The organism is Paracoccus sp. Z118, from assembly GCF_019061185.1.
In the GTDB taxonomy this organism is placed as follows: domain Bacteria; phylum Pseudomonadota; class Alphaproteobacteria; order Rhodobacterales; family Rhodobacteraceae; genus Paracoccus.
Window position 1 is genome coordinate 109,785 of record NZ_JAHQZU010000007.1, and the last position, 56,359, is coordinate 166,143.

Consider the following 56,359-nt stretch of genomic DNA (forward strand, 5'->3'; position numbering starts at 1 on the left):
GGCGCGGGCCGGTGGCGACGCCCGGCTTTTCGGCGCGGGCGGCGGCGGCTTCGGCAGCGGCGCGGTCGGCGGGGGCCGCCTGGGCGGGCTTCGCCGTGACCTCGGCCTTCTTCTGGGCGCGGATGCGGGCCTCTTCGGCCTTGCGGGCGTCCTCTTCGGCCTTGGCGCGCAGGGCTTCCTCGCGCTCGCGCTCCTCACGCTCCTTCGCCTCGATCTCGGCGCGGCGGCGGTCGCGTTCTTCCTCGCGGGCCTTTTCCTCGGCGGCGCGGGCGGCGGCTTCACCGGCCTCGCGCGCCTTCGCGGCGGCGAGCGCCTTCAGGCGCCGCTCCATCTCCACTTCGGAGATCCCGGCGGGGCGTTTCGAGGGGTCCGAAGCAACCGCGGCGGGCGAGTTCGGACGGTGCACGACCCCTCCGGCACCTGCGGCGCCGGGCTTGGGCACGACGACCCGCTTGCGCTTGGTCTCGACCACCACGTTGTGGGTCCGGCCGTGGCTGAAGCTCTGCTTCACCTGACCCGACCGGCCGCCACCCAGACCGCCGCCAACACCCAGGGGTTTCTTTCCGTCTTTATCGCTCATCCGTTCTCGAATCCTTCCCGGCAACCGAATTGCCGTCATGCCCGCGCAGACCGTTCAGTCGTGCGGCGTCCCGTATCACCTTGTCGGTCAGGCCCCCCGGCGCAAGCGCGCTGTGTATGACATGCGCGCGCCCGAAAGCCAAACCCAATTCCGATGCCGTAAGGCAGCCGAACCAGCGCCCGCCGGTCGGCGTCCATAATTTTCCCTTGCCGCGATCGGAGCCGTCGCTGGCCTGAAACAGGACCCTGGCCTTTCCATCGGCCAGCCAGCCCTTGACCTTCTCGAACCCCGCCACGGCCGATCCGGCCTTGCGTGACAGCGAGATCAGGTCGATCACCCTGCGCGCCAAAGCCGCCTCGATCCCCGAGACGAGGTCGTCCGGTGCCTTTACATGGGCCTTCGCGCCACGGGAAAAAAGGCCCTTGTCGGAGGCTTTCTGCAACGCAGCCCTGTCCGACGTGACCCAGAAGCCCCGGCCCGGCAGCTTTTCCGCCAGATCGGGCACGACCATGCCATCGGGCCCCGCGACGAAGCGGATCAGCCCGGCCTTCGGCTGCACCTCGCCGGTGACGAGGCAGCGCCGTTCCGCCGGCGCATCGCGGTCCTTTTCCCGGCCCCCGCGTGTCAAGCGACCATCCGGGGCGTTACACCCCGGCCTCCTCGGTTGCAGCCGATTCGTCGCCTTCGCCTTCGTCTGCGGCCGGGTGCAGCTCGTCCGGGTCCACCCAGCCGAGCATCACGCGCGCCGTCATCACCATGTCCTGCGCCTGTTCCAGCGTGACGCCGAACGGCTCCAGGATGCCGTCGTCCTTGACGCGCTGACCGTCCTGCGTGGTCCAGCCGCCGGCCAGTTCCCAGTCGGCGCAGGTGGCAAAGTCTTCCATCGTCTTGACGCCGTCCTTCGCCAGCGCCTCGAGCATCTGCGCGCTCAGCCCCTCGAACCCGACGAGGCTGTCCTCCAGCCCCAGCGCGCGGGCGTTTTCCAGCGCCTTGGCGTTCTGCGCCTCGATATAGTCGCGGGCGCGGGCCTGAAGCTCGTCGGCGGTGCCTTCGTCCACCCCGTCGATCGACAGAAGCTCGTCCTGATCGACATAGGCGACCTCTTCGAGGTTGGTGAAGCCCTCGGCGACCAGCAGCTGGGCGAAGAATTCGTCCAGATCCAGCGTGTCCATGAACAGCTGCGTCCGGGCGTTGAACTCGGCCTGACGGCGTTTGGATTCCTCTTCCTCGGTGAGGATGTCGATGTCGAGCCCGGTCAGCTGCGACGCCAGCCGCACGTTCTGGCCGCGCCGGCCGATGGCCAGCGAAAGCTGCTCTTCCGGCACCACGACCTCGATCCGGGCCGCGTCGGGATCGACGACGACCTTGGCGACCTCGGCCGGCTGCAGCGCGTTCACGAGGAACGTCGCCTGATCCTCGGACCACGGGATGATGTCGATCTTTTCGCCCTGCAACTCGCCCACGACGGCCTGAACGCGGCTGCCGCGCATCCCGACGCAGGCGCCGACCGGGTCGATGGAGTTGTCGTAGCTGATGACCGCGATCTTCGCGCGCGAGCCCGGATCGCGGGCGCAGGCCTTGATCTCGATCACGCCGTCATAGATTTCCGGCACTTCCATCTTGAACAGCTCGGCCATGAACTGCGGGTCGGTGCGCGACAGGAAGATCTGCGGGCCGCGCGTCTCGCGGCGCACATCCTTGACATAGGCGCGGATGCGGTCGTTCGGGCGATAGCTTTCGCGGCCGATCTTCTCGTTGCGGCGCAGGATCGCCTCGCCCCGGCCCACGTCCACGATGATGTTGCCGTATTCCTCGCGCTTGACGATGCCGTTGATGATCGTGCCGGCGCGGTCCTTGAATTCCTCATACTGGCGATCACGCTCGGCCTCGCGGACGCGCTGAAGGATCACCTGCTTGGCCGATTGCGCGGCGATCCGGCCCAGCTCGACCGGGGGCACCTGCTCCTCGAACACGTCGCCCACCTGCGGGCCGCCCGCGAAATCGGTCAGCGGCGCGCCGCCCCGCAGCCAGCGGGCCTGACCCTTGGCCGGCTCGAAATAGGGCTTGGCGTCGGCGGCGCTGAACTGGGCCTGGTAGTTCTCGAGTTCCTCGTCCTCGACCACGGTGCGGACGCGGGTGAAATACGCGTTGCCGGTCTTGCGGTCGATCACCACCCGGATGTCCATTTCCGCGCCATAGCGGGACTTGGCCGCGCGGGCGAGGCTGTCCTCCATCGCCTCGATCACGAGGCCGGGGTCGATCATCTTCTCGCGCGCGACCGCCTCGGCGGTTTGCAGCAGTTCAAGCTGGTTGGCAGAGGTGATGGCCATCAATCACTCCTTGGGAAGATCGGCGCCGTCGGCGTCGTCGTCTGATGTGTCGTCGGTTTCTGTCTCGATGTCGTCGAATTCATCCGGGTCCGCCGCGCGCCCGTCGCCGATGCCGGCGCCCGCCTCGGCCCCTTCGGGCAGCGTGCCGGCTTCCTTGCGCTGCTTCAGCATCAGCGCGATCAGCTCGTCGGTCAGCAGCAGCTTGGCGTCGGACAGCCAGTCGAAGTTCAGGCCGATGGTCTGCACCTCGCCCGCTTCCTCGATGTTCAGCAGCACCTCGTCGCCCTCGACCCCGGCCAGAACGCCCTTGAAGCGCTTGCGGCCGTCGATCGGCTGGTTCGTCTCCAGCCGGGCGTCGTAACCCTCGAACGTGGCAAAGTCCTTGAGGCGGGTCAGCGGCCGGTCGATGCCGGGGCTGGAGACTTCAAGATGGAACGCATCCTCCAGCGGGTCTTCCACGTCCAGCGTGGCGCTGACGGCGGTCGAGATGTCGGCGCAGTCATCCACGTTGATGCCGCCTTCGGGGCGGTCGGCCATGATCTGAAGGGTGGCGGTCTTGCCCCCTTGCAGGCGCAGGCGCACGAGTTCGAAGCCCAGATCCTCGATCACCGGCTGGATGATCTCGGCCAGGCGCCGGTCGATGGCGGTCTTGGCGATGAGGTCGGTGGTCATGTCCGATCCCTGAAAATGAAAAACGGGCCCTGAGCGGCCCGTGCGAGTTCGTCCGGTGGGCAGGGGGTGGAAGCCTGCGCCGCTGTTGGGAAGCATATAGGCCAGCCGCCCGCGCTTGGCAAGGCCGGATTCCAGACGCCGGATTCTAGACCTCGACCGGCGCCTCGTCATGAGCGTGCGGCTGCGCGTGGCCGTGGGTCCGGTAGTAGCGTTCGTCGATCTCGGCGATCACCCGCTCGGCGTCGCCGCCGGCCTGCAGGCGGATCAGGGCATCGACCTTGGCCTCCATCCGGTCGTCGTTCTCCTTGGACGAGGGCGAGCCGACATAGAGGAAATAGGCCAGCCCCACGACCTGCCAGATCAGTTGCAGGAATTCGGACTGCCAGTTCTCGAACGTGTCGCGGGCGACCTGCACGACGTATTCGCCGACCTGCGGCTCCTGCCCGTGCTGGGCGGCCTCGTCAACGAAGGCGAACCAGGCGAAGCCCCAGTGCAGCCCGATGGAGATCAGGAAGAACGCGGCCGTGATCCAGAAGTATGCGTATTTTTTCATGGCTATCCCCTTTGCGCAGCATCAACTCTGCTGCTGCCGCCGGGGTTGCGTGGATCGGCCGTGCCCTCGCGGGCGGCCGCGCTCAGGCCATCGCGTCCATCGTCCGCACCAGCTCGGCCATGATCCGCGGCTCGCTGAGCGCGTGGCCCGAAGCGGGGATCATCCTGAGGTCGCAGCGGGACCAGCCGTCCGCAAGCTCATGGGCCGCAACGGGCGGGCAGACCATGTCGTGGCGGCCCTGCACGATGACGGCGGGCAGATGCTCGATCCGGTGGCGGTCGCGCAGAAGCTGGCCTTCGTCGAGGAAGCAGCGATTGGCGAAGTAGTGGTTTTCCAGGCGGGCGAAGGCCCGGGCATAGTCGGGCGGCGCGCCCCCGCCCCCGCCGTGGCTCTCGATCGTGGCGAGCCCGTTTTCCCAGGCGAGCCACGGCTGCGCGAACTGCGCCTCCACCGCCGGGTCGCCACTGAACAGCCGGCGGTGATAGGCGGCGATCATGTCGCCGCGCTCGGCCTCGGGGATCGCGGCGCGGAAGCGGGCCCATTGCTCGGGGAAGAAGCGGGCCGCCCCTCCGGCATAGAACCAGTCGAGCTCCCGCTCGCGCGCCAGGAACACGCCGCGCAGCACCAGCGCGCTGACCGTCTCCGGGTGCGCCTGCGCAAAGGCCAAGGCCAGCGCCGCGCCCCAGCTTCCGCCGAACAGCACTGCCGGGGCGAGCTCCAGCGCGCCGACGATCATGGCGATGTCGCCGATCAGATGGGCGGTGGTGTTGCCGCGCACCTCGGCATGGGGGCGCGAGCGGCCGCAGCCGCGCTGGTCGAACAGCACGATATGCCAGCGATCCGGGTCGAAGAAGCGCCGCATGACCGGGCTGCACCCGCCCCCCGGCCCGCCATGCAGGACGATCACCGGACGTCCGGCGGGATTGCCGCATTGCTCGACATAGATGTGGTGCCCGTCAGACGCGGGCATCATGTGCCGCGCGAAGGGCTCGACCGGCGGATACAGCCGGCCGGATGAGGGGGATGCGCCGATTTGCCCTGCCAGCCGGTCCATGCAATCGGTATACACGCCCAAATCGGGGCAGGCCAGCAGGGGTGAAACCAGTGGAACAGGCACGATCCAGCATCGACCCGGCCGAGGTCGAGAAGTTCCAGGCGATGGCCGCCGAGTGGTGGGACCCCGACGGCAAGTTCAAGCCGCTGCACATGCTGAATCCGACAAGGCTGGACTACGTCACCGCCCAGATCGCCGCCGAGTTCTCGCGCGACCTGCACGGACCGCGCCCGTTCGAGGGGCTGCGGCTGCTGGATATCGGCTGCGGCGGCGGGCTGATGGCCGAGCCGATGGCGCGGCTGGGCGCGACCGTCACCGGCGCCGACGCGGCGGATGGCAACATCGCCGTCGCCCGGCTGCACGCCGAGCAGTCGGGGCTGGAGATCGACTACCGCGCCACCACCGCCGAGGCGCTGGTGACCGAGAACCGGACCTTCGACGTGGTGCTGGCGCTGGAGATCGTCGAACACGTCGCCGAGCCCCAGGATTTCGTAACCACCTGCGCGCGGCTGCTGCGGCCCGGCGGGCTGCTGGTCATGTCCACGCTGAACCGGACCCCGCAAAGCTTCGCCGCCGCCATCCTCGGGGCGGAATGGGTGATGCGCTGGCTGCCGAAGGGCACCCACGACTGGAACCGCTTCATCAAGCCGGCCGAGCTTGCCGCGATGATGGACGCCGCCGGCGCGCCGGTCGTGGACCGGGCCGGAATGGTGTTCAATCCCGTGCGGTGGAGCTGGTCGCTGTCCAAGCGCGACCTGTCGGTGAACTACCTGATGACAGGCATCCGGTCCTGAGCGGTCGGCGCCGGCGGCCCTTCTTCAGCCGTTCGGTCGCGGTGGCGCTGGCGCTCTGATCCGGCGGGCGCACATGGCAGTCCGGGCCGGGTGGCCGTCCGTCGCATCCACCGGAGGCGGTGGCCGACCCGCATGTCCATGAACTCCCCTGCGGCGGCGATCCGGTCCTGAGCGGCGATCAGACCTCGTCCTCCAGCCGCTCGCGCAGGCGGCGCATAACGGGCAGGATGGCGCGGACCTGATCGGGGCCGAGATCGCGCACCACGTCGGTCAGCACCGGCATCAGCGCCGCCAGCGCATCGTCGCGGGCCGCCCGACCCGATGGGCTGATCGAGACGAACTTGCGCCGCGCATCGTCCCAGTCGGGGCGGATATGGACATGCCCCGCCCATTCCAGCCGGGACAGGGTGTTGGTCATCGCCCCGCGCGTGACATGGAAGGCGGCGGCGAGTTCGGCCGGGGTCCGCTCCTCGTTGAGATGGGCGAGCAGGTTCAGGACCGAAAAATGCGACAGCTGCATCCCCCGCGGCAGTGCCCGCGTGACCATGCTGCGGGCGAGCTGCTCGCTGTTCATCAGTTCCGCGAACAGCGCCGCGGCGAGCGCCTGCGTGGCGGGCGGCTCCCTCATGCCGGGGGCTCGGGGCCGAAGATCACCGGATCATGCCGCCACGCCGGAACGCGCCCGCGCGCCGCATCGACCTGCGACAGGTCCAGGGTGACCAGCGTGACGCCGGGTTCCTCGCCCGCATCGGCCAGCACCTCGCCCCATGGCGCGACGGCGAGCGAATGGCCGTAGCTGCGGCGGGGCCGCGCCTCGGGCGAGTGCGGCGCCGGGTGGGCGCCGCATTGCGCCGCGGCCAGCACGAAACAGCCGGTCTCGATCGCGCGGGCGCGCAGCAGCACGTGCCAGTGGGCCGCGCCGGTGGTGTCGTTGAAGGCCGCCGGCACGGTCAGGATGCGAGCCCCCGCGCGGGCGAGGCGGCGGTAGAGATGCGGGAAGCGCACGTCATAGCAGACCGTCATCCCGATCGGCACCGGCCCCTGCGCCAGCACCGCGCGGCTGCCGGGGCGGAAGGCGGCGCTTTCTCGATAGCTCTCGGTCGCGGACACGGTCACGTCGAACATGTGGATCTTGTCGTAACGGGCGGCGATCCGGCCATCGGGGGCGATCAGGAAGCTGCGATTGACGAAGCGCGTCTCGTCCGGCTCATCCGCCCGCAGCGAGATCGAGCCGATATTCAGCCACACCCCCAGCCGCGCCGCATCCTCGCGTAGCGCGGCAAGGGTGGGGTCTTCCGCCTCGACATGCAGCAGCCTCGCCTGTCGCGCCCGGTCGGGGGTCAGCAGGTTCGTGACCTCGGGCGTGCAGATGAGCCGCGCCCCCAGCCCCGCCGCCTCGGCCACCAGCTCGCGGGTGACGGGCAGGTTCGCGTCGGGATCGTCGCCGACGGACAGTTGCACCAATGCGGCCGAGAGCGTGCCTTTCGTCACGTCAGAGACCCAGCAGCGCGTCCAGCTTGCCCTGCCGGTCAAGTGCGTGGATCTCGTCCGAGCCGCCCATCGGCTTTCCGTCGATGAAGATCTGCGGCACCGTGCGGCGGCCATTGGCGCGCTGGGTCATCTCGGCCCGCCGGTCGGGATTCGCGCCGACGTCGATCGTCTCGTAGCTCACGCCCTTCCGGTCCAGCAGCGTGCGCGCCGCGTGGCAATAGGGGCAGGTGCGGGTCATGTACATTTCGACCTTGGGCATGTCGTTCCTTTCGGGATGGTTGTGCCGCAGGAACCTAAGCCGAGGCGGCGGGGTTCCGCCACCTTTCACCCGGCACGACGCCCCGCGCCAGCGAAAACGCCATGCTCAGCGCGCCGTCCAGCGGGGTTCCCAGCGGCTCGCGCTGCGGCCAGAGCGGCGCGAGGCGGGCCGCGAAGAGGGGACCGAGCCCGCCGGTGAAGGTTACGGCCAGAGGCTCGCCCGGTGGTTGCAGGCGGGTGACATAGGCGGCAATCTGGGCATCCGCCTCGGCCAGAAGTCCGGCGGCTGCCGGATCGTCCGGGGCCTCAGCCAGCACGCGGGCGCGGACCGCGAAATCCGCGCCGCCCGCCTGCCGCGCGAAGGCGATGATGCCGGGAACGCCGCCCATCTCGGCCAGCAGCGCGCGGGTCAGCGGACTGTGACGCTCCAGCCCGTCATGGGCGCGCAGCGTCCGGGCGAGCAGGCGCTTGCCGAGCCACGCGCCGCCGCCCTCATCACCCAGCACCGCGCCGCGCCCGCCGACCGTCTCGACCGCGCCACTGAGGCGCCGCGAGAAGACCGAGCCGGTCCCCAGCGCCGCGACGATCCCGTCGGCATCGCCCAGTGCCCCGGCCAGCGCCGTTTCGGCATCCTGCACGATCAGCGCGCGGGCGAAGGGCAGCCGCGCGGGCATCCACTCGCCCGCCCGCGCCACGTCCGCCCCGGCAAGGCCGAGGCAGGCGGCGCAGTCCGCCCCGTCGCGCCCGGCCAGGGCCTCGGCGGCGACGGCAAGCACCGAAGCCAGCGCCCCTTCCGGGTCCGACATGACGTTCGCGGGCCCGCCCGCCGCCTGCGCCAGCACCCGGCCGCCCGCATCGGCCAGCACGGCCCGGCAGCCGGTGCCGCCGCCGTCGATCCCCATCACCCAGCGCGTCACGCCCGCCCCCTTGGCCCCGTTCGCGCCGGTATGGCGCGGCATCCCGGCCCCGGCAAGCGCGCGTCACGGCGCCGTCACACTCGGTTGCCTAGATGGGCCCGCGCACCTATATGCCCGTTTTCCCCTTTCGTCGCAGAGGTTTCGCCATGTCCACGCCTTCCGGCCCGCAGACGCCGTTCTACCTCATCGACCGCGCGAAGCTGCAGGCGAACATGGACAAGATGGCGTTCCTGCGCGAACGCTCGGGCGCAAGGACCCTGCTGGCGCTGAAATGCTTCGCCACCTGGGGCGTCTTCGACCAGATGTCGCAATTCATGGACGGCACCACCTCATCCTCTCTGAACGAGTTGCGGCTGGGGCACGAGAAATTCGGCGGAGAGACGCATGCCTATTCCGTCGCCTGGGCCGACCACGAGATTGACGAGGCGGTGGGCTATGCCGACAAGATCATCTTCAACAGCCTCGGCCAACTGGACCGTTTCGCGGACCGGGCGCAGGGGATCGCGCGCGGGCTGCGGCTGAACCCGCGCTTCTCGACCAGCGGCTTCGATCTTGCCGACCCCGCACGGCCGTTCTCGCGGCTCGGCGAATGGGACCTGTCGCGGCTGGAACAGGCGATGGACCGCATCAGCGGGGTGATGATCCACTACAACTGCGAGAACAGCGACTTCGACCTGTTCGGCAGCCAGTTGGACCGAATCGCGGACGAATTCGGCAGCATCCTCGAACGGCTCGACTGGGTATCGCTGGGCGGCGGCATCCATTTCACCGGCGAGGGCTATCCGCTTGAGAAGCTGGCGGACCGGCTGCGGGCCTTCGCCGACCGTTTCGGCGTGCAGGTCTATCTGGAGCCGGGCGAGGCCTCGATCACCGGCACCACCACGCTGGAGCTGACGGTGCTGGACCTGCTGAACAACGGCAAGGAAGTCGCCATCGTGGACAGCAGCATCGAAGCGCATATGCTCGACCTGCTGATCTACCGGGAGGACGCGAAACTGCCGCAGGAGGGGCCCCACCGATACCAGATCGCCGGCAAGTCCTGTCTTGCGGGCGACATCTTCGGTGACGCAAGCTTCGCCCGGCCGCTGAAGGTCGGCGACCGGATCAGCGTGCAGGACGCGGCGGGCTACACGATGGTCAAGAAGAACTGGTTCAACGGCGTCGCCATGCCCGCGATCTGCATCCGCGAGATGGACGGATCGATAACGACCGTCCGCACTTTCGACTATGACGATTACCGGGACTCGTTGTCCTGACCAGCCTCTGAAAGGAGACCGCAGCGGTGGAAAAACCCAACGTCCTCATCATCGGTGCCGGCGGCGTCGCCCAGGTCGTGGCCCACAAGGTCGCGCAATGGGCCGACGAATTCGGCGCCATCCACATGGCGAACCGCACCCAGTCCAAGGCCGACGCCATCGTGGACTCGATCCGGGACAAGATGAGGGACGGGGGCCACGCGGCGGGCCGAACGATTACCACGCACCAGTTGGACGCGATGGATGCCGCTGCGGTGGCGGGGCTCATCCGCGCAACGGACACGAAGATCGTCATCAACGTCGGATCGCCCTTCCTGAACATGACCGTCCTGCAGGGCTGCATCGACACCGGCGCGGCCTATATCGACACCGCCATCCACGAGGAGGCGGACAAGATCTGCGAGGCGCCGCCGTGGTATGAGAACTACGAATGGAAGCGCCGCGCGGACTGCGAGGCGGCGGGCGTGACCGCGATCCTCGGCGCGGGCTTCGACCCCGGCGTCGTCAACGCCTATGCCCGGCTGGCCGAGGATGAGTATTTCGACGAGATCACCTCGATCGACATCGTGGACATCAACGCCGGCTCGCATGGCCGCTATTTCGCCACCAACTTCGACCCCGAGATCAACTTCCGCGAATTCACCGGCACGGTCTATTCGTGGCAGGGCGGCGAATGGCGCGAGAACGCCATGTTCGAGGTGGGCCGCGAATGGGACCTGCCGGTCGTCGGCAAGCAGACCGCCTATCTGGCGGGCCATGACGAGATCCACTCGCTCTCGGCCCGCTATCCGGCCGCCGACGTGCGGTTCTGGATGGGCTTCGGGGCGCATTACATCAACGTCTTCACCGTGCTGAAGAGCCTCGGCCTGCTCAGCGAACAGCCGGTCGTCACCGCGGAGGGGCAGGAGGTCGTGCCGCTGAAGGTGGTCAAGGCCGTGCTGCCCGATCCGGCGAGCCTCGCTTCGGGCTATACCGGCAAGACCTGCATCGGCGATCTGGTCAAGGGCACCCGCGACGGCAAGCCGGGCGAGGTCTTCATCTACAACGTCTCCGACCATGCCGAGGCATATGCCGAAGTCGGCTCGCAGGGGATCAGCTACACCGCCGGCGTGCCGCCGGTCGCGGCGGCGGTCCTGATCGCGCGGGGCGAATGGGACGTGAAGCGGATGGTCAACGTCGAGGACATGCCCGCCCGCCCGTTCCTGGAACTGCTGGGCGAGATGGGCCTGCCGACGCGCGTCATCGACGCCGAGGGCGACCGCCCGATCTGACCCGGCCACGCGACCGGCGCATACGACAAGGGGCGCGGCCACTGCCGCGCCCCTTTTTCATGGCTGAACACGCCGCAAGCGTCCCCCGAACGGTCGTGGGTTCGAAGGCGGCGGCGCTCCGTGCTTTGGCCCCCGGGAGGCTCCCGCGGGAACCCCGTCCGCAGACCGGCGTTTGACCTCGGGCGGTTAAGCCGCTCCGCTGAAACGAAAAAGGGACGGATGTGGCCCAGAACGCACCGCCGAGCCGCAGTCCGCTGTTCCCGCGCCGCCCGCCCGAGGGCGGTAGGCCCGCCCCGTTCCCGCGCTGGCCGGTCATCGGCATCTTCCTGATCCTCGCCTTCGGTTTCCTGGCCGAGGCGCGGGCCTTCCTGATGCCCGTCACGCTGGCGCTGCTGCTGTTCTTCGTCTTCGTGCCGTTCCGGCGACTGATGGCGCGGATCGGCGTCGGCGCGGGCGCGACGGCCGGGATCGTGACGCTCGGGCTGGTGGTGACGGTGCTGGTGCTGGGCTACTCCCTCTCCGGCCCGGTCGGCTCGCTGATCGACAACAGCGACAGCATCTCCGCCCAGCTTGAAGACCGGTTCGAGAGGCTGCGCGAGAATTTTCGCGGGATCGAGGAGGCGGCCGCGAAGATCGACGAGCTGGCGCAGGGCGGGAGCGACACCGACGTCGCGGAAACGGGCGCCCCCACCACCGTCATCGACCTGCCGCCCGGCCAGACCGAGGTATCCGCGACCACCACGGCGCCCGCCGAAGCGCAGGCCGGCGGAACGGTCGTCGCCGAGCAGAACATCACCGTGGACGTGGACGCCGCCGCCGGTCCGACGACCCTGCAACGTCTCGTCACGCTCGGCCCCGAGATCGGCAGCCAGATCGTCTTCACGCTGGTGCTGCTGTTCTTCCTGATGAGCGCGGGCGACCTCATGTATCTCAAGATCGTCCAGAGCTTCGATTCGATCACCGACAAACGCGCCGCCTATCTGGCGCTGCGCGAGATCGAGGACAGCCTCGGCCGCTATCTCGGCGCAATCACCATGATCAACGTGGCGCTCGGCGTCGCGATCGGGCTGGCGATGTGGGCCTGGGGCATGCCCTATCCGCTGGTCTGGGGCGTCGCCGGGTTCGTCCTGAACTACATCCCCTATATCGGCGCGATGGCCGGGACGATCACCGGGGTAATCGTGGCGATGCTGGTCTTCGACGACCTGCTGCGCCCGGTCATGGTGGGGCTGACCTTCCTGCTGCTGACCTCTCTGGAAGGGCAGTTCGTCACGCCGCAATTCGTCTCGCGCCGGCTGCGGATGAACAAGGTCGTGGTGTTCCTGACCGTGGCCCTGTGGGCGTGGCTGTGGTCGGTGCTGGGGATGGTCGTGGCCGTGCCGATGCTGGTCGTGCTGCGGGTGCTGTGCGACCACATTCCGGGGATGGAGAAGCTGGGCAACTTCATCGCCGGCGAGGCCCCGCCCCGCTTCGACGATCCCGACGAGGACGAGGCGCGCGAGATCGTGGACGCGGGCGAGGAGGTGCCGGACCACACCGCCGCCGACGCGGCGACCGCCGAGGTGGTCGAGGAACACGCCGATCCGCCCCGGCCCTGACCGCCGCCCGCCCCCCGCATGGTTTACATCCCCCGGCCCGGCCCTAGAATCGGGGCCGAACCTCGGAGGAGAGCGACATGACCGAACTGAAGCCGATCACCAGGGACTGGAAGACCGAAGGCATTCGCGTGGTGGCCCCGCAGGCCCGCAGCGCCGACACGCCCGAGACGAAGGGCATGAACCGCCGCGCCGCGATCTCGGGCAGCCGCAACGGATCGTCCGCGCTGTGGGCTGGGACCAACCTCATCCGCCCCGGCACGATCACCGGCGCCCACCACCACGGACATCTGGAAAGCATCATCTATGTCGTCAGCGGCACGGCCCTGATGCGCTGGGGCGAGCGGCTGGAATACATCACCCGCGCCGAGGCCGGGTCCTTCCTGCTGGTCCCGCCCTACATGCCCCATCAGGAGCTGAACGCCTCGGACACGGAAGACCTGCACTGCGCGCTGGTCCGCAGCGGGACCGAGGAGATCGTGGTGAACCTGCCCGATCTCGTGCCGGTGGACGAGCCGGAATGGGTGACGTTCTGACCGCGCCGGACGGCGGCCGTTCGGGCGGCCGTCCCTGAGGCAGGAGGGTCGCGCCGGCCGGAACGCTCCGACGCCTCCGGCGGGGATATTTGGGCGAAGAAGAACAGGGGCGGGGCTGCGGCGCCCCGCCGGATCAGGCCGCCGCCACGGCCTCGCGGATGGCCCGCATGTTCCGGCCATAGACCTCGGGCGTGTCGGCCGAGCCGCCGCGGAACACGGCGGAGCCTGCCACCAGCACGTCGGCCCCGGCCCGGACGACCAGCGGCGCGGTGTCGGGATCGACGCCGCCATCGACCTGGATGTGGATGGGTCGGTCGCCGATCATGGCCCGCAGGCGCTCGATCTTGGCGATCTGGCTGTGGATGAACTTCTGCCCGCCGAAGCCGGGATTGACGCTCATCACCAGCACCATGTCGCAGAGATCCAGCACATGCTCGACCGCCTCGGCCGGAGTGCCGGGGTTCAGCGCCACGCCCGCCATCCTGCCGGTGGCGCGGATCGCCTGAAGGGTGCGGTGGATATGCGGCCCGGCCTCGACATGGACGGTGATCATGTCGGCGCCGGCCTCGGCATAGGCCTCAATGAAGGGATCGACGGGGGCGATCATCAGGTGCACATCCATGAAGGTGGTGACGTGGCGGCGGAACGCCTTCACCGCCGGCGGGCCGAAGGTGAGGTTCGGCACGAAATGGCCGTCCATCACATCGACATGAACCCAGTCGGCGCCCTGATCCTCGGTCGCGCGGATCTCGCGGCCGAAATCGGCGAAATCGGCGGAAAGGATCGACGGCGCGATCCGAAGGCGGCGGTCGAAGGTCATGGCGATTGCATTCCTTTCAGAGGCTGGCCTTCCAGCGGCGGGCGCGCACCAGATAGGACGCCCCGCCCCCGAACGGAACCCCTGCCGCGGCGTCCGGTCAGGCTGATTTCCGCTGCTTCCTGCGCTCTGAACTGGCCTTCTCGTGCTGTTCGACGATGTCGCCGGTGTGATCTTCGAGGATGTCCTCGACATAGATCATCCGCACCAGCACGATCAGCACCAGCAGCAGCGGCGTCGCCAGCAGCACGCCCATGAAGCCGAACAGCACCCCGAAGCCAACGACCGCCAGCACCGTCAGCACCGGCGGAAGCGAGCTTGCCCGCTTCTGGATCACCGGCATCAGCACATTGCCCTCGATCTGCTGGATGATCACGAAGAGGATCACGGTGTAGATCGCCTCCGTCGGGCCCAGCGTCAGCGCCATCAGCACCGCGGGCGCGCCGCCGAGCCACGGGCCGACATAGGGGACGAAGTCCAGCAGCCCCGCGATGATCCCCAGCGTCATCGCCAGCGGCACCCCGATCAACCACAGCCCGACGCCGGACAGGACAGCCACCGCCAGCATCGCGATCCCCTGTCCGATCAGCCAGCGCCACAGCCCCTGCCCCAGCGCGTCGAGAATCTCGACCGCGCGGGCGCGCGCGTCCATCGGGATCAGGTGCAGCACCCCGCGCCGGTAAAGCCCCGGATCGGCGGCGAGGAAGACCCCGACCGTGATCACGATGACGACATTGGCGATGACCCCCACCAGCGTCGAGACGGTCCCGGTGACGGCGCCGAAGATGTTCCAGTTGGGCTGCGCATCGTCGGCGGGCATGGCCTCGAGCAGGAAGCGGCCCCATGGCTGGTCGGTCAGCATCGCCTCCACCTGGTCCAGCGCGGCCGGAACGCTGCGGATCAGCTGCGTGAACTGGTTGACCATCTCGGGTCCGGCGAAGACGATCCCCAGCGCAATGAGCCCGAGGATGCCGAGCGCTGCCACCCCGACCCCCGCCCCCGCCGACAGCGGCGTATGCCGCGCGACGATCAGCGCGAGGTGGCGCAGCAGCACCGCCAGCAGCACCCCCGCGAAGGCCAGAAGCAGCACGAACGCCAGTTGCCACGCCATCAGCGCGAGCCCGAGGATGACCACGGTGACGAAGATGACGGCGGGAACGGCGCGGGGCATCGGGGGCCTTTCGTCTTGCCTTCTCGCGGAACGGGGCGGGCTGGCCGCCGGTTCCCCATGAGATCCGGCAATCGCGGAGGCGATGCAGCCAGGCCCGCGCGGGGCCCCGGCCGACGCAACGCGGCCACGCACCGGAACTTAACCACAGCCATCCGGTTGAATGCGCCGAGAATAGACCGATAATCGCGGCCATGCGGGCATTCGCCCGAGCAACGCACGGGGAACCTGCAGATGACCACCGAAACCCAGCGCCGGGCGGAAGCCAACCTGGACGAGCTGCGCAACGTGACCTCTCTGGTCCTGCCCGAGCCCGCGGGCGACGTCGTGCCGCTGCAGCAGGCCGAGCCGCAGGTGGCCGACGAAATCCGCCGCCGCATGGACGAGATCAACCTGACCGACACCGCCTCGGTGGTGCATTTCGGATCGCGCGCACAGGCGGGGTTACAGGAAATCAGCCAGAAGATGCTGGCCGACGTGAAGAACAAGGATGTCGGCCCGGCGGGGGACAGTCTGCGCGACATCGTGACGACGATCCGCGGCTTTTCCGTCAACGAACTGGACGTGCGGCGCGAGCGGAGCTGGTGGGAAAAGCTGCTGGGCCGCGCCGCGCCGTTCGCCAAGTTCGTGTCGAACTACGAGGAGGTGCAGGGCCAGATCGACAGGATCACCGTCGATCTGGAACAGCACCAGCACCAGCTGCTCAAGGACATCAAGTCGCTGGACGTGCTGTATGAACGGACGCTGGATTTCTATGACGAACTCGCGCTGTATATCGCCGCCGGAGAGGCGAAGCTGCGCGAGCTGGACCAGAAGGACATCCCAGCCAAGCAGGCCGAGGTCGCGGCCAGGACCGCCGATGGCGACATCATGGAGGCGCAGGAGCTGCGCGACCTGCGCGCCATGCGCGACGATCTGGAACGGCGCGTCCACGACCTCAAGCTGACGCGGCAGGTCACGATGCAGTCGCTGCCTTCGATCCGGCTGGTGCAGGAGAACGACAAGTCGCTGATCACGAAGATCAGCTCGACGCTGGTGAACACCGTGCCGCTGTGGGAAACGCAGCTGGCGCAGGCCGTCACCATCCAGCGCGGCGCGCAGGCGGCGAAGGCGGTGCGGCAGGCGACCGACCTGACCAACGACCTGCTGACGGCGAACGCGAAGAACCTGCGCGATGCCAACGTGAAGATCCGCACGGAAATGGAGCGCGGCGTCTTCGACATCGAGGCCGTCCGCACCGCCAACGCCGAACTGATCGCCACCATCGAGGACAGCCTGCGTATCGCCGACGAGGGCAAGGCCCGCCGCGCCGCGGCCGAGCAGGATCTGGCAAAGATGGAAACCGAACTGCGCGACACGCTTGCCGCGTCCAGCGCCCGCCAGTCGGGGCCGCAGGGCTCTGTTCCCCTCAACTCTCCCTCGTGATCGGCATCCCGTGACCACTCTTGCGATTTTCCGGCGGGCCGCGTCCGGCCCGCTTACGGCGGCGGCGTTGCTGGCGCTGGCCGCCTGCGGGCCCGAGATGCCGGGTTCCGATACGTCCCCGGCCGTGGTGCCCCGCCCGGCCGAGGCGCCGGAATCCGTCCGTCAGGCCGCCCTGCGCCGCGAACGGGCCGAGCAGGCGCGGCTGGAACAGCAGCGCGCCACGCGTGAGCCGAGCACCGCCAGCCTGACCATGCGCGACTACCTCAGGGGCATCCAGGACACGCTGGTCGGCCGCGGCCTCATGCGGACGGACGATGGCACCTCGGCCGGGCCGATCAGCGTGGCCACCTTGACCGAGAACTTCGTCGCCATCGCCCTGCACGACGAATACGAGCGCCAGAACGGCGCGCTGGTCCACCGCGTGCACGAGGCGCCGCTGCGCCGCTGGTCCGCCCCGGTGCGGCTGCAACTGGAATTCGGCCCGTCCGTGGACGCCGCCACCCGCGTCCGCGACCGCGCGGCCGTCGCCGACTACGCGGCGCGGCTGTCGCAGGCGAGCGGGCATCCCGTCTCGCTGACCGGATCGGGCGGCAACTTCGCGGTGCTGTTCGTGTCCGAGGATGACCGCCGTTCGATCGGCCCGCGCCTGGCGCAGCTCGTCCCCGGCATTCCGGCCGCCGATGTGCAGGCGATCGTGGACCTGCGCCCGCAGAACTTCTGCAGCGTCTTCGCCTATTCCTCGGGCAGCGCGCCCGAATACACCCGCGCCGTCGCCGTGATCCGGGCTGAACTGCCGCCGCGGATGCGCCTGTCCTGCGTCCACGAGGAGCTGGCGCAGGGTCTCGGCCTTGCCAATGACAGTCCGAACGCCCGCCCCTCGATCTTCAACGACGACGAGGAATTCGCCCTGCTGACCCGGCATGACGAGATGCTGCTGCGCATCCTCTACGACCGCCGTCTGCGCCCCGGCATGCGCGAACCCGAGGCCCGCTCCATCATCCAGACCATCGCCACCGAACTGCTGGGCGGCAACAGCTAGGAACCCGGCCCCCGCCCCTTTGCGTTTGCCCCCAGACCCAGCCGACGGAGAACACCCATGGCCATCTTCGACTTTCTCTCCGGCGAGTTCATCGACGTCATCGAATGGACCGACGACACCCGCGACACGATGGTCTGGCGGTTCGAAACGCGCGGCAACGCCATCAAGTATGGCGCGAAACTGACCGTGCGCGAGGGGCAGGCGGCGGTGTTCGTGCATGAGGGGCAGCTTGCCGACGTGTTCGGCCCCGGCCTCTACATGCTGGAGACGAACAACATGCCGGTGCTGACGACGCTCCAGCACTGGCATCACGGCTTCCGCTCGCCGTTCAAGTCGGAAATCTACTTCGTCAACACGACCCGCTTCACCAACCAGAAATGGGGCACCCAAAACCCGATCATCGCCCGCGACCCAGAATTTGGTCCGGTGCGCCTGCGCGCCTTCGGCACCTACGCCATGCGGATCACCGACCCGGCCCGCTTCATGGCCGAGATCGTCGGCACCGATGGCGAGTTCACCGCCGACGAGATCAGCTACGCCCTGCGCAACATCATCGTGCAGGAATTTTCCCGCATGATCGCCGGCAGCGGCATCCCGGTGCTGGACATGGCCGCGAACACGCAGGACCTCGGCCAGTTGGTCGCGACCGCCATCGCCCCCGCCGTGACGCTCTATGGCCTGTCGATCCCGGAATTCTACATCGAGAATATCAGCCTGCCCGACGAGGTGGAAAAGATGCTCGACAAACGCACCTCGATGGGGATCGTCGGCGATCTGGGCCGCTTCGCCGCCTATGCGCAGTCGGAGGCGCTGCTGAACGCCTCGAACCAGCAGGGCGGCGGCATAAGCGCGGGGCTGGGCGCGGGTCTCGGGGCCGGGATCGGCATGGCGATGGGCGCGCGGCAACTGCCTTACGGGCAGGGGCCGTGGGGGCCAGCGCAAATGGGGGCGCCGATGGGCGCGCAGATGCAGTCGCAGGTTCACGCGCAGATGCAGCCACCGCCCGCGCCCGGCATGATCGCCCCACAGCAGACGGTGCCCGACACGGTCTGGCACGTCGCCATCGATGGGCAGGCGCAAGGGCCGTTCGGGCGCAGCGATCTGGGCCGGATGGCGAATGAGGGGCGCTTCACCCGCGACACGCTGGTCTGGGCGCCGGGGCAGGACGGCTGGCTTCCCGCCGACGAGGTGCAGCCCCTTGCGCAGCTTTTCACCATGCTGCCGCCGCCGCTGCCGACCCCGAAGCAGCCAGACTGACGCCGCACCGCGATGCCGACGCAGCCCGCCGAATACCGCTATCCTTGCGAAAGCTGCGGCGCGTCGCTGCAATTCGCGCCGGGGCAGAACATGCTCGTCTGCCCCTATTGCGGGCACCGGCAGACGATCTCGCCCGGCGCGGCTCGCGCGCCCGGCCGCCAGCCGGAAGGCGCGGCGGGGGGCGACGTGCTGCTGCGCGACCCCGCGGCCGGTCGAGCGCTGCAATGGGACGCAAGCCACAAGTCACCCGAACTGGTGGAAATCCCGCTGGAACGGGGCCTGCGGCTGGACGCCGGCAGCGACCTCGCGGAAACCGTCCGCACCCTCTCCTGCCCCAATTGCGGCGCCAAGATCGAGATCACGTCCGAGCGCCACGCCGGCCGCTGCCCGTTCTGCGCCACCCCGGTCGTCACCGACACCGGCGCCACGCGGCAGATCAAGGTGCAGGGCGTGCTGCCCTTCGCCGTCACGCAGGATCAGGCGCGGGCAGCGCTGGACGACTGGCTGGGCGGGCTGTGGTTCGCGCCGAACGGCTTGCGGGAATATGCCCGCAAGGGCCGGCAGATGGCGGGCATCTATTCGCCCTTCTGGACCTTCGACGCCGACACCCGCACCGCCTATACCGGCCAGCGCGGCGATCATTATTACGAGACGGTCTATGTCATGGCCGAGGTCAACGGAAAGATGCAGCGCGTTCCCCGCCAGGTGCAGCGCACCCGCTGGCGGCCCGTGTCGGGCCGGGTCGCGCGGGGGTTCAACGACGTGCTGGTGCTGGCCGCGACCTCGCTGCCGCGCCGCTTCACCGACGCGCTGACCCCGTGGGACCTGTCGGCGCTGGCGTTCTATACGCCCGCCTATCTCGCCGGCTTCTCGGCCGAGGGCTACACCATCCCCCTGTCCGACGGCCACCAGATCGCCCGGCAGGAGATGGAATCGGTGATCGTGAACGACGTCCGCCGCGACATCGGCGGCGACGTGCAGCAGATCGCCGGGATGCAGACCCAGCACAGCGCCGAGACGTTCAAGCACATCCTGCTGCCGATCTGGAGCGCGGCCTACAAATACAACGGCAAAAGCTACCGCTTCGTCGTCAACGGCCAGTCCGGCCGCGTCCATGGCGACCGGCCCTGGTCGGTGTGGAAGATCGCCTTCGCGGTGCTGGCGGCGCTGGTCGCGCTGGCGCTGTTCACGCTGCTGGCCGAAGGCTCGGGCGTGGTGCGGTTCGGCGCGGCGACCGGCGCAGGCGATCCGGTTGCCGTTGTCGCCGCCGCCACCGGGCCGCCGCCACCCGGCCTGCCCCCACCCGCATGAGGATCGGAAGATGGACTGGGATCTCACCAGCCGCATCGTCATCTCGCTGGGCCTGCCCTTCTCGATCTTCGTTTTCCTCTATGAGCGCCGCAAGGAGCGCGACGCCGACGCCGCCGAAGTCAACGAGCTGCTCTCGGCCGCCTATACCGATTTCCTCAAGCTGGTGATCCAGAACCCCGACCTGAGCCTGAGTTCCGACCGCTCGACCGCCGGCCTGAACGACGAGCAGCGCGAGCGCATGAACGCGATGTTCGAGATCCTGACCTCGATCTTCCAGCGGGCCTATCTGCTGGGCTACGCGAGGAATCTGTCGGGCAAGCGGCGCCAGCGGTGGCGGGCGTGGGAGACGTTCATCCGCCAGTGGTGCCGGCGCGACGACTATCGCGCCCGGCTCGCCACGCTGCTGCCGATCGAGGACCCCGACTTCGCCGCCTTCATCCGCAAGATCGCCGCGGAGGAGGCGCAGCCGCCACGGTCTGGCGAGGACGAGCCGCGCTGAAACGGCCTGAACGCCCCCTTTCCGCGGCCCGCCCGGCCACGCTATCACCGCACCCGTGACGATCACGGACAGCGACATGATCCTCTGCGCGGGCGAATCCCTCGTCGATCTGGTGCCCAGCGGCGGCGGCGGGCTGCTGGCCCTGCCCGGCGGCGCGGTCTTCAATACCGCGCTGGGGCTGGGCCGACTGGGGGCAAGGGCCGGTTATCTCTGGCCGCTCTCCGCCGACGCCCACGGCCGCACCCTGCGCAGTTTGCTGGAGCGGGCGGGGGTGGACGCCAGCCCCTGCCCCGCAACCGACCTCCCCACCGCCAGCGCCGAGGTCACGCTGACGGGCGGCGAGGCGAGCTACCGCTTCACCCTGACCGGCACCACGGCCACGGCGTTGACGGCGGCAACGCTGCCCGAGCGGACCGGCGCCCTGTTCATCGGCGGCATCAGCCTCGCCATCGAGCCCGGCGCGAGCGTCGTCGAAAGCCTCGCCGCCGAGGCGCGGGCGCGGGGCCTGCCGGTGATGATCGACCCCAACCTGCGCCCGCCGCTGATCGACGACCCCGAGACGCTGCGCCCCCGGCTCGACCGGCTTTTCGCGCTGGCGGCGATCATCAAGCTGTCCTCGGACGATCTCCGCTGGCTTTCCGCAGGCGACCCCGCCGCCACCGCCACGCGGATCGCCGAGGAATCCGGCGCGCTGGTCCTGCACACTCAAGGCGCGAACGGCGCGTCCTTGATCCGGCGCGGCGCCCCGCCGCTGCATCGACCCGCCCCAAAGGTCCGTGTCATCGACACGATCGGGGCGGGCGACAGCTTCAACGCCGGCCTTCTCGCCGCGCTGCAAACCAGCGGCGCGCTGGGGTATCCTGCCGAAGCCGATGCGCCAATGCTTTCCGCCGCCCTGCGATACGCCGTTCAGGTCGCGGCGGTCACTGTCGGCAGGCAGGGTGCCGACCCGCCGTGGCGGCACGAACTGGGCTGACGCGGCTTCTTCCGCTCTGCCGAAATCCATCGGCTCGCGTCTCCGGGGCGGGAAAGTCCCCCCTCCGCAACGGCCAACCCAAATGGGAACTCCGGCTTCAGATTCCGGCGAGGCCGGCGACAGTTGCCGAGCGGTCGGCGTCCGGGCCCAAGCACGAAACGCTACTCCGGCACCTGCTGCCCCAGCAGCGCCGATGGCTGCGTCGGTTCCGGCTCGCTGACCGGATGCGCCGCCTCGCCGGTCAGCCGCTCTGCCACCTCGGCGGCGAGCGACTCCAGCAGCCGCATCTCGTCCTCGTCCAGCGCCCGCGTCTCGCCGTGGATCAGCGCCAGCGCGCCGAGGATCACGCCGTCCGTGCGGCGGATCGGCGCGGCGGCGAAGGCGCGGGCCGACCAGCTTCGCAGCACGGGGTTTTCCGCCAGATCCGGGTCGCGCTCGATGTCGGGAACCATCAGCGCCTCGCCGTCCGCCAGCAGCTGCGCGGCGATCGGGGCGGCGTGGGGCAGCAGGATCAGGTCGCGCCCGTCGCTGGTGCGCGCGCCGGGCAGGTCGCGGCTGGCGCCGATGACCAGCTCATGCTCGGCCTCGATGGCGAGGATCGCGGCGGCGCGCATGTCGAAGACATCGGCGGCGCGCTTGGCCAGATCGTCCAGATCCTCGCGCAGGTCCGCATCGTCCAGCGCGACGCCGCGCAGCGCCTCGGTCCGGGTCGCAGCGGCCTGCGGGTCCTGCACGACCTCTGCCGCGCCCTCGGCATGCGTCACCATGCGGACGATCCGCGCCACCGCCTCCTCGATCGAGGCGACCACCGCATCCGCCCCCAGCGCCTCGCGCCGCCTGCCGTCAAGCTGGTCCTGCGGCACGCCCCAGAAACCCAGCACGACCTGCACCCCTGGCCAGCGGGCGCGGATGCGGCGGGCGAGGTTGCGGGCGGCCGCATCCGGCTGGCGGCTGAAGAAGCTCAGCAGCACGACCTCCACCCCCTCCAGCTCCAGCCCGGCGACGTGGCGGGACGTGATGCTGCCCGCCGCCCGCTCGGTCGCGGCGATGCCGTCCAGCCGCAGCGCATGGGCCAGCATCTCGCAGGCGAGGCGGTCAAGCTCCCACTTGCCGGCGATGCAGGCGACGCGGGGCGGCGCATCCTCGGGGATGTCCGCCGGGTATTCCTCGCGCAGGCTGTCCAGCAGCGTGTCCATGCCGCTCGCGATCCGCAGCCGGTGTTCGGCGCGGGCGTTGTTGAGGTAATCCGTGCTGGCCTGCCGCAGCACCTCCATCCCCTCGTCGCTGTAGAACTCGGCGACCGAGCTTTCCTCGATCACGTCCTCGGCGATCTCGATGGCCTCGTCGGGATCGTTGGCGATCAGGCGCTGATAGATGCGGGTCTGCCGGCTGAGCGCGGGGCTGGAGCCGAGCAGCGTTTCAAGGATGGAAAGCTGCGGAAGGTAGCGCCCGACGACCAGCAGGCAGACGGTCAGCGGCGTGGACAGCACCAGCCCCACCGGCCCCCAGATCGCGGTCCAGAAGGTCGCGGCGGCGATCAGCGACAGCGCCGACAGGCCCGTGCTGGTGCCGTAGAGCAGCGGCTCGACGATGTTGTTGGACACCAGTTCCAGCACCAGGATCAGCCCGGCGGTCAGCAGCACCATGTTCCAGCCGGGGTCCACCGCGAAAGCGAGGCTCAGCGGGAAGACCGCCGACAGGACCGGCCCGACATAGGGGATGAACCGCATCACGGCGGCCAGAACGCCCCACAGCAGCCAGCCCGGCACCCCGATCAGGTAAAGCCCCAGCGCCATCGGGATGCCGTAGCTGACATTCACGATCAGCTGCATGACGAGATATTTCGAGATGCGCTTGCCCGCCTCCTCGATCGCGTCGGTCGAGCGGTAGAGATTGCCGCCCAGCATCCGCAGCAGCCGGTTCCGCAGATCGCCCTGATCCAGCAGGATCAGCACCACGAAGACCAGCACGATGCCGGCCGTGACCAGCGGGGCGAGAACCGGCGTCAGCCACAGTATCGCCGTCTCGAACGGGGACACCGGCTCGGGGATGACGCGGACGCGCTGCGCGGGCACCTCGTCGCCGCCGCCGACAGCCTCGGCCACCTCCTCCTGCACGGTATCGACGGTGCGGAGCGCGCCTTCCAGAAAGCCCGGCCCCTCCATCCGGGCGCCGAGATCCTCGATCTTGGCGCGGATCGTGGACTGGTAGGTGGGAAGCTGCTCGCTGAGACTGCGGACCTGCACCCCGACGACCGTGCCGATGCCGCCCAGCACCGCCAGCACCAGCGCCATGGTGAGCGCCACCCCGAGGATGCGCGGCACCCCGCGCCGCGCCATCCAGCCGACCAGCGGCCCCAGCACGAAGCTGATGAGGAAAGCGATGGCGAGCGGGATCAGGATCGTCTGCCCGAGATAGAGCGCCGCGACGACGATGGCGGCGATCACCAGCGCGGCGGCGAGGCGGACGACATCGGTCTGTTGCGGGGCGGCGGCGGGTTCGCTGGGGGGCGGAATGGGCGGGATCACGGGGCACCAGTGCTGAGGGCGGAGCGCGGCGTGAAGGGCACCCCCCAGCTGCGTGGCTCAAGCGCCGGCGGGGCGGGGCGGTTCCCTTGATCCATGGTCGAGAGGCTATGTGTGCAACAGAGCGCCTTGCCGGTAGCCGCGAGTTGACGGGCAAGCGGCCCGAAGATTGGAAGGGGCCAGGGGAGCGCCTCGCCCCCACCTTCTTGGAAGCGGCCTGCATGAACGGGACCCGCTGAAGGAAACGGGCCACAAGCCCGTTTCTGGGCGGAGCTTTGACGCCAGCACGACAGAGGGACGCGCCCGCACGGGTGGGCGCGAACGCGCCCGCCAAGGGGCGGGCGGGCGCGTCCCGGTCCGCTCTGGGCGGACCGGGGGGATGTCGCGGCACAGGAGGGCTTGCGGCGGAGATGGCACGAGTTCAGCCCCGCTGGATGGGGGAAGTTGCCGTCAGATAGCCGTGGACAGTCCAGTCGGCAGGTTCGAGTCCGTCCGGCGCCACCCAAGCCGATTGCCGTAGTCGAGGCCGACGAGACGAGGAGACGAGGAGACGAGGAGACGAGAGCCGCCCGGCTGACAACCCCGCTCACCCCCCGAGCGAGCGACGGTAAATCCCGTGCACGGCGGCACGGTCCACCGTCTCCACCACCCGCAGCTTCCGCGTCCCCAGCCGGCCCGACGGGTCCACCACCGTCATCCCCCGCGTGATCCCTGCGGACAGCGCCACGTCCACGCTCGCCTCCAGCGCGCCCGTCACGATGCCCGGCTCGATCAGCACCGCCGCCGCGAGCGGATCGACATACTCCATCACGTCCCCGCCGCCTCGCGCGACATGGGTGCGGCGCGTGTGGTCCCCGAGCGCCTTGCCGAAGCGCCGCAGGGCGCTGTCCGGCACCGCCTCCAGCATCGCGTCCAGCGCCGCGCCGTCGATGACATGGGACGTGCAGGCCTCCCACGGGACCAGCGTCGCCTCCAGCCCGGCGCGGAACACGATGGCGGCCGCCTCGGGGTCGGCGTAGATGTTGAACTCGGCCGCGGGGGTCACGTTGCCGCGCCCGTTCAGGGTGCCGCCCATGATCGTGACATGGCCGATGCCCGCAGCGATCGCCGGATCGCGCCGCAGCGCCAGCGCGAGATTGGTCAGCGGGCCGATCATCAGCAGGTCCACCCTGCCGCCCCGCGCCGCCGCCTCCGACGCCGCCGCGCAAAGCACCCCCGGCGCGTCGCGCCCGGCGATCTCGGCCACGGCGTCGGGGCGCGGCGCACCGCCGAGGCCGTCTTCGCCATGGATCTCCTGCGCGTGGACGGGTTCCTGCACCAGCGGCCGCTCCGCGCCCGCATGAACCGGGATCGCCGCCCCGGCGACGCCCAGCACCGCAAGAATGTTCGCGCTCGCCTGATCCAGCGGCACGTTGCCGAAGACGGTCGTGATCGCCGCCGGCGCGCGGCCGTTCGCCAGCAGCATCAGCAGCGCCTGCGCGTCGTCCACGCCGCCGTCGGTATCGAGGATCAGGGGGTTCATGGCGGCTCCTTGCTGCGGCTGGTGACGCGCAGTTGATGCCGCCCCCGGCCGCGTTGTCAAAGCCGATCCGCAGGGAGAGCGGGGAACTGAAACGGATTTGGCGGAATGGTGGGGTGAGCCCCACGCCGCGCGGAGTTGCGTTCCGACGCCTCACCTCTTCGAGCCCGCCGTCCCCGGCGAAATAGCGGCGTGAATCTCAGCAGCGCGGCGTTCCGTGAGATTCACCCCTCACCAACCCGCCGGCAGTCCCGCCGCCCGGCAGGTTGCCCTTACCCCTCGATCCGCGCCGCTGCGCGGTCCAGCCGCGTCACGGCCTCGGCGATCTCGTCGTCTGTGATGTTCAGCGGCGGCAGCAGGCGCAGCGTGTCGTCGGCGGCGGGGACGGTCAGCAGCCGCTCGGCATAGCCCGCCTCGACCAGCTCCGAGGGGGAGACCCTGCATTTCAGCCCCAGCATCAGCCCCTGCCCGCGCACGCTGTCGAACACGTCCGGGTGGCCCGCGACCAGACCTTCGAGCTTCTGCCGCAGCAGGCCCGCCTTGCGGTTCACCTCGGCCAGGAACTCGGGCGCGGCGATGATGTCCATGACCTTGCAGCCGACCGCGCAAGCCAGCGGGTTGCCGCCATAGGTCGAGCCGTGGGTGCCCGCCGTCATCGGCGCCGCCGCCACCTCGGTGGCCAGCACCGCGCCAAGGGGGAAGCCGCCGCCGATGCCCTTGGCGACCATCATGATGTCGGGCGTGACCCCCGACCATTCATGCGCGAAAAGCCGCCCCGTGCGGCCCATGCCGCATTGCACCTCGTCGAAGACCAGCAGGCAGCCGGTCGTCTCGCGCAACTCGGCGAGCAGCGCCATCGTCTCGTCGCCCAGCGGGCGGATGCCGCCCTCGCCCTGGATCGGCTCGACCATGATCGCGGCGGTGCGGCTCGTCACCGCGTCGCGCAGCGCCTCGGCATCGTCCCACGGCACCTGATGGAAGCCGGGCATGAGCGGGCCGTAGCCCTTGGTCATCTTCTCGGACCCCGCCGCCGCGATCGCGCCGGTCGAGCGGCCGTGGAAGGCGCCGGCGAAGGTCACGATCTCGGTCCGGTCGGGCTCGCCCGCGTGGTCCCAGTATTTGCGGACCATCTTGATCGCCAGCTCCGCCGCCTCGGTGCCCGAGTTGGTGACGAACACCGTGTCGGCGAAGGTCGCGGCGACCAGCCGCTCGGCCAGCGCTTGCTGCTGCGGGATCTGGTAGAGGTTCGAGACATGCCAGATCCGCCCCGCCTGCTCGGTCAGCGCGGCGACCAGATCGGGGTTGGCGTGACCCAGCGAGTTCACCGCAATCCCCGAGCCGAGATCCAGATATCGGGTGCCGTCCGCCGTGATGGCCCAGGCGCCCTCGCCCCGTTCAAAGGCGATGGGGGCGCGGTTGTAGGTCGGCAGGACGGGCGGAATCATGGCGGATTTCCTCGGCTGGAACGGCGATGAAGGCGGAAAGGGAAAGGCAGGCGGGACAGGACGCCCGGCGTCAACGTCGGGCACGGGCGATCGTGCGGGCGGTCCGGGCTGTCATGGCGGGACAGTGGTTCAGAACGGCGCGCTTCGCAAGGGCCCCCGACCGGCGGGCGGGCTGGACCCGCGCCGCCCGCCCGCGTTAACCTGCGCCGGACCGTTTCAGAGCAGGTGTCCGATGCGCCCCGTCTTCGTCCAGTTCCGCTGCACCCCCGGCAAGGTCTATGAGGTCGCCGACGCGATCTATCAGCGCGAGGTGGTGAGCGAGCTCTATTCCACCTCGGGCGATTTCGACCTGCTGGCGAAGGTCTATATCCCCGAGGATCAAGACGTGGGCCGCTGGCTGGACCAGAACCTGTTCGACATTCCGGGAATCGGCCGGACGCTGACGACGATGACGTTCGGGGCGTTCTGAGCGGCAAGAACCGGGGCGCTGCCCCGGACCCCGGGATATTTACAGACAGAAGATCCCGGCAGCAGCGGGGCGCCCCCGTTCCTACTGCATCGCCGCGGAAAACAGCGCGGCGAGCGCGGCGCTCGCGGGCAGGGTGATCGCCCAGGCCAGCAGGATGCGGCGCACATGCGCGCGGCGGACGAGCGTGCGGCGGTGCGTCTCCTCGACCGGAAGCTGCTTGTAGCGCCGGTGGCGGCGGGCATCGTCCCATTCGCGGAAGAAGCCGACGCCGAAGATGCCGCCCACCGCGACATGGGTGGTCGAGACCGGCAGGCCCTGCCATGACGCGGCCAGCACGACGGTGCCGGTCGCCAGCGAGACGCAGAACGCGCGCACCGGGTTCAGCCGGGTGATGCGGCTGCCCACCACCACCACCAGCCGCCGCCCGAAGAGCAGCGCCCCCAGCGCCAGCCCGCCCCCGGCGAGCAGGAAGATCCAGCCCGGCGCGAAGGCAGAGCCCTGTTCGCCCGATGCCTCCAGGATGAGCCACAGGGGCGCGGTCACGTTGCTGGAATCGTTGGCGCCGTGGGCAAAGCCCATCAGCACCGCCACCAGCACCAGCGGCAGGCCGAAGAGATCGCGCGACTTCGCGCGGACCTCTCCGGCACTGGCGAAGCGGCGGGCCATGTGCCGGCGCGCGGCAAGCGTCGCCGCCCCGCCCGCCCCTGCCATCGCCCCCAGCGTGACCGCCGTCTGCTGTCCGAGATGACCGCCGAGCAGGATGCCGGCCGCCAGCGCCGCCATCGTCCCGATCATGCCGGAGAGCCAGCGCCGGGCCGCGCGGTCCCGCTCGGGCGCGTCGTCGATCTTTTGGCGGATCAGCGCCAGCAGCCCCGCCGCCAGCGCGCCGGAGGCCAGCGGCGAGACGATCCAGCCCCCCGCGATCATCGCGATGCCCGGCCAGTTCACCGCCGTTGCGCCGAACGCCGCCATTCCGGCCCCCGCGATCCCGCCCACGACCGAGTGGGTGGTGCTGACCGGCGCTCCCGCCCAGGTCGCGATGTTGACCCAGATCGCCGCGGCCAGCAGCGCCGCCAGCATCACCGGCGCGGCCGAGCCGCCCGCCAGCATCTGGCGCGGATCGACGATCCCGAGGCTGAGCGTGGCGCTGACCTTGCGCCCGGCGAGGACCGCGCCCGCGATCTCGGCCGTCGCGACCAGCGCAAGGCCGGTGCCGATGCCGATCGCCCGAGCGCCAACGGCGGGCGCCAGCGAGTTGCTGACATCGTTGGCCCCGATCGCCAGCGCGAGATAGGCGGCGAGCGCCACCCCCGCCAGCACGGTCACCTGCCCCGTGGTCGCCTGCGGCAGCGCCGCGACCGCGATCACCACCACGACCGCCACGAACAGGACCGCCAGCCCGACGCGCGCCAGGGGACGCATCGACTGAGATCCCGCCTGCTCGGCCGCGGACAGGCGGTCGAGATCCTTGTCCAGAATATGGAGCTGGCGGGGGGATCGGATCATGCACGGCACGCTACTGGCGTGCGGCGGCTGGTTCAATCGTCGCGAAGTGGCGGCGATGGACCGCAGGGGCTGCCTTCCTTGCGGGCCGCTCGCAAGTGGGATGGCCTGAGAGCGGGGTGCTGGCACAATCGAAAGCACCTTGATTCGAGCACAAACTGCGCGGATCGGGGTGTCCCCGGCGCGGGTGTTGCAGGGTGGAATTTTCACCCTGCGGCGCGAGGGGCGGGGCTTGCCATTCCATGAAGGCCACCGTTTCCCGATGCTCACCCCGCCGCCGGGCAAAAGCCTGCTCTCGCAGAGGCGGCCTCCGCTCCCGTGCTGCAGGATGGAATTAACCGCCCCCGCTCTGTTTGACCCGGTTCACCATACCATGGAGGGCCACCGTTTCCCGGTGCTCACCCCCCGGCTTTCGCTCGTCCCAAGCCGCGCAGCAGTTGCCCCAGTTGCGCCTCTGCCACCAGATCCGCCGCTTCCATCGGTTCCCACCAGCGGCGGGTGCGTTCGGCGGCTTCGGGGTAGTCGTCGGCCAGTTCGCGCACCGTGACCGGGAACACTCGCACCTCGACCGGAACGGCGAAGCCGAGCGGCTGGTGCTTGTCGTAGCGGTAGCGGCCAAGCTCGCGCGTGGCGGCCTGCCCGCGCACGCCCGCCTCCTCCCACGCTTCCTGCATGGCGGCTTCGGCGAGGCTCAGGCCGGGGATCGGCCAGCCCTTGGGAATGATCCAGCGGCCGGTGTCGCGGCTGGTAATCATCAGCACCCGGCCGTCCGACGGATGCAGGCAGACCGCGCCGACCTGCATCGGCGGCGGCGGCGCGCCGAGCACGCGGCCGAGCATGCGCCGGAGCCCGCCTGCCATCACTCCTCGGCCTCCACGCGGCCGCGCAGCGACTTGACCACGCCGCGGTTCGTCTTGGCGGCAAGGCGGCGGCGCTGGCTGCCCAGCGTCGGGCGCGTGGCGATGCGCTTTCGCGGGGCGACCAGCGCCTGGCGGATGAGTTCGGCCAGCCGCTCGCGGGCGATCTCGCGGTTGCGGGCCTGGCTGCGGGTGTCCTGCACCTGAATGAGCACCGCCCCGTCCGAGGTCCAGCGCCGCCCGGCGAGCCGGCGCAGGCGGTTCTTCACCGGCTCGGGCAGATGCGGCGACCGCGCCGCCTCGAAGCGCAGTTCGACGGCGGTGGAGACCTTGTTCACGTTCTGCCCGCCCGGCCCTTGCGCGCGGGTAAAGCTTTCGGAAAGCTCCCAGTCCTGGATCGTGACGGTGTCGGATATTCTGAGCATTGAAGATAGATGCGGCTTACTCGGGCGGAATGAAAGGGCAACGCCGCAGCACGCCGACTGGGTGCAGCGCATGCGCGAAATTCGGGCGCCAGACCGAAGGGCGGCTATACTTCCTTCACCGCGCGGCACAGCACCGCCACCGACACCGGCCCGCTGCCCGCCGCCAGCAGCGCCTCGGACGCGGCGGCGAGCGTCGCGCCGGATGCCATCACGTCGTCCACCAGCAGCACCGGCCGCCCGGCGAGCGCCGCCGCATGGCGCGGGGCGACGCCCAGCGCCCCCGCCATGTTGGCGAATCGGTCCGCAACGCTTCGGTGGTCTTGCGCGGGCGTCGGGCGCAGCCGCGTGAGCAGCTCCGGCACATGCACCAGCCCATGCGCCCGCGCGACCTGCGCGGAAAGCAGCCCGGCCTGATTGTATTTACGCCGCAGCAGCCGCCGGGTGTGCAGCGGCACCGGCGCGACGATCATCCTTGGCATCCCCGGCGTTACCAGCGCCGCCGCCGCCCGCGCCACCCAGCGCCCCAGCGCCGGCCCGAGGTCGGGCCGGTCGCCATGCTTCAGGGTCAGCGCCAGCTTGCGTCCCGTTCCGGCATAGACCAGCGCCGCCCGGCCCGCGCCCCAGGGCCGCGCCATGGTCAGGCAGTCGTCGCAGGTCAGCTCCTCCGCCCGCCCCGCACCGTCGCTGGGCAGGGGCGCGGCGCAGCGGGCGCAGGCGGGGCCGTCGATGAACTGCGCCTCGGCCCAGCAGCGGGGGCAGAGCGCGTCGTCGGAGGTCACGGATTCGCCGCAGCAGAGGCATTGCGGCGGATAGATGACCCGCAGCCCCGCTTTCATCGCGCCGCGAAGCGACCTAAGTTGCAATCCCATGACCGATCCCTCCCCTTCCGCGCCCCGGCTGACCGACCGTCCCGCGCTGATCCGCCAGCGCGCCCGCACCCCCGCGCCCGAGGACTGGCTGCACCGGCTCGCGCTGGACGAGGTGCAGGATAGGCTGATGGACATTAACAGGACGTTTACGGAGGCCGCGATCGTGACGGGCATGCCCGGCCCCTGGGCCGGGGCGTTCCCCGTCGCCCGGATCGTGGCCGACGATCCGGTTCTGGACCTCGCGCCCGGCGCGTTCGATCTGGTGATCCACGCGCTTGCGCTGCACTGGGCCGACGATCCGGTCGGCCAGATCGTGCAGGCGTCGCGCGCGCTGCGCCCGGACGGGCTGTTCCTCGCCATCCTGCCGGGGGGCAACACGCTGGCCCCGCTGCGACAGGCGCTCGCCCAGGCCGAGATCGAGCTGACCGGCGGGCTTTCCCCCCGCATCCTGCCGTTCGGGGAAATCCGCGATCTCGGCGCGCTGCTGGGCCGGGCGGGGCTGGCGCTGCCGGTGGCCGACCAGATGACGCAGGCGGTCAGCTATCGCGATCTTTTCCACCTCGCCCATGACCTGCGGGCGATGGGCGAGGGCAACGCGCTCGCCCTGCGGCACCGCAACTTCGCGCGCCGCGAGCTCTTCGCCCGCGCGGCGCAGATCCTGTCCGAGATCGCCGCCGATCCGCAGGAGCCGGGGCGAATCCGCGTGGGCTTCGATCTGGTCGTCCTGACCGGATGGGCGCCCGATGCCAGCCAGCCGCAGCCGCTGCGCCGCGGCAGCGCGAAAATGTCGCTGGCCGAGGCGTTGAAGCCGCCGCCGGGGTGACATAGCCCCCAGCCCCGAGCCCCCCAGCAACGAGACGCCAGAGGACCAGATGCCCAAGGACACCACAGCCGCCAGCCGCCCCGACCACGCCCCGGCCGATCATCCGGCGATCCCGCAGGCGAAGGTCGGCGTGCTGGTGGCCAATCTCGGCACGCCGGACGGGCACGACTACTGGTCGATGCGGCGCTATCTGAACCAGTTCCTGTCCGACAAGCGGGTGATCGACTACCCGGCGTGGAAATGGCAGCCGCTGCTGCAGGCGATCATCCTGACCAAGCGGCCGTTCACCTCGGGGGCCAACTACCGCTCGATCTGGAACAACGATGCCAACGAAAGCCCGATGCTGACGCTGACGAAGCAGCAGATCGGCAAGCTGGCCGAGGCCTGCGCGGCGCGCTGGGGCGACCGGGTGATGGTCGATTTCTGCATGCGCTACGGCAATCCCTCGACGGAATCGGTGCTGACGCGGATGGTTCAGGCGGGCTGCGACCGGATCGTGTTCCTGCCGCTGTATCCCCAGTATGCGGGGGCGACGACGGCGACGGCGAACGACCAGCTGTTCCGGGCCCTGATGAAGCAGTTCCGCCAGCCCGCCGTGCGGACAGTGGCCGAGTATTTCGAGCGCCCCGACTATATCGACGCGCTGGCGCAGTCGGTGGAGCGCACGTTGAAGGGCCATCGCCCGCAGAAGCTGGTGTGCAGCTATCACGGGATGCCGAAACGCTATCTGATGCAGGGCGACCCCTATCACTGCCAGTGCCAGAAGACGACGCGGCTGCTGGCCGAACGGCTCGGCTGGCCCGAGGATGCGCTGGACACCACCTTCCAGTCGGTCTTCGGCTCCGAGGAGTGGCTGCGGCCCTATACGGTCGAACACGTCGCCGAGCTGGCGCAGCGCGGGATCACCGACATCGCCGTCATCTCGCCCGCCTTCGCCACGGACTGCATCGAGACACTGGAGGAGATCAACGGCGAGATCCGCGAGGCGTTCGAGCATGCGGGCGGCAAGGGCTTCACCTATGTCCCCTGCCTCAACGACGACGACGCCCATATCGCGCTGCTGACGGATCTGGTGGCGGAGAACCTCGGCGGGTGGGTGGACTGAACTGCGATCGGTCCCGGCGTCGCGGACTTGCGACGGCTCCGCTGAAGGAAACGCGCGTCAGGCGCGTTTCCGAGCAAAACCTGGACGCCAGCTCGACAGAGGGACGCGACCGCACGGGTGGGCGCGAACGCGCCCGCCTGTGGGCGGGCGGGCGCGTCCCGGTCCGCTTGGGGCGGACCGGGGGTCATCGCCCGATCGTCCTTGAGTCTTGGACTATCAGGCCCGTCGGCCGCCATGTCCGCTGTCCGGGCACCCTCCGCCGCCGCTTCCCCGCCCCGCCTTGGGAACCGCGCCGCCGTTTCCTATATTGCCCCCCAAGCGCCGCCCGCCTTGGGGCGGCAAGGTTTCCGAAAGGCCAAGATGACCAAGATCAACCAGATCGCCTGGGACGATACCGTCCTGCCCTTCCAGCTCGACCGCTCCGGCGTGCGCGGCCGTGTCGCGCGGCTGGACGGGGTGCTGGAGCATATCCTGTCACGCCACGACTACCCCGCCCCCGTCGCCGCCCTGGTGGCCGAGGTCGCGCTGCTGACGGCGCTGATCGGCCCCACGGTCAAGCTGCGCTGGAAGCTCAGCCTGCAGGTGCGCGGCAACGGCGCGATCCGCACCATCGCCGCCGATTACTACGCCCCGTCCGAGGAAGGCGGCCCCGCCCGCATCCGCGCCTGGGCCAGCTTCGACGCGGACCGCCTCGACGACCGCCCCGCTTTCGAGCAGATCGGCGAAGGCTACTTCGCCATCCTCATCGACCAGGGCGCGGGCAACCTGCCCTATCAGGGGATCACGCCGCTGGCCTCCGGCTCACTTTCCGCCTGCGCGGGGACGTATTTCGCGCAGTCCGAGCAGCTGCCGACCAGCTTCGCGCTGGCCTATGGCGAGAACCGCCTGCCCGGCGACGGCTCGCGCTGGCGCGCGGGGGGCGTCATGCTGCAGACGCTTCCGGCGCAGCCGATGGGTGCGGGCGGCGAAGGCGGCAGCGGCGTCGGCGGGCTGATCGAGGCCGCCGACATCCTGCAGGGCGTCGAGTCCGAGGACTGGACCCGCGCGAACCACCTGCTGTCCACCGTGGACGAGCTGGAACTGATCGGCCCGACCGTCGCCCCGACCGACCTGCTGGTGCGGCTGTTCCACGAGGAAACCCCGCGCGTCTTCGACCCGCATCGGGTGGAATTCGGCTGCTCGTGCAGCGCCGACCGGGTCCGCAATACGCTGTCGATCTATTCCGCGAAGGACATCGGCCACATGACGACCGAGGACGGGAAAGTCACCGCCGACTGCCAGTTCTGCGGCGCGCATTACGAGTTCGACCCCCGCAGCCTCGGCTTCGAGGCGTCGGTCGATCCCGAGGGCAACCCGATCGAGGTGGCCGAGTGATGGACGGCGGGCCCGGCCGCGACATCCGCGCGCGGCTGCTGGCCGCGCTGCGGGCCGATGTGACCGGGCCAAGCTCGGACTATGACGGCGCCGGGAACGGGCCGATGCCGGCGACCCTGGGCGCGCGGCCCGCGGGTGTGCTGATCGCCTTCGACTGCCACGGGCGGCTGATCCTGACCAAGCGCGCCAGCGGGCTGCGCCACCATCCCGGCCAGATCGCCCTGCCCGGCGGCAAGGTCGATCCCGGCGACGCGGACGAGGTCGCCGCCGCCCTGCGCGAGGCGCATGAGGAGGTCGGCCTGCCGCCGCGGCAGGTCGAGGTGCTGGGCACCATGCCCGGCCATCACACCGTCACCGGCTTCACCATGACCCCGGTTCTGGCGCTGATCGACGGCGACTTCACCCCCGTCCGCGAAGTGGGCGAGGTGGATGAGGTGTTCGCCGTGCCCTTCGCCCATATCTGCGACCCGCGCCAATACCGGACCGAGCAACGCGACTGGCGGGGGGTGACGCGCTCCTATCTCGTCGCGCCGTGGGGGCCCTATTACATCTGGGGCGCGACGGCGCGGGTGCTGCACTCGCTCGCGCTGCGCGTGACGCGGTGAGCGGGACCCCGGCGCAGAGTTGCGCGTTGGCCCGCGACATGAGCGAAGCGCGACTGCCCGAACAGATCATCTCCGCCCCCGCGCTGCGGCGGGTGCTGGCCGCGCTTGCGCCCCATCAGGCGCTGATCGTCGGCGGCGCGGTCAGGAACGCGCTGCTGGGCGAGCCGGTGGACGACATCGACATCGCGACCGACGCGCGGCCCGAGCAGACCACCGCGAAGGCCGGGGCGGCCGGGCTGAAGGCGGTGCCGACCGGGGCCGAGCACGGCACCATCACCGTGATCGCGGACGGCCAGCCGTTCGAGGTCACGACCTTCCGCCGCGACGTGGAAACCTTCGGCCGCCATGCGGTCGTCGAATTTTCAGACGACCTGTCCGAAGACGCCGCGCGGCGCGACTTCACCATCAATGCGCTCTACGCCCGCCCGGACGGCTCGGTCATCGACCCGGTCGGCGGCCTGCCGGATCTGGCCGCGCGGCGGCTGCGCTTCGTCGGCAACCCCGACGCCCGGATCACCGAGGATTACCTGCGCATCCTGCGCTTCTTCCGATTTCACGCGCGCTACGGCCGCAAGGGCGCGGCGGACCCGGCGGCGCTCGCCGCCTGCGCGCGGCACAAGGCCGGCCTCTCCGGCATCTCGCGAGAACGGATCGGGGCGGAGATGCGCAAGCTGCTCGCCGCGCCCGATCCGGTCGAGGCGGTGGAGCTGATGGCGCGGACGGGTGTGCTGGCGCAGATCCTGCCAGGCGCCCGGTCCGAAGGACTCGCCGCGCTGATCGCCGCTGAGGTGGGGGCTGTCTGCCCCCACACCCCCGAGGATATTTGTGCGAAGAAGAAAGACTGGCCGGTTCGTCTCGCCGCTCTCGGCGCGGATGATGCGGCGGGCGCGCTGCGGCTGTCGCGCAGCGAGGCGCGGGTGCAGGAGGAGTTGCGCTTCGACGTTCCGCTGGCCGAGGCCGCCTATCGGCTGGGCGCCGGACGCGCCCTGCAACTGGCGCTGCTGCGGATGGCGCGCGGCGAGGTGCTGCGGGCGGACTGGCGCGAGCAGATCGCGTTCGCGGCTGCGCAGAAATTCCCCCTCCGCGCCGCCGACCTGCCCGGCCTGCAGGGCTCGGCCATCGGGCGCGGGCTGAAAGCGGCGGAATCCGCATGGATCGAATCCGGCTTCCTGATGCCCGCGCCGGGCCTTATCGACGTCGCTCTGCTGGCGGGGGAGGAATGATGCACAATTGGTTCGCCCGCATGATCGACGCCTTCCGCCCCGCCGAAGGCCCGCCCCCCGACACGCTGCTGGCGTTCTTCCGCTGGTGTCTGCGCGGCGCCTGGCCAGGGCTCAGCGTCGCCGCCGTCACCTCGGCGCTGTCGGGCGCGGCAGAGGTCGCCTCGGCCTGGCTGCTGGGCGCGGTGGTGGACATCGCGGCCGGCACCGCCTCGGGCAACGCGCTCGTCGATCACTGGCCGCTGATCGCGCTGTTCGCGGCCTTCTTCGTCGTGATCCGCCCGGCGATCATCGGCCTGTCCACCGCCAGTTCCAACGTCATCATCAACCCGAACGTCCTGCCGCTGGTGCTGTCGCGACTGCACCGCTGGACGATGGGCCACGCGGTCGCGTTCTTCGACAACGACTTCGCCGGCCGTATCGCCCAGAAGCAGATGCAGACCGCCCGCGCGGTCACGGAAGTCTCGTCCGAGATGGTCAACACCGCGACCTTCGCCCTGTCGGCGGTGCTGGGCAGCGCGATCTATCTTGTCTCGATCGAGGCGTGGGGCGCGGTCGCACTGATCGCGTGGCTGCTGCTGTATCTGGCGCTGATCCGCTATTTCCTGCCGCGCGTGCGCTTTCAATCCAAGGCGCGGGCCAGCGCGCGGGCCATGATCACCGGGCAGGTCGTGGACACGATCACCAACATCAAGACCGTCAAGCTGTTCGCCAGTTCCGAATACGAGGATCAGGCGGCGCTCGGCGCGATGGAGACGTTCCGCGACCGCGCGCTCGACTTCGGCAAGCTGAACACATGGTTCCGGCTGTCGCTGACCTTCGTGTCGGGGCTGCTGCCGGTGATCCTGATCGGCGGGGCGATGATCCTGTGGCAGCGCGGGCAGGCCACCCCCGGCGACATCGCCGCGATGGGCGCCATCGCCATGCGGCTGGCGCAGATGACCGGCTGGGTCAGCATGGCGCTGATGGGCATCTGGGGCGCCATCGGCGAGGTCGAGGACGGGATGCACGCGCTGACCTCGGCCCACGACCTGACCGACGCGCCGGATGCCGTGGCGCTCGGCCGCGTGCAGGGCCGGATCGAGTTCGACCGCGTGACCTTCACCTATGGCCGTGGCGAAGGCGGCCTGCCCGACATGGATCTGTCCATCGCGCCAGGCGAGCGGATCGGCATCGTCGGCGCGTCGGGCGCGGGCAAGTCCACGTTGGTCGCCCTGCTGCTGCGGCTCTACGATGTCGAGGATGGGGCCGTTCGGATCGACGGGCTGGACGTGCGCGCCGTCACGCAGGAAAGCCTGCGCCGCAACATCGGCATGGTCACACAGGACACGGCGCTGTTCAACCGCTCGGCCCGCGAGAACATCCTCTATGGCCGGCCCGGCGCGTCGGAGGACGAGATGATCGCCGCCGCCCGCGCCGCCGAGGCGCATGACTTCATCCTGACGTTGCAGGATCACGCGGGCCGCACCGGCTATGACGCGCATCTGGGCGAGCGGGGCGTGAAGCTGTCTGGCGGGCAGCGGCAGCGGATCGCGCTGGCACGGGCCTTCCTGAAGGACGCGCCGATCCTGGTGCTTGACGAGGCGACGAGCGCGCTCGACAGCGAGGTCGAGGCGCAGATCCAGCACGCGCTGTCGCGGATCATGCGCGGCAAGACGGTGCTGGCCATCGCGCACCGGCTTTCGACCATCGCCGAGATGGACCGGATCGTGGTCATGCATGAAGGGCGGATCGTGGAACAGGGCACCCACGCGGCGCTGCTGGCGAAGGGCGGGCTTTACGCCCGCTATTGGAGCCGGCAGTCGGGCGGGTTCCTGCTGACCGACGAACAGGACGCCGCCGAGTGACGATCTGGCAGGTGGAACGGCTGGGTCGCCGGGGCGACGGCGTGGCGGTGGCGCAAGGGACCGCGTCCGGCGGCGGAGGCATTCCCGAAGGCACCGGCGACGTCGCCGCTGGAGCGGCGAACCGCGCCCTTGCCGCGATGACCCTGCCCGGCGAGGTGATCGAGGGCGAGGCGGCGGCCGGCGTGATCGCCGCGCCCCGCATCATCACGCCATCGCCCGACCGGGTGCGGGCGCCGTGCCCGCATTACCGGACCTGCGGCGGCTGCTCGATGATGCACGCGCGGGACGATTTCGTCGCTTCGTGGAAGGCGGGGGTGGTGGAAACCGCGCTGGCCGCGCAGGGGATCGCGGTGAAGGCGGGCGCTGTCCACAGCTCGCCGTCGCGCTCGCGTAGGCGGGCCGTGCTGTCCGGGCGGCGCACGAAAAAGGGGGCGCTGGTCGGCTTTCACGCGAAAGCCTCGGACGTGGTGGTGGACGTGACCGACTGCCATGTGATCCGCCCGGCGATCAATGCGGCGTTGCCGGATCTGCGGCGGCTGGTGGCTTTGGGCGGCTCGCGCTCGGCCGAGATGAAGCTGACGGTGACGGAAACGCCCGCCGGGCTGGACGTGGCGGCGCGGGGCGGCAAGCCGATGACGCCGGAATTGCTGGCCGACCTCGCGGCGCTGTCGCGGCAGGCGGGCTGGGCGCGGCTCGACTGGGACGGCGAGGCGCTGGTGCAGCGCCCGCCCGCGCTGGCGATGGGCCGCGCGCGGGTGGTCCCGCCGCCCGCCGCTTTCCTGCAGGCGACGATCGAGGGAGAGGCGGCGCTGCTGTCCGCCGTCCGCGAGATCGTTGGCGACGCGCCCCGGATCGCCGACCTGTTCGCCGGCATCGGCACCTTCACCCTGCCGCTGGCCGAACGGGCCGAGGTTCACGCGGTCGAGGGGCTCGCCGCCTCACTCGCGGCACTGGACGCGGGCTGGCGCGGCGCGGCCGGATTGCGCCGCGTGACGACCGAGACCCGCGACCTCGCCCGGCGCCCCTTGCTGCCGGACGAGCTGGCCCGCTTCGACGCGGTGCTGATCGACCCGCCGCGCACCGGCGCGGCCGCCCAGGCCGAGGCGCTGGCGGAGAGCCGCGTTCCCGTGGTGGCGTGGGTCAGTTGCGATCCGGTGACATTCGCCCGCGACGCGCGGCGGATGACCCAGGGCGGCTATGCGCTGACCGCCCTTGAGGTCGTGGACCAGTTCCGCTGGTCGCCCCATGTCGAGACCGTCGCTGCGTTCCGCAGGACACAGCGCCCAGACTGAATCTCGCCCCGGTTGCAACTCCTTCTGGCTCAAATTGGCGTCAGATGATATGCATGTCGGCAAATTCACGCTGAAACAGCGGAACATGGGGCAGAGATGATTCGATATTTTCGCGCGATTTTCGCGTTGGCGATGCTTGCCGTCTTGTCGGCATGTGGCGGGCCTGAGCCCGAATCGAAGATCCAGGGCTATGACGGGGCACCCGTCACGCAGATCTTCGTCGATAAATCCGACCGCAAGATGTATCTGCTGAACGGCAAGACCATCCTGCGCGGCTACGACATCGATCTCGGCAACCAGCCGGTCGGCCACAAGCAGTTCGAGGGCGACGGCAAGACGCCCGAGGGCATGTATTTCATCACGCACCGCAACCCCAACAGCGCCTACCACCTGTCGCTGGGGGTCTCGTATCCCAGCGCCGCGGATATGAGCCACGCGATGTCGTTCCGGCAGAGAGCGGGCGGCGACATCATGATCCACGGCCGCGGCCCCTACGGCAACAGCGTGGACAAGCGCGACTGGACGGCCGGTTGCATCGCGGTCACCGACGCGGAGATGGAGGAGATCTTCGCCATGGTGAATCCCGGCGTGCCGATCGTCATCCGTCCCTGATTGGGGCCGAGATTGCGTCATTGCAGGCGTCCCGATGGGGGCGCCTTTTCCATTGGAAGAACGGGGGCGCTGCCCCCGAGCCCCCAGGATATTTGTGGACAGAAGATCGGGTGCGGCCCGCTTTCACGTTCCCCGAGGTTTCGCCCGCAGCGTCGGGTCGGCGGCGGTGGGGTCTTCGGGCCAGGGGTGGCGGGGATAGCGGCCGCGCATGTCCTTGCGAACCTCGGCATAGCTGCCCGCCCAGAAACCCGGCAGGTCGGTCGTGACCGCGATCGGCTTGCCGCCCGGCGACAGCAGCGTGATCCGCAGCGGATGACGGCCCACCGCCGGATGGCGGGTGAGGCCGAAAAGCTCCTGCAGCCGCGCCTCGATGGTCGGGGTCTCGGCGTCGTAGTCGATGGCGATGCGGCGGCCGAGCGGCGTGGTGAAATGGGGCGGCGCGGCCTCGTCCAGCCGCCGCTGGCCGTCCCAGCCGATCAGGGCCAGCAGCGGTTGGGTGAGGTCGAGCGCCTTCAGATCGGCGGTCGTCCGGGCGCGTGTGAGGAAGGGAAGCAGCCAGCCGGGGTCGGCCAGCAGGGCCTCGTCGCTGGTGTCCGGCATCTCGTCCAGCAGCGCGATCCTTGCACGGAGCCGCCGTGCAGAGGGGGTCCAAGGCAGGCCTAGGTCGCGCAGGCCGTCGGAGGCGGCGCGGGCGAGCGCGTCCGGGTCCGGGTTCTCCAGCGGGCGTTCCGACAGGGTCAGCGCCCCCAGCCGCTCCTGCCCGCGGGCGATCACCCGGCCGTCGCGGCGGGACCATTCGACCAGCGCAACCGTCTCGATCCGGTCGCCGTAGAGGTCGCGCAGATCGGTTTCCTCCAGCGCCGCGCCCATCCGCACCCGCGCGTCGCGGGCGTCCCCGTCCAGATCCACGGCGACGATCAGCCGCGCCATGGCCAACGGATCGCCTTCGTCGATGACGGCGCCCTTGCCGCCCGACAGGACATAGCGCGGCGCCGGGCCCTTGCGGCGCAGGCCGATCCGGTCGGGATAGGCGAGCGCGGCCATCGCGGCGGGCGGCATCGGCGGCGCATCGGGGACCATCCGGCGCAGGCGGCGGGTTTCCTCGCGGATTCGCTCGATGGCCGGGCGGTTCACCTCGTAGCGTTCGGAGATGTCGCGCGAGGCCAGCGCCTGAAGCCGCAGCGTCAGATCGGCGGGCGCGCCGCGCAGCGGGTCGCGATCGGCGAGCAGCGCGGCGAGCGGGGCCGCGCCCTTGCCCGCCCGCAGCAGCATGTGGCCGAGGCGGGGATGCAACGGCAGGGCCGCCAGCGCGCGGCCGTGGTCGGTGATCCGCCCGCCCTCCAGCGCGCCGAGGTCGGTCAGCAGCGCCCGCGCCTCGGCCAGCGCGGCGGCGGGGCGCGGGGTGAGGAAGGCGAGGCCCTCATCCGAGCCCCAGGCCGCCAGTTCCAGCGCGAGGCCGGTCAGGTCGGCGGTGGCGATTTCCGGCGGGGCGAAGGCGGGCAGCGCGCCCTCCTCGGCCCGCGCCCACATGCGATAGCAGATGCCGGGCGCGACCCGGCCCGCGCGGCCGCGGCGCTGTTCGGCCTCGGCGCGGCTCACCCGCTCGGTCACCAGCCGGGACATGCCGGAGCCCGGATCGAAGCGCGCCCGCCGCGCCCGGCCCGCGTCCACCACAACCTTGACGCCGGGGATGGTGAGCGAGGTTTCCGCAATGGCGGTCGCCAGCACGATCCGGCGCCGCGCACCGGGCGGGGCCAGAGCCTGTCGCTGGGCCTTGAAATCCATCGCGCCGTAGAGGGGGACGAGTTCGGCATCCACGTCCAGCATGGCGGCGGTGCGGCGGATTTCGCCCTCGCCGGGGAGGAAGGCGAGGATGGTGCCGCCGGTGCCGCGCGTTTCGGCCTCGGCCTGCGCGATCAGCCGCGCGGCTTCGGGGACCAGCCGCGCGCCTGCGCGCAGCGGGCGGGGAAGCCAGCGGGTCTCGACCGGGAAGGCGCGGCCTTCCGAGCGGATCACGGGCGCGTCGTCCAGCAGGGCGGCGACGGGTTCGGCGTCGAGCGTCGCGGACATCACCAGCAGCGCGAGATCGGGGCGCAGCGCGGCCCGCGCCTCCCACGCGAGGGCGAGGCCGAGATCGGCGTTCAGGCTGCGTTCGTGGAACTCGTCGAAGATCACGCAGCCGGTGCCGGGCAGGTCGGGGTCGGACTGGATCATCCGGGTGAGGATGCCCTCGGTCACGACCTCGATGCGCTTGCCGGGGATGGACTCGCCGCGGATGCGGTAGCCGACGGTTTCCCCCAGTGGCTCGCCCAAGGCGGCGGACATGCGCTCGGCGGCGGCGCGGGCGGCGAGGCGGCGTGGCTCCAGCATGACGATGCGGCCGGGGATCAGGTCGAGCAGCGCGAGGGGGACGCGGGTGGTCTTGCCCGCGCCGGGCGGGGCCACGAGGACGGCGCGGCCGTGCTGCGCGACGGCGTCGCGGAGGGCGGGAAGGGCGTCGTCGATGGGGAGCGGGGCGGCGGACATGGGGTGCGGTTTGCCCTGAAAACGAGGATCGCACCAGTTCTGCCGATGTTCACCGCACGGGTGGGGCGCGAACGCGCCCACCAGAGGGCGGGCGGGCGCGTTTCGATCCGCTTTGGGCGGTCCGGGGTTGCTCCTCTCTGCCGACGGCGCGCTTCCGGCGCTGCCGGAGCCTCCGGCGGGGATATTTGGGGACAGAAGATGAGGCCTTTGGCCGACCCTACACATCCCCGCGCCCGCGCCCTATCTTGATCCGCGAGGATCAACGCCGCGGGAGTTCGCATGGGCCTGAGTGATGCTGCCGGGGGGTTGATGCGCGGCATCGGCTTGGGCGACACCGTCATCCGGCTGGGCGTCACCGGGCTGTCGCGGGCGGGCAAGACGGTGTTCATCACCTCGCTGGTCGCCAACCTGCTGGACCGAGGGCGGATGCACGCGCTGCGCGCGGCGAATGACGGCACCATCAAGGCGGCCTGGCTGCAGCCGCAGCCCGACGACACCGTGCCGCGCTTCGATTATGAGCGCCACCTAGCCGCGCTGACCGGTCCCGACCCGCACTGGCCCGAGGGGACGCGTCATGTCAGCCAGTTGCGCCTGTCGCTGCGGGTGCAACCCCGCGGGCTGATGGGCGGGCTGCGCGGCACCCGGACCGTGCATCTCGACATCGTGGACTATCCCGGCGAGTGGCTGCTGGACCTGCGGCTGATGGACAAGGACTTCGCCGCATGGTCCGCCGAGGTGCTGGAGCGGATGCAGGGCCGCCCCGGCGCGACCGGGTTCATGAACACCGTCGCGGGGATCGACCCGCAATCTGCCTTCACCGAGCCGGTGGCGAAGCGCCTCGCCGCCACCTATACCGAACATCTGCATGCGTCGCGCGAGGCGGGGTTTTCCGACTGCACGCCGGGCCGGTTCCTGCTGCCGGGTGAGCTGGAGGGCTCTCCCGCCCTGACCTTCGCGCCGCTGCCGCCGGCCGAGGGCCGCCCCGGCCCGGTCCATCGCGAGTTCCAGCGCCGCTTCGACGCTTATAAAAGCCGGGTCGTGCGGCCGTTCTTCCGCGACCACTTCGCCCGCATCGACCGGCAGGTGGTGCTGACCGACGTGCTGGGCGCGATCCATGCCGGCCCACCCGCGGTCGAGGACATGCGCCGGGCGATGGCCGACATCCTGACCGCCTTCCGCCCCGGCCGGGCGGGGTGGCTGGCCCAGATCCTCGGGACGCGCCGGGTCGAGCGCATCCTGTTTGCCGCCACCAAGGCCGACCATCTGCACCACGTCCAGCACCAGCGGCTGGCGAACATCCTGACCGCCATGCTGCGCGAGGCCCGCGACCGCGCCGATTTTCAGGGCGCGCGGACCGAGGCGATGGCCATCGCCGCCCTGCGCACCACCACCGAGGAGATCATCCACCAAGACGGCCAGGACCTGCCAGCCGTGCGCGGCACGCTGATGGATGGGCGCGAGGCGGCACTTTACCCCGGCGAGCTGCCGGACAACCCGGCGGACCTGCTCACCCCGGCGCGGAACGGGGCGAAGCGCTGGCTGGACGGGGACTATGCGATCATGAACTTCGCCCCTGCCCCCGCCACGCTGCGCCAGGGCGACGGCCCGCCGCATATCCGGCTGGACCGCGCGGCCGAGTTCCTGATCGGGGACCGGCTGTGAGCGCGCGGCCATCCGCGGGCGCGCCCTTGCCGCAGGCATGCCGCTTCGCCGCAGGCGGTCCCATCCCCTCTGCAAGGAAGGCCCGCCATGGCTGAGCAGGACCCGCCGCGCCGGGGGCCGGTGCTGATCGAATACGGCCCCGCCGAGCGTCCCGAAGCCCCGCGCCCGAAACCCGCGCTGCGCGAGGATGCGCCCGCCGGCAGGGTCGAGCGGGCCGGCGATCCCCGCCCCGGCGACAACCGCGACGCCCGCCCGCCGCGCGGGGCGAGCCATGCCCCGTCCCCCGCTGACGCGCCCCCCATCGACGATGGCGCGCAACTGCCGCAGGGGCGGGCGATGCGGCTCGCGGTGCGGACGCTGGGGGGGCGCCCCTCGGCCACGACGCGGTTCTTCCTGAACTCGGGCCTCGCGCTGCTGACCTTCCTGCTGTCGATGGCGGCGCTGCAGTTCTTCGACAACCTGATGAGCCGCAGCGCCGTTCTGGGCTGGGTCGGGATCGGCCTGTTCGCCGCCTTCACGCTGGCCGCGTTGGCGATGGCGGTGCGGGAATACGCCGCCTGGGCGCGGCTGGCGCGGATCGATTCGGTGCAGCGGCAGGCGGCCGCCGCGCTCGCCTCGGGCGATCTGTCCGCCGCGCAGGAGACGGTGGACAGCCTCACCGCGCTTTACGCCAGCCGCCCGGAACTGGAATGGGGCCGCGCCCGGCTGCGCGAAAAGCGCGGCGACAGCTTCGATGCGGCGACCGTGCTGGCGCTGGCCGAGACGGAGTTGCTCGCCCCGCTCGACGCTCAGGCGCGGCGCGAGATCGAGGCCGCCGCCCGCACCGTCGCCGCCGCCACGGCGCTGATCCCGCTGGCGCTGGCGGATGTGGCCGCCGCGCTGGCCGCCAACCTGCGGATGATCCGGCGGATGGCGGAAATCTACGGCGGCCGCGCCGGGGCGGTGGGCGGCTGGCGGCTGGCGCGCACGGTCATCGCCCATCTGGTCGCCACCGGCGCGGTGGCGGCGGGCGACGACCTGATCCAGACGGTGGCGGGCGGGGGCGTGATGGCCAAGCTCAGCCGCCGCTTCGGCGAAGGGGTGGTGAACGGCGCGCTGACCGCCCGCGTCGGCCTTGCCGCGATGGAGGTCTGCCGCCCCCTGCCCTTCATCGCCCAGCCGAGGCCCAGGGTGGGCAATCTGGTGACGCGCGGCCTTGCCGGGCTGTTCGGCAGCGATGACCGGCAATGACCGGGCGCGGCGGTGGCGCAGCCGTGACGGCGCGCCCCTTTCCGCCCGCTCCGCAAAGGGATAGCTTGCCGTCATGAAATGGAACCTTCCCAACGTCCTGACGCTTCTGCGCCTGCTCGCCGCGGCGGGCGTGCCGCTGATGTTCCTGTTCATGAACCGCCCCTTCGCGGATTTCGCGGCGCTGACGCTGTTCGTGCTGGCGGCGATCACCGACTGGTTCGACGGCTATCTCGCCCGGCTCTGGGGGCAGGAAAGCCGCTTCGGCGCGGCGATGGACCCGATCGCGGACAAGGCGATGGTGGTGATCGCGCTGGTGGTCATCACCGGCTATTCCGGCATGAACCCGTGGCTGATCCTGCCGGCGACGGTGATCCTGTTCCGCGAGGTCTTCGTCAGCGGCCTGCGCGAGTTCCTGGGGGCCGATGCCGGCAAGCTGAAGGTCACCAAGATCGCCAAGTGGAAGACGACCGCGCAGATGATCGCGATCTCGTTCATGTTCCTCGGCACGGGGCTTGCCTATTATGAAAGCGGCCACCCGCCGCTGGTCGGGGAAACCAGCCTGCCGTGGTCTGACAGCTGGTCCGATCTGGCGACGCAGGTCGGGCTGGCGCTGATCTGGATCGCCGCGATCCTGACCGCGATCACCGGGTGGGACTACTTCCAGAAGGCCCGTCCGTGGCTGCGGGACAAAAGCTGAGGAGGCTGCCATGACCATCGACGTGCTGTATTTCGCCTGGTTGCGCGAACGGATCGGCGTCCCGCGAGAGCGGGTGGATACCGCCGCCGCCACCGTCCGCGACCTCGTGGCCGAGCTTTCCGCCCGCAGCGACTGGCATGCCGCCGCGCTGTCGGATCTGTCGGCCGTGCGGGTCGCCGTGGACCAGCGCCTCGGCGATCTGGACGCGCCCCTGCCCGGCGCCCGCGAGGTGGCGTTCTTCCCGCCGATGACCGGCGGCTGAGCCATGCGGGTGCTGGTCCAGCCCGAGCCCTTCGACGCCGCCGCCCTGCTGGACGGCTTCGGCGCAGGCGCTGGCGCGGTCGTCACCTTCACCGGTCTGGTCCGCGCCGATGACGGGCTGGTCGCGCTGGAACTGGAACACTACCCCGGCATGACCGAGGCGGCGCTGACGCAGCACGCGCAGGCGGCGATGGACCGCTTTGCCCTGACCGACGCGCTGGTCGTTCACCGCCATGGCCGGATCGCGGCGGGCGAGCCGATCATGATGGTCGCCACCGCCGCCCCCCACCGCCGCGCGGCTTTCGATGCGGCGGATTTCCTGATGGACTGGCTGAAGTCCCGCGCCCCCTTCTGGAAGCGCGAGATCGGCCCCGAAGGCCCGCGCGGCTGGGTCGCCGCCAAGGCCGAGGACGAGGCGGCGCTGGACCGCTGGTGATCTAACGCTGCGGCAGGATCAGCTCTCCCATCGGCAGCGCGTCATAGCGGAACCCCAGATCGGCCACGATGACCGGGTCGTCCCGCACCAGAGTCAGTGCGTCGGCGGTATCCTCGGCATGAACGATGGCAAGGCCCCAGATCGCGGCGGGGTCGATGACCGGGCCGGCGGCGACGGCGCGGCCCTCGTCCGCGCGGTCCTGCCACCAGGCGGCATGGGCCTCCATCGCCCGCTGCTCGGCAGGGCTGGCGTCGGCCGGAAAGCTCGCGCGGGGCGGGTGCAGGCGCAGCAGGATCGCGGGCATCGTCTCCTCGCTTTCGCGCCAGCCTGCCCGCAGCCCGCTCGCCCCGCAAGCGCGCTTTCGTTGCATTTCCCCCATCCGCCACGCATATAGGCCGCGATCAGCGAAAGGCACCGCGACATGACCTATCTCGAGTTCGAAAAGCCGCTCTCCGACCTTGAGGGCAAGGCCGAGGAACTGCGCGCGTTGGCCCGCAAGGGCGAGGGCGTGGATCTGGAAAAGGAAGCCGCGGCGCTGGACAGGAAGGCCGCCGACATGCTGCGCGACCTCTACAAGTCGCTGGACCCGTGGCGCAAGACGCTGGTCGCCCGCCACCCCGACCGCCCGCACTGCAAAGACTATATCGAGGCGCTGTTCACCGAATGGACCCCGCTGGCGGGTGACCGCACCTTCGGCGACGACCATGCGGTGATGGGCGGGCTGGCGCGGTTCCGCGACCAGCCGGTGGTGGTGATCGGCCATGAAAAGGGCAACGACACCAAGTCGCGCATCCACCGCAACTTCGGCATGGCCCGGCCGGAAGGGTATCGCAAGGCGATCCGCCTGATGGACATGGCCGACCGTTTCCGCCTGCCCGTGGTGACGCTGGTGGACACCCCCGGCGCCTATCCGGGCAAGGGTGCCGAGGAGCGCGGCCAGTCCGAGGCGATCGCCCGCTCGACCGAGAAATGCCTGCAGATCGGCGTGCCGCTGGTGTCGGTCATCATCGGCGAGGGCGGCTCGGGCGGGGCGGTCGCGTTCGCCACGGCGGACCGGCTGGCGATGCTGGAGCATTCGATCTATTCGGTGATCTCGCCCGAGGGCTGCGCCTCGATCCTGTGGAAGGACGCCGACAAGATGCGCGAGGCGGCCGAGGCGCTGAAGCTGACCGCGCAGGACCTGAAGAAGCTGGGCGTGATCGATGCGATCATCCCCGAGCCGCTGGGCGGCGCGCAGCGCGCGCCGGGCGACGCGATCAGCGAGGTCGGCCGCGAGATCGGCAAGCTGCTGGACGAGGTGAAGGCGCTGAAACCGGCCGAGCTGATCCGCGCCCGGCGGCAGAAATATCTGAACATGGGCTCGCGCGGTCTGGCGGCCTGAAGGACGCGCATTCTCGAAACGCCGCAAGGGGGCTGTCTGCCCCCTCTGGCCCGCAAGCGGGCCATTCACCCCCGAGGATACTTTCCGCCGCCCGAGGCCGGCAGGCCCCCGCCAACACGGACGGGGGCCTTCGGTCGGCACGGTCATCGGCGTCCCCGCCTGTACCGCCCGACCACATTGCACATCATCCTCTAAGATTCGGTTAACAGAATTCGGGCGGCCGAAATATCCCGCGGGGGTCTGGGGGCGCGAAGCCCCCAGCCACAGCGGCTCAAATGATCCCGCGCTGCTCATCGCCGCTAGCCCGCCGAGAGGAAGCTTCAGGCCTCCTGCTGCCCCGGCTCCAACCCACCATCGGCTGCCGCCCGATGCGCGCCGCCGCCCCGTGCCGCGCGGATCGAATCCTCGATGATCCCCAGCGCCTCGTCGAACACCGCGTCGGGCACCGTCAGCGGCGGCAGGAAGCGGATGACGTTGCCGTGGACGCCGCAGGTCAGCAGGATCAGGCCGCGTTCCAGCGCCTCCTCGCGGACCTTGTTGGTGAAGTCGGGGCTGGGCTTGCCGCCGACGTCGAACTCCACCGCGTTCATCAGGCCGGGGCCGCGGATGTCCACGATCTCGGGCACGTCATCGCGCAGGGAGGCGAGGCGCTGCTTCAGCCGCTGGCCGAGGCGTTCGGCGCGGTCGATCAGCCCCTCCTCCTCGATCACGTCCAGCACCGCATGGGCGGCGGCGACGCCCAGCGGGTTGCCGGCATAGGTGCCGCCCAGACCGCCCGGGTCCGGGGCGTCCATCACCTCGGCCCGGCCGGTCACGGCCGAGATCGGCAGGCCGCCGCCCAAGCCCTTGGCCATGCAGGTGATGTCGGCCGCGACGCCGTGATGCTCCATTGCGAACATGCGCCCGGTGCGCGCGAAGCCGGTCTGCACCTCGTCGGCGATCAGCAGCATCCCGTGTTCGTCGCAAAGCTCGCGCAGCTTCCGCATGAAGCCCGAAGGCACCGGATAGAAGCCGCCCTCGCCCTGCACCGGCTCGACGATGATCGCGGCGACGCGGCGGGGGTCCACGTCGGCCTTGAACAGCTTGTCCACCGCCGCCAGCGCGTCGGCCTGAGAAACCCCGTGCAGCTCGTTCGGGAACGGCAGGTGCCAGACATCGGGCATCATCGCCCCGAAACCGGCCTTGTAGGGCTGGACCTTGCCGGTCAGCGTCATGCCCATGAAGGTCCGGCCGTGGAAGGCCCCGGCAAAGGCCACGATGGCGCTGCGGCCGGTGTGGTGGCGGGCGACCTTGACCGCGTTTTCGACCGCCTCGGCGCCGGTGGTGGCGAAGATGGTCTTCTTCTCGAAATCGCCCGGCACCAGGTCGTTCAGCCGCTCGGCCAGCGAGACATAGTTCTCATACGGAACGACCTGGTGGCAGGTATGGGTGAAGCGGTCGAGCTGGTCCTTGACCGCCTGCACCACCTTCGGGTGCCGGTGGCCCGTGTTCACCACCGCGATCCCGGCGGCGAAGTCGATGTAGCGCTTGCCGTCCCTGTCCCAGATCTCGGCGTTCTCGGCGCGGTCGGCATAGACCTGCGTCGTCATCCCCACCCCGCGCGAGATGGCGGCGTTCTTGCGGTCGGTCATCGTGGTCATCGCATCCCCCTTGCGGCGTATCCCTGCCCCGTTGTAGCGGCCGGCGGGGCGGCTGTCGCGGGCAAATCCTGCCCGCCTCCGCAACTTCGCCGGCCCCGCCCGCGTTCGCTGCGCGGGGGCGAGGCGTCCCGGCCTCAGCGAAAGACCTGCCATGTTCCCGATCCGCGACCACAACCCTTCCAGCACGACGCCCTATGTCACGATCGGCCTGATCGCCCTCAACATCGCGCTGTTCGTGCTGACGGCGCCGTGGCTCGGCGGCATGGTCGGGCTATGGAAGCAGCTGGCACTTTATCCCGTCGCGGTGATCCACGGGGCTAATGTCTGGGGCCTCGTCACGCATATGTTCGTCCATGCGGGGCTGCTGCATCTGGGCGGCAACATGCTGTTCCTGTGGATCTTCGGCGACAATCTGGAGGAGCAGATGGGGCATGTCGGGTTCCTCGTCTTCTATCTGCTCAGCGGGCTGGCGGCGGCGGCGGCGCAGATGCTGGGCGATCTTTACTCCGGGTTTCCCATGGTGGGCGCGTCGGGCGCCATCGCGGGGGTGATGGGGGGCTATCTGCTCATGTTTCCCCGCGCCCGCGTGGACGTGCTGGTCATCATCATCATCTTCATCCGCATCTTCACCATCCCCGCTTGGGTGATGCTGGGCGTGTGGTTCGCGCTGCAGCTTGTCTCGGGCTACGCGATGATGGGGGGCGAGGCGGGGGTCGCCTACTGGGCCCATGCGGGTGGCTTCGCTGCCGGTGTGCTGCTGACGCTGCCGCTGTTCCTGCGGCGGGGCGGGAAGCGCTTCTGGGATCGCACGGCGGGCCACCCGCCGCACCGCCCGGCCAGCTACGCGCCGTCGCGGATACCAACGGTCAGGCGGTAAGCCGGCCGCGGCTCATGTGCCGTTTGCCGGCGAAGCCGGGGGCGCGCTCGACAGCAAACCCGCCTGCCGCCAGCGCGCGGCGCACATGGCCGGCGGCTGTGTAGGTCGCGAAGCTGCCGCCCGGCGCGGTATGAGCCGCGACCTCGGCCATCAACTCGTCCGACCAGAGTTCGGGGTTCCTGGCCGGCGAGAAGCCGTCGAGGAACCACGCATCCGCCCGGCGCGTCCAGCGCGGCAGCGTCTCGCGCGCGTCCCCAAGGATCAGTTGGGCTTCGACCGTTCCCACGCGCAGGTTCGGCCCCGGCCAGCCGGAGCGGAGTTCGGCGGCAAGGTCCGCCAGTTCCGGGAAGGCGGCATGGGCGCGGGAAAGGTCGTCCTGCGTCAAGGGGAACGCCTCGAAGCTGGTGAAGCGGACCGGCACGGTCGCCACCTGCGCCAGCGCCAGCAGGTTCAGCCCGGTGCCGAAGCCGGTCTCCGCGACGTGGAAGCCGGGGCGCAGCCGCGCGGGCAGATCGTTGCCCGCCAGGAAGACGTGCCGCGTCTCGGCCAGCCCGCCGTTCAGGCTGAAATACGGATCGTCGAAGCGGCGCGACACCGGGACCGCCCCGTCCCGCCAGTCCACGCCGCTCTGGTCGTGCTCGTGCATCCGCGCTAACTCCTTCGCGGCTGGAATGAAGGGGAGCGGGCGCGGTGGCAAGAGCGGTGACGGTGATCGGGGCGGGCATCTTCGGCTTGTCCTGCGCGTGGGAACTGACCCGGCGCGGCGCGCGGGTCCGGGTGATCGAGGCGCGGCGGATCGGCGCGGGGTCCAGCGGCGGGACGGTCGGCGCGCTGGCCCCCCACGCGCCCGAGAACTGGAATGCGAAGAAGCAGATGCAGCTTGAGGCGCTGGTCGCGGCCGAGGGCTGGTGGGCCGAGGTGGCCGCTTCGGGGGGTGTCGATCCGGGCTATGCGCGGACCGGCCGCGTGCAGCCGGTGGCGGACCCCGCGCAGGCAGAGGCGCGCGTGGCCGCAGCGGCGTGCAACTGGCCCGCGCCGTTCCGTATGGCGCTGACCGACGCGCCCCGCGGCCTCGGCTGCGACAGCCCGAGCGGGCTTTACCTGACCGACAACCTGACCGCCCGGCTTTCGCCCCGCCGCGCCGGGGCGGCGCTGGCGGCGGCGATCCGGGCCGCGGGCGGCGAGGTTCAGGAGGATGCGGGGCCGCAGACGCCCGAGCGTGTGGAGGGCCCGGCGGTCTGGGCGACCGGTGCCGAAGGTCTGGCGGCGCTTTCCGCCGACTTGGGGCGCGAGATGGGCGGCGGCGTCAAGGGCCAGTCGGCGCTGCTGGCCCATGCCGCCCCGGATGCCCCGCAGGTCTTTGCCGAGGGGCTGCATGTGGTGCCCCATGCCGACGGGACGGTGGCCGTCGGCTCGACCTCCGAGCGCGAGTTCACGGACCCGCAGGCGACCGACGCGCAACTGGAAGCGCTGATCGAGCGCGCCCGCGCCCTCTGCCCCGCGCTGAAGGATGCGCCGGTGGTGGACCGCTGGGCCGGGGTGCGGCCCCGCGCCGTCAGCCGGGCGCCGCTGCTGGGGAAATGGCCAGGGCGGCCGGGCCATTTCGTGGTGAATGGCGGCTTCAAGATCGGCTTCGGCATGGCCCCCGTGGTGGGGGCAATGATGGCCGATCTGGTGCTGACGGGCGAGGACCGGATTCCCGAGGGGTTCCGGCTGGCGTGACCGGGGCGGGTGCTTGAAGCTATCCCGATGAGCCTCTACCGGACGGCAAGGAAACGGGCCACGAGCCCGTTTCCTTGCCGTCCGGTAGAGTCAGCACGACAGAGGGACGCGCCCGCACGGGTGGGCGCGAACGCGCCCGCCAAGGGGCGGGCGGGCGCGTCCCGGTCCGCTTTGGGCGGACCGGGGGGAAATCTCGGGTGATGCCGCAGCGCGTTGCTCCCCGTGGCCCGCGCGCTGCCGCCCCGCCCATTGCGCTGCCGCCGAACTGCGCGGGCGCCGCAGCTCCCCGCACCACGGAACAGCACCCCAAGTCAGCCGCGCCCGCGCGTCCCGCGACATGGCGCGCTTGAGTTCCAGCATGGCGATCTGCGTCTGGAGGCGCGTCCGCTCACCCTCGTCCTCGATCTGGGCGAGCACCGCCCGCTTCGCCTCGATGTCCCTGGCGAGCGAGACCTCGGGCGGCAGGAAGCCGCCGTCGGCCAGTGCCTCACATGCTTCTCAGCTGTTCCAGCGCGGCGCGGGTGCGGGTGATGTCCTCGTCGAGTTCGGCCAGCTTTGCCCGCGTCTCCTCGATCACCTCGGCCCCCGCGTTTTCCACGAAGCGCGGGTTGTCCAGCCGGGCGCGCAGGCCCTGCCCGTCCTTTTCGCTGCGCGTCAGCGCCTTTTCCAGCCGGGCGGTTTCCGCTGAGGCGTCGATCACGTCGCCGATCGGCAGCGCGAAGGACGCGCCCGCCGCCGCCACCGCGATCATCCCGCGCCCCGCCGCCCCATCCGAGGGCGGGTTCACCCGCGCCAGCCGCTGGATCAGCGGGCCGTTCGCGGCCAGCGCGGCGCGGGCCGCAGCATCCGCCTCGGTCACGATCAGGTCGAGCTTCGCACCGGCCGGCACGCCCATCTGCGCGCGGGCGGAGCGGACCGCCTCGATCAGCCCGATCACCCAGTTCATCTGCCGGTCGGCATCCGCATCGATCAGCTCCGCCCCGTATTCCGGCCAGTCGCCGTGGACGAGCATCTTTGCGCGCTCGCCGGTCAGCGCCCAGATCTCCTCGGTCACGAAGGGCATGATCGGGTGCAGCAACGTCACCGACTGCTCGATGACCCAGCGCATCGTCTGCCGGGTCTCGTCGGCATGTTCGCCGTCGAACAGGGGTTTCGCGAACTCCACATACCAGTCGCAGACCTTGCCCCAGACGAAGGCGTAAAGGACGTTCGCCGCCTCGTTGAAGCGATAAGCCCCCAGCGCCTCGTCCACCGAGAGCCGGGCGCGGGCGACCTCGCCCATGATCCAGCGGTTGACGGTGTGCTGCGGATCGGGCTGGCCGGCGGGCGCGGCGAACACGCCGTTCATCTCGGCGAAGCGGGTCGCGTTCCAGATCTTGGTGACGAAGTTGCGGTTCGCCTCGACATGCTTCGGGCCCAGCTTCGGGTCGCGCCCCATCGCCGCCATGCTGGTCAGGGTGAAGCGCAGGGGGTCCGCGCCATAGGCATCGATCAGGTCCAGCGGGTCGATGACGTTGCCTTTCGACTTCGACATCTTCGCGCCCTTCTCGTCGCGCACGAGCCCGTGGACATAGACGTTGCGGAACGGCACGTCATCCACCACGGCAAGCTGCATCATCATCATCCGGGCGACCCAGAAGAAGATGATGTCGAAGCCCGTCACCAGCACGTCGGTCGGGAAGTAGCGGCGCAGTTCCGCCGTGTCCTCGGGCCAGCCGAGCGTGCCGATGGGCCAGAGACCCGAGGAAAACCATGTATCCAGCACGTCCGGGTCGCGCCAGACGGGATAAACGATGCGGGTGGGATCGTTGGTCGTCTCGTATTCGGCAAGCCCTGCCGCGAAGGCGTGGACCGCGGCGTCGCGGTCGGCCACCTCGATCACCGAAGCAAAGCCCAGCGGCGCGGGCTGCGCGGCGGTCTCATCCAGGAACTTCGCCCGCACTTCATCGAAGCTGGCCGCCGCGCGGTGGATCGCGCCGGGGCGGACCAAGCGATCCTCGTTCAGCAGGCGGAACATCTCCACCGGGTCGATCCGGCCGTCGCCCTCGTCGTCGTGGTAGGTCGCGGCCTCCAGATCCAGCCCATACCACACCGGGATCTGGTGCCCCCACCAGAGCTGGCGGCTGATCGTCCACGGCTCAATGTTCTCCAGCCAGTGGAAATACACCTTCTCGTGCTGCTCGGGCATGATCCGGGTCCGGCCGCTGCGCACCGCGTCGATTGCGGGCTGCACGATCCGGGCGGTGTCCACGAACCACTGGTCAGTCAGCATCGGCTCGATCACCACGCCCGAGCGGTCGCCGAAGGGCTGCATGATCTTGCGGTTCTCGACGAAGGGTTCGCCCTCGGCGTCGGTGACGGCCAGCCCCTCGGCGTTGATGGACGCGACCACCCGTTCCCGCGCCTCGTAGCGGTCGAGCCCGCGCAGGTCCTCGGGGACGAGGTTGATCGTGGACGCATCGCCCACATCGATTCCCATCGCCGCGCGCGCTGCAATGGCGGCGGATTCGGCGTAAGGCAGCCCGTCCTCGCGCATCCGCGCCTGCCCGTCCATCAGCGCATAGAGCGGGATGTTGTTGCGGATCGCGACCCCGTAGTCGTTGAAGTCATGCGCCCCGGTGATCTTCACCGCGCCCGAGCCGAAATCGGGATCAGGGTATTCATCGGTGATGATCGGGATCAGCCGGCGATGCTCCTTCGGGCCGACCGGGATCTCGCACAGCTTGCCGACGATCGGGGCATAACGCGCATCATCCGGGTGGACCGCCACCGCGCCGTCGCCCAGCATGGTTTCCGGCCGGGTGGTGGCGATGGAGATGTAATCCCGCGTCTCGCGCAGGGTCACGTTGCCGTCCGCGTCCCGCTCCACGTATTCGTAGGTCTCGCCGCCCGCGAGCGGATATTTGAAGTGCCACATCTGGCCGTGAACCTCGCGGTTCTCGACCTCGAGGTCCGAAATCGCGGTCTCGAAGCGCGGGTCCCAGTTCACCAGCCGCTTGCCGCGATAGATCAGGCCCTTGTCGTGCATGTCCACGAAGACGCGCAGCACGGCGTCGTGGAAGTTGCCCTCCTCGCCCTCCGGGGCACCCGGCGCGCCGGACATGGTGAAGGCGTTGCGCGACCAGTCGAGGCTGGCGCCGAGGCGCTGGAGCTGCCCCATGATGGTGCCGCCGGATTCCTGCTTCCAGCCCCAGACCTTCTCGACGAACGCCTCGCGCCCGATCTCGCGGCGGCCCGGCTCGCCCCGCTCGGCCATCTGGCGTTCCACCACCATCTGGGTGGCGATGCCGGCATGGTCCTGCCCCGGCTGCCACAGCACGTCGAAGCCGCGCATCCGGTGCCAGCGGGCGAGGATGTCCTGCAGCGTGTTGTTGAGCGCGTGGCCGATATGCAGGCTGCCGGTGACGTTCGGCGGCGGAATGACCATCGAGAAGCCGGGCGCGCCCGGCCTGGCGTTGGCCCCGGCGGCGAAGGCGCCCGTGCGTTCCCACGCGGCGCGGATGCGGGCCTCGGCGGCGCTCGCGTCGAAGGTCTTGTCCATGCTCATCTGCGTATCCCCTTGGCTTGCCCCCCGTTTAGCGGCGGACGGACGAGGGGCCAAGGGGCGCTGACGCTGGCACGGGTGAACCGTTTCTTAG

At 70.3% G+C, this 56,359-nt stretch carries 52 protein-coding genes (1 of these 52 running past the window's edge); 28 read left to right on the forward strand and 24 right to left on the reverse strand.

Annotated elements, in window-relative coordinates; translation table 11 throughout:
* From infB to pip, 6 genes are all read right to left on the reverse strand, one after another.
* A protein-coding gene (gene infB / locus KTN05_RS08155) for a translation initiation factor IF-2 (RefSeq protein WP_217328890.1) crosses the window boundary here: on the reverse strand, positions 1-580 show its start. Its footprint begins 1,970 nt before the window's first position; 580 of the gene's 2,550 nt are visible here — the first part of the coding sequence; the start codon lies at positions 578-580; its stop codon lies beyond the left edge, outside the window.
* Positions 570-1,208, reverse strand: a complete 639-nt coding sequence (locus KTN05_RS08160) for an RNA-binding protein (protein WP_217328891.1) — start codon at positions 1,206-1,208, stop codon at positions 570-572. Before KTN05_RS08160 ends, infB begins: the two co-directional genes overlap by 11 nt.
* A gap of 16 nt (positions 1,209-1,224) precedes the next feature.
* Complete coding sequence (gene nusA / locus KTN05_RS08165) at positions 1,225-2,910, reverse strand: transcription termination factor NusA (RefSeq protein ID WP_217328892.1); 1,686 nt, start codon at positions 2,908-2,910, stop codon at positions 1,225-1,227.
* A gap of 3 nt (positions 2,911-2,913) precedes the next feature.
* A complete protein-coding gene (gene rimP, locus KTN05_RS08170; protein WP_217328893.1) occupies positions 2,914-3,582 on the reverse strand; it encodes a ribosome maturation factor RimP in 669 nt (222 codons plus the stop codon).
* 145 nt (positions 3,583-3,727) lie between these two features.
* The gene (locus KTN05_RS08175) at positions 3,728-4,135 is read right to left on the reverse strand and encodes a DUF6766 family protein (protein ID WP_217328894.1); all 408 of its coding nucleotides are present in this window, start codon (positions 4,133-4,135) and stop codon (positions 3,728-3,730) included.
* Positions 4,136-4,217: 82 nt separating this feature from the next.
* Positions 4,218-5,189: a prolyl aminopeptidase gene (pip, locus tag KTN05_RS08180; RefSeq protein ID WP_217328895.1), complete on the reverse strand. Its 972-nt coding sequence runs from the start codon at positions 5,187-5,189 to the stop codon at positions 4,218-4,220.
* Positions 5,190-5,239: 50 nt separating this feature from the next.
* Between pip and ubiG the strand changes: the two genes are divergently transcribed.
* Positions 5,240-5,983, forward strand: coding sequence for a bifunctional 2-polyprenyl-6-hydroxyphenol methylase/3-demethylubiquinol 3-O-methyltransferase UbiG (gene ubiG / locus KTN05_RS08185; RefSeq protein WP_371823310.1), 744 nt, complete (start codon positions 5,240-5,242; stop codon positions 5,981-5,983).
* A 178-nt stretch (positions 5,984-6,161) separates the two neighbouring features.
* On the opposite strand, the gene KTN05_RS08190 is transcribed toward ubiG, so the two are convergent.
* The 4 genes from KTN05_RS08190 to KTN05_RS08205 are packed head-to-tail and all read right to left on the reverse strand — an operon-like array spanning position 6,162 to position 8,691.
* The gene (locus KTN05_RS08190; RefSeq protein ID WP_217328897.1) at positions 6,162-6,611 is read right to left on the reverse strand and encodes a MarR family winged helix-turn-helix transcriptional regulator; all 450 of its coding nucleotides are present in this window, start codon (positions 6,609-6,611) and stop codon (positions 6,162-6,164) included.
* On the reverse strand, positions 6,608-7,474 hold the full coding sequence (locus KTN05_RS08195; RefSeq protein WP_371823303.1) for a carbon-nitrogen hydrolase family protein: 867 nt from the start codon (positions 7,472-7,474) through the stop codon (positions 6,608-6,610). Before KTN05_RS08195 ends, KTN05_RS08190 begins: the two co-directional genes overlap by 4 nt.
* Before the next feature lies 1 nt (position 7,475).
* On the reverse strand, positions 7,476-7,733 hold the full coding sequence (grxC, locus tag KTN05_RS08200) for a glutaredoxin 3 (protein WP_217328899.1): 258 nt from the start codon (positions 7,731-7,733) through the stop codon (positions 7,476-7,478).
* 34 nt (positions 7,734-7,767) lie between these two features.
* On the reverse strand, positions 7,768-8,691 hold the full coding sequence (locus KTN05_RS08205; RefSeq protein ID WP_217328900.1) for a BadF/BadG/BcrA/BcrD ATPase family protein: 924 nt from the start codon (positions 8,689-8,691) through the stop codon (positions 7,768-7,770).
* Positions 8,692-8,795: 104 nt separating this feature from the next.
* Here KTN05_RS08205 and KTN05_RS08210 point away from each other — a divergent pair, with 104 nt between their 5' ends.
* From KTN05_RS08210 to KTN05_RS08225, 4 genes are all read left to right on the forward strand, one after another.
* Positions 8,796-9,905 carry a carboxynorspermidine decarboxylase gene (locus tag KTN05_RS08210; protein ID WP_217328901.1) on the forward strand — a complete coding sequence of 370 codons (1,110 nt, stop codon included), beginning with the start codon at positions 8,796-8,798 and terminating at the stop codon, positions 9,903-9,905.
* Between the two features lie 26 nt (positions 9,906-9,931).
* Positions 9,932-11,176 (forward strand): saccharopine dehydrogenase family protein, encoded by a 1,245-nt coding sequence (locus KTN05_RS08215; RefSeq protein WP_217328902.1) that lies wholly within the window; start codon positions 9,932-9,934, stop codon positions 11,174-11,176.
* A 221-nt stretch (positions 11,177-11,397) separates the two neighbouring features.
* The gene (locus KTN05_RS08220) at positions 11,398-12,774 is read left to right on the forward strand and encodes an AI-2E family transporter (RefSeq protein WP_371823304.1); all 1,377 of its coding nucleotides are present in this window, start codon (positions 11,398-11,400) and stop codon (positions 12,772-12,774) included.
* 77 nt (positions 12,775-12,851) lie between these two features.
* Positions 12,852-13,307 carry a cupin domain-containing protein gene (locus KTN05_RS08225; RefSeq protein ID WP_217328903.1) on the forward strand — a complete coding sequence of 152 codons (456 nt, stop codon included), beginning with the start codon at positions 12,852-12,854 and terminating at the stop codon, positions 13,305-13,307.
* Between the two features lie 133 nt (positions 13,308-13,440).
* On the opposite strand, the gene rpe is transcribed toward KTN05_RS08225, so the two are convergent.
* On the reverse strand, positions 13,441-14,127 hold the full coding sequence (gene rpe, locus KTN05_RS08230) for a ribulose-phosphate 3-epimerase (protein WP_217328904.1): 687 nt from the start codon (positions 14,125-14,127) through the stop codon (positions 13,441-13,443).
* A gap of 97 nt (positions 14,128-14,224) precedes the next feature.
* Entirely contained in the window at positions 14,225-15,295 is a 1,071-nt protein-coding gene (locus KTN05_RS08235) for an AI-2E family transporter (protein ID WP_217328905.1), read from the reverse strand.
* A gap of 231 nt (positions 15,296-15,526) precedes the next feature.
* On the opposite strand from KTN05_RS08235, the gene KTN05_RS08240 reads away from it, so the two are divergent.
* Genes KTN05_RS08240 through KTN05_RS08265 form a run of 6 tightly spaced genes read left to right on the forward strand, consistent with a single transcriptional unit; the run spans position 15,527 to position 21,799 of the window.
* Positions 15,527-16,717, forward strand: a complete 1,191-nt coding sequence (locus tag KTN05_RS08240; RefSeq protein ID WP_217328906.1) for a toxic anion resistance protein — start codon at positions 15,527-15,529, stop codon at positions 16,715-16,717.
* Between the two features lie 10 nt (positions 16,718-16,727).
* Entirely contained in the window at positions 16,728-17,756 is a 1,029-nt protein-coding gene (locus KTN05_RS08245) for a DUF2927 domain-containing protein (RefSeq protein ID WP_371823305.1), read from the forward strand.
* Positions 17,757-17,813: 57 nt separating this feature from the next.
* Positions 17,814-19,013, forward strand: a complete 1,200-nt coding sequence (locus KTN05_RS08250; protein ID WP_217328907.1) for an SPFH domain-containing protein — start codon at positions 17,814-17,816, stop codon at positions 19,011-19,013.
* Positions 19,014-19,025: 12 nt separating this feature from the next.
* Positions 19,026-20,324 (forward strand): zinc ribbon domain-containing protein, encoded by a 1,299-nt coding sequence (locus KTN05_RS08255; protein WP_254368071.1) that lies wholly within the window; start codon positions 19,026-19,028, stop codon positions 20,322-20,324.
* Between the two features lie 10 nt (positions 20,325-20,334).
* On the forward strand, positions 20,335-20,823 hold the full coding sequence (locus KTN05_RS08260) for a hypothetical protein (protein WP_217328908.1): 489 nt from the start codon (positions 20,335-20,337) through the stop codon (positions 20,821-20,823).
* A gap of 55 nt (positions 20,824-20,878) precedes the next feature.
* Positions 20,879-21,799 carry a PfkB family carbohydrate kinase gene (locus KTN05_RS08265; protein ID WP_371823306.1) on the forward strand — a complete coding sequence of 307 codons (921 nt, stop codon included), beginning with the start codon at positions 20,879-20,881 and terminating at the stop codon, positions 21,797-21,799.
* 161 nt (positions 21,800-21,960) lie between these two features.
* Here the strand turns inward: KTN05_RS08265 and KTN05_RS08270 are convergent, their stop codons facing one another.
* The 3 genes from KTN05_RS08270 to KTN05_RS08280 all read right to left on the reverse strand — a co-directional run bounded on the left by KTN05_RS08270 (position 21,961) and on the right by KTN05_RS08280 (position 27,288).
* Positions 21,961-24,327, reverse strand: coding sequence for an AI-2E family transporter (locus tag KTN05_RS08270; protein WP_217328909.1), 2,367 nt, complete (start codon positions 24,325-24,327; stop codon positions 21,961-21,963).
* A gap of 583 nt (positions 24,328-24,910) precedes the next feature.
* Positions 24,911-25,846, reverse strand: a complete 936-nt coding sequence (locus tag KTN05_RS08275; protein ID WP_217328910.1) for a nucleoside hydrolase — start codon at positions 25,844-25,846, stop codon at positions 24,911-24,913.
* Positions 25,847-26,115: 269 nt separating this feature from the next.
* On the reverse strand, positions 26,116-27,288 hold the full coding sequence (locus KTN05_RS08280; protein ID WP_217328911.1) for an aspartate aminotransferase family protein: 1,173 nt from the start codon (positions 27,286-27,288) through the stop codon (positions 26,116-26,118).
* 232 nt (positions 27,289-27,520) lie between these two features.
* On the opposite strand from KTN05_RS08280, the gene KTN05_RS08285 reads away from it, so the two are divergent.
* Positions 27,521-27,757: an Lrp/AsnC family transcriptional regulator gene (locus tag KTN05_RS08285; protein ID WP_217328912.1), complete on the forward strand. Its 237-nt coding sequence runs from the start codon at positions 27,521-27,523 to the stop codon at positions 27,755-27,757.
* Between the two features lie 81 nt (positions 27,758-27,838).
* Here the strand turns inward: KTN05_RS08285 and KTN05_RS08290 are convergent, their stop codons facing one another.
* The 4 genes from KTN05_RS08290 to KTN05_RS08305 all read right to left on the reverse strand — a co-directional run bounded on the left by KTN05_RS08290 (position 27,839) and on the right by KTN05_RS08305 (position 31,411).
* The gene (locus KTN05_RS08290; RefSeq protein WP_217328913.1) at positions 27,839-29,263 is read right to left on the reverse strand and encodes an inorganic phosphate transporter; all 1,425 of its coding nucleotides are present in this window, start codon (positions 29,261-29,263) and stop codon (positions 27,839-27,841) included.
* 395 nt (positions 29,264-29,658) lie between these two features.
* Positions 29,659-30,099 carry an NUDIX hydrolase gene (locus KTN05_RS08295; RefSeq protein ID WP_254368072.1) on the reverse strand — a complete coding sequence of 147 codons (441 nt, stop codon included), beginning with the start codon at positions 30,097-30,099 and terminating at the stop codon, positions 29,659-29,661.
* Between the two features lie 20 nt (positions 30,100-30,119).
* A complete protein-coding gene (gene arfB / locus KTN05_RS08300; RefSeq protein ID WP_217328915.1) occupies positions 30,120-30,542 on the reverse strand; it encodes an alternative ribosome rescue aminoacyl-tRNA hydrolase ArfB in 423 nt (140 codons plus the stop codon).
* 104 nt (positions 30,543-30,646) lie between these two features.
* Complete coding sequence (locus KTN05_RS08305) at positions 30,647-31,411, reverse strand: double zinc ribbon domain-containing protein (RefSeq protein ID WP_254368073.1); 765 nt, start codon at positions 31,409-31,411, stop codon at positions 30,647-30,649.
* Here KTN05_RS08305 and KTN05_RS08310 point away from each other — a divergent pair.
* The 8 genes from KTN05_RS08310 to KTN05_RS08345 all read left to right on the forward strand — a co-directional run bounded on the left by KTN05_RS08310 (position 31,410) and on the right by KTN05_RS08345 (position 40,289).
* The gene (locus KTN05_RS08310; protein WP_217328916.1) at positions 31,410-32,234 is read left to right on the forward strand and encodes a methyltransferase domain-containing protein; all 825 of its coding nucleotides are present in this window, start codon (positions 31,410-31,412) and stop codon (positions 32,232-32,234) included. The genes KTN05_RS08305 and KTN05_RS08310 overlap by 2 nt on opposite strands.
* Positions 32,235-32,283: 49 nt before the next feature.
* Entirely contained in the window at positions 32,284-33,339 is a 1,056-nt protein-coding gene (gene hemH / locus KTN05_RS08315; protein WP_217328917.1) for a ferrochelatase, read from the forward strand.
* Positions 33,340-33,699: 360 nt separating this feature from the next.
* Positions 33,700-34,713, forward strand: a complete 1,014-nt coding sequence (locus tag KTN05_RS08320) for an Hsp33 family molecular chaperone HslO (protein ID WP_217328918.1) — start codon at positions 33,700-33,702, stop codon at positions 34,711-34,713.
* Positions 34,713-35,318, forward strand: a complete 606-nt coding sequence (locus KTN05_RS08325) for a CoA pyrophosphatase (RefSeq protein ID WP_217328919.1) — start codon at positions 34,713-34,715, stop codon at positions 35,316-35,318. Before KTN05_RS08320 ends, KTN05_RS08325 begins: the two co-directional genes overlap by 1 nt.
* A 38-nt stretch (positions 35,319-35,356) precedes the next feature.
* Positions 35,357-36,541, forward strand: a complete 1,185-nt coding sequence (locus KTN05_RS08330) for a CCA tRNA nucleotidyltransferase (RefSeq protein ID WP_217328920.1) — start codon at positions 35,357-35,359, stop codon at positions 36,539-36,541.
* Positions 36,541-38,385 (forward strand): ABC transporter ATP-binding protein, encoded by a 1,845-nt coding sequence (locus tag KTN05_RS08335; protein WP_217328921.1) that lies wholly within the window; start codon positions 36,541-36,543, stop codon positions 38,383-38,385. Before KTN05_RS08330 ends, KTN05_RS08335 begins: the two co-directional genes overlap by 1 nt.
* Positions 38,382-39,677 (forward strand): class I SAM-dependent RNA methyltransferase, encoded by a 1,296-nt coding sequence (locus KTN05_RS08340; RefSeq protein WP_371823307.1) that lies wholly within the window; start codon positions 38,382-38,384, stop codon positions 39,675-39,677. The genes KTN05_RS08335 and KTN05_RS08340 overlap by 4 nt, the downstream gene beginning before the upstream one ends.
* 132 nt (positions 39,678-39,809) lie before the next feature.
* Positions 39,810-40,289 carry a murein L,D-transpeptidase family protein gene (locus KTN05_RS08345; protein ID WP_254368074.1) on the forward strand — a complete coding sequence of 160 codons (480 nt, stop codon included), beginning with the start codon at positions 39,810-39,812 and terminating at the stop codon, positions 40,287-40,289.
* 123 nt (positions 40,290-40,412) lie between these two features.
* Here KTN05_RS08345 and hrpB read toward each other — a convergent pair whose 3' ends face one another.
* Positions 40,413-42,815, reverse strand: coding sequence for an ATP-dependent helicase HrpB (gene hrpB / locus KTN05_RS08350; RefSeq protein ID WP_217328923.1), 2,403 nt, complete (start codon positions 42,813-42,815; stop codon positions 40,413-40,415).
* A gap of 279 nt (positions 42,816-43,094) precedes the next feature.
* On the opposite strand from hrpB, the gene KTN05_RS08355 reads away from it, so the two are divergent.
* The 5 genes from KTN05_RS08355 (at position 43,095) to KTN05_RS08375 (ending at position 47,101) form a co-directional block, all read left to right on the forward strand.
* Positions 43,095-44,477 (forward strand): YcjX family protein, encoded by a 1,383-nt coding sequence (locus KTN05_RS08355; protein WP_217328924.1) that lies wholly within the window; start codon positions 43,095-43,097, stop codon positions 44,475-44,477.
* Between the two features lie 87 nt (positions 44,478-44,564).
* Complete coding sequence (locus KTN05_RS08360) at positions 44,565-45,707, forward strand: YcjF family protein (protein ID WP_217328925.1); 1,143 nt, start codon at positions 44,565-44,567, stop codon at positions 45,705-45,707.
* 73 nt (positions 45,708-45,780) lie between these two features.
* Positions 45,781-46,404 (forward strand): CDP-diacylglycerol--glycerol-3-phosphate 3-phosphatidyltransferase, encoded by a 624-nt coding sequence (gene pgsA / locus KTN05_RS08365; RefSeq protein ID WP_217328926.1) that lies wholly within the window; start codon positions 45,781-45,783, stop codon positions 46,402-46,404.
* Positions 46,405-46,420: 16 nt separating this feature from the next.
* Positions 46,421-46,666, forward strand: a complete 246-nt coding sequence (gene moaD / locus KTN05_RS08370) for a molybdopterin converting factor subunit 1 (protein WP_217328985.1) — start codon at positions 46,421-46,423, stop codon at positions 46,664-46,666.
* 3 nt (positions 46,667-46,669) lie between these two features.
* Positions 46,670-47,101, forward strand: coding sequence for a molybdenum cofactor biosynthesis protein MoaE (locus KTN05_RS08375; RefSeq protein ID WP_217328927.1), 432 nt, complete (start codon positions 46,670-46,672; stop codon positions 47,099-47,101).
* A 1-nt stretch (position 47,102) separates the two neighbouring features.
* Here KTN05_RS08375 and KTN05_RS08380 read toward each other — a convergent pair whose 3' ends face one another.
* Positions 47,103-47,471, reverse strand: coding sequence for a YciI family protein (locus KTN05_RS08380; protein WP_217328928.1), 369 nt, complete (start codon positions 47,469-47,471; stop codon positions 47,103-47,105).
* Between the two features lie 51 nt (positions 47,472-47,522).
* On the opposite strand from KTN05_RS08380, the gene KTN05_RS08385 reads away from it, so the two are divergent.
* The gene (locus KTN05_RS08385; protein WP_217328929.1) at positions 47,523-48,482 is read left to right on the forward strand and encodes an acetyl-CoA carboxylase carboxyltransferase subunit alpha; all 960 of its coding nucleotides are present in this window, start codon (positions 47,523-47,525) and stop codon (positions 48,480-48,482) included.
* Between the two features lie 320 nt (positions 48,483-48,802).
* On the opposite strand, the gene KTN05_RS08390 is transcribed toward KTN05_RS08385, so the two are convergent.
* Positions 48,803-50,122, reverse strand: coding sequence for a 4-aminobutyrate--2-oxoglutarate transaminase (locus tag KTN05_RS08390; RefSeq protein WP_217328930.1), 1,320 nt, complete (start codon positions 50,120-50,122; stop codon positions 48,803-48,805).
* Positions 50,123-50,273: 151 nt separating this feature from the next.
* On the opposite strand from KTN05_RS08390, the gene KTN05_RS08395 reads away from it, so the two are divergent.
* Positions 50,274-50,999, forward strand: a complete 726-nt coding sequence (locus tag KTN05_RS08395) for a rhomboid family intramembrane serine protease (protein WP_217328931.1) — start codon at positions 50,274-50,276, stop codon at positions 50,997-50,999.
* On the opposite strand, the gene mnmD is transcribed toward KTN05_RS08395, so the two are convergent.
* Positions 50,989-51,645, reverse strand: coding sequence for a tRNA (5-methylaminomethyl-2-thiouridine)(34)-methyltransferase MnmD (gene mnmD / locus KTN05_RS08400; RefSeq protein ID WP_217328932.1), 657 nt, complete (start codon positions 51,643-51,645; stop codon positions 50,989-50,991). The genes KTN05_RS08395 and mnmD overlap by 11 nt on opposite strands.
* 44 nt (positions 51,646-51,689) lie before the next feature.
* Here mnmD and KTN05_RS08405 point away from each other — a divergent pair, with 44 nt between their 5' ends.
* Positions 51,690-52,721: an FAD-dependent oxidoreductase gene (locus tag KTN05_RS08405; RefSeq protein WP_217328933.1), complete on the forward strand. Its 1,032-nt coding sequence runs from the start codon at positions 51,690-51,692 to the stop codon at positions 52,719-52,721.
* Between the two features lie 487 nt (positions 52,722-53,208).
* Here the strand turns inward: KTN05_RS08405 and KTN05_RS08410 are convergent, their stop codons facing one another.
* Positions 53,209-56,268, reverse strand: coding sequence for a valine--tRNA ligase (locus KTN05_RS08410; RefSeq protein WP_217328934.1), 3,060 nt, complete (start codon positions 56,266-56,268; stop codon positions 53,209-53,211).
* Positions 56,269-56,359: the final 91 nt, after the last annotated feature.

Coding starts and splice junctions, on each gene's coding strand:
- KTN05_RS08210 (WP_217328901.1), top strand. CDS start 8,796: ATGTCCACGCCTTCCGGCCCGCAGACGCCGTTCTACCTCATCGACCGC.
- KTN05_RS08250 (WP_217328907.1), top strand. CDS start 17,814: ATGGCCATCTTCGACTTTCTCTCCGGCGAGTTCATCGACGTCATCGAA.
- hemH (WP_217328917.1), top strand. CDS start 32,284: ATGCCCAAGGACACCACAGCCGCCAGCCGCCCCGACCACGCCCCGGCC.
- KTN05_RS08325 (WP_217328919.1), top strand. CDS start 34,713: ATGGACGGCGGGCCCGGCCGCGACATCCGCGCGCGGCTGCTGGCCGCG.
- pgsA (WP_217328926.1), top strand. CDS start 45,781: ATGAAATGGAACCTTCCCAACGTCCTGACGCTTCTGCGCCTGCTCGCC.
- KTN05_RS08290 (WP_217328913.1), bottom strand. CDS start 29,263: ATGATCCGATCCCCCCGCCAGCTCCATATTCTGGACAAGGATCTCGAC.
- KTN05_RS08240 (WP_217328906.1), top strand. CDS start 15,527: ATGACCACCGAAACCCAGCGCCGGGCGGAAGCCAACCTGGACGAGCTG.
- KTN05_RS08305 (WP_254368073.1), bottom strand. CDS start 31,411: ATGGGATTGCAACTTAGGTCGCTTCGCGGCGCGATGAAAGCGGGGCTG.
- KTN05_RS08310 (WP_217328916.1), top strand. CDS start 31,410: ATGACCGATCCCTCCCCTTCCGCGCCCCGGCTGACCGACCGTCCCGCG.
- KTN05_RS08285 (WP_217328912.1), top strand. CDS start 27,521: ATGCGCCCCGTCTTCGTCCAGTTCCGCTGCACCCCCGGCAAGGTCTAT.
- nusA (WP_217328892.1), bottom strand. CDS start 2,910: ATGGCCATCACCTCTGCCAACCAGCTTGAACTGCTGCAAACCGCCGAG.
- KTN05_RS08385 (WP_217328929.1), top strand. CDS start 47,523: ATGACCTATCTCGAGTTCGAAAAGCCGCTCTCCGACCTTGAGGGCAAG.
- KTN05_RS08390 (WP_217328930.1), bottom strand. CDS start 50,122: ATGACCACGATGACCGACCGCAAGAACGCCGCCATCTCGCGCGGGGTG.
- KTN05_RS08320 (WP_217328918.1), top strand. CDS start 33,700: ATGACCAAGATCAACCAGATCGCCTGGGACGATACCGTCCTGCCCTTC.
- KTN05_RS08255 (WP_254368071.1), top strand. CDS start 19,026: ATGCCGACGCAGCCCGCCGAATACCGCTATCCTTGCGAAAGCTGCGGC.
- KTN05_RS08410 (WP_217328934.1), bottom strand. CDS start 56,268: ATGAGCATGGACAAGACCTTCGACGCGAGCGCCGCCGAGGCCCGCATC.
- KTN05_RS08395 (WP_217328931.1), top strand. CDS start 50,274: ATGTTCCCGATCCGCGACCACAACCCTTCCAGCACGACGCCCTATGTC.
- KTN05_RS08335 (WP_217328921.1), top strand. CDS start 36,541: ATGCACAATTGGTTCGCCCGCATGATCGACGCCTTCCGCCCCGCCGAA.
- KTN05_RS08360 (WP_217328925.1), top strand. CDS start 44,565: ATGGCTGAGCAGGACCCGCCGCGCCGGGGGCCGGTGCTGATCGAATAC.
- KTN05_RS08275 (WP_217328910.1), bottom strand. CDS start 25,846: ATGAACCCCCTGATCCTCGATACCGACGGCGGCGTGGACGACGCGCAG.
- KTN05_RS08280 (WP_217328911.1), bottom strand. CDS start 27,288: ATGATTCCGCCCGTCCTGCCGACCTACAACCGCGCCCCCATCGCCTTT.
- KTN05_RS08295 (WP_254368072.1), bottom strand. CDS start 30,099: ATGCTCGGCCGCGTGCTCGGCGCGCCGCCGCCGCCGATGCAGGTCGGC.
- KTN05_RS08345 (WP_254368074.1), top strand. CDS start 39,810: ATGCTTGCCGTCTTGTCGGCATGTGGCGGGCCTGAGCCCGAATCGAAG.
- KTN05_RS08260 (WP_217328908.1), top strand. CDS start 20,335: ATGGACTGGGATCTCACCAGCCGCATCGTCATCTCGCTGGGCCTGCCC.
- rimP (WP_217328893.1), bottom strand. CDS start 3,582: ATGACCACCGACCTCATCGCCAAGACCGCCATCGACCGGCGCCTGGCC.
- KTN05_RS08380 (WP_217328928.1), bottom strand. CDS start 47,471: ATGCAACGAAAGCGCGCTTGCGGGGCGAGCGGGCTGCGGGCAGGCTGG.
- KTN05_RS08205 (WP_217328900.1), bottom strand. CDS start 8,691: ATGCCGCGCCATACCGGCGCGAACGGGGCCAAGGGGGCGGGCGTGACG.
- hrpB (WP_217328923.1), bottom strand. CDS start 42,815: ATGTCCGCCGCCCCGCTCCCCATCGACGACGCCCTTCCCGCCCTCCGC.
- mnmD (WP_217328932.1), bottom strand. CDS start 51,645: ATGCACGAGCACGACCAGAGCGGCGTGGACTGGCGGGACGGGGCGGTC.
- KTN05_RS08355 (WP_217328924.1), top strand. CDS start 43,095: ATGGGCCTGAGTGATGCTGCCGGGGGGTTGATGCGCGGCATCGGCTTG.
- pip (WP_217328895.1), bottom strand. CDS start 5,189: ATGGACCGGCTGGCAGGGCAAATCGGCGCATCCCCCTCATCCGGCCGG.
- KTN05_RS08235 (WP_217328905.1), bottom strand. CDS start 15,295: ATGCCCCGCGCCGTTCCCGCCGTCATCTTCGTCACCGTGGTCATCCTC.
- KTN05_RS08190 (WP_217328897.1), bottom strand. CDS start 6,611: ATGAGGGAGCCGCCCGCCACGCAGGCGCTCGCCGCGGCGCTGTTCGCG.
- KTN05_RS08175 (WP_217328894.1), bottom strand. CDS start 4,135: ATGAAAAAATACGCATACTTCTGGATCACGGCCGCGTTCTTCCTGATC.
- rpe (WP_217328904.1), bottom strand. CDS start 14,127: ATGACCTTCGACCGCCGCCTTCGGATCGCGCCGTCGATCCTTTCCGCC.
- KTN05_RS08330 (WP_217328920.1), top strand. CDS start 35,357: ATGAGCGAAGCGCGACTGCCCGAACAGATCATCTCCGCCCCCGCGCTG.
- KTN05_RS08225 (WP_217328903.1), top strand. CDS start 12,852: ATGACCGAACTGAAGCCGATCACCAGGGACTGGAAGACCGAAGGCATT.
- KTN05_RS08375 (WP_217328927.1), top strand. CDS start 46,670: ATGCGGGTGCTGGTCCAGCCCGAGCCCTTCGACGCCGCCGCCCTGCTG.
- arfB (WP_217328915.1), bottom strand. CDS start 30,542: ATGCTCAGAATATCCGACACCGTCACGATCCAGGACTGGGAGCTTTCC.
- grxC (WP_217328899.1), bottom strand. CDS start 7,733: ATGCCCAAGGTCGAAATGTACATGACCCGCACCTGCCCCTATTGCCAC.